This window comes from Sphingomonas aquatilis, from assembly GCF_014196115.1.
In the GTDB taxonomy this organism is placed as follows: Bacteria; Pseudomonadota; Alphaproteobacteria; order Sphingomonadales; family Sphingomonadaceae; genus Sphingomonas; species Sphingomonas aquatilis.
Map to the genome: position 1 here is coordinate 1 of NZ_JACIDB010000012.1, position 56,326 is coordinate 56,326.

Annotated in this window: 56 protein-coding genes and 1 riboswitch (1 of these 57 cut by a window edge); of the genes, 27 read left to right on the forward strand and 29 right to left on the reverse strand. The window is 63.2% G+C overall.

Translation table 11 applies throughout. The features are described from left to right. Nucleotides 1-162 precede the first annotated feature (162 nt). The 5 genes from GGR47_RS16920 to GGR47_RS16940 all read right to left on the reverse strand — a co-directional run bounded on the left by GGR47_RS16920 (nucleotide 163) and on the right by GGR47_RS16940 (nucleotide 4,576). Nucleotides 163-645 (reverse strand): c-type cytochrome, encoded by a 483-nt coding sequence (locus GGR47_RS16920; RefSeq protein ID WP_126053417.1) that lies wholly within the window; start codon nucleotides 643-645, stop codon nucleotides 163-165. A gap of 12 nt (nucleotides 646-657) precedes the next feature. After that, on the reverse strand, nucleotides 658-1,893 hold the full coding sequence (locus GGR47_RS16925; RefSeq protein WP_061781612.1) for a molybdopterin-dependent oxidoreductase: 1,236 nt from the start codon (nucleotides 1,891-1,893) through the stop codon (nucleotides 658-660). A gap of 89 nt (nucleotides 1,894-1,982) precedes the next feature. After that, entirely contained in the window at nucleotides 1,983-3,134 is a 1,152-nt protein-coding gene (locus GGR47_RS16930; protein WP_125994337.1) for a TDT family transporter, read from the reverse strand. After that, nucleotides 3,131-4,003, reverse strand: coding sequence for a LysR family transcriptional regulator (locus tag GGR47_RS16935; RefSeq protein WP_061781373.1), 873 nt, complete (start codon nucleotides 4,001-4,003; stop codon nucleotides 3,131-3,133). Before GGR47_RS16935 ends, GGR47_RS16930 begins: the two co-directional genes overlap by 4 nt. 84 nt (nucleotides 4,004-4,087) lie before the next feature. Beyond that, nucleotides 4,088-4,576 carry a DsbA family protein gene (locus GGR47_RS16940; RefSeq protein WP_164541310.1) on the reverse strand — a complete coding sequence of 163 codons (489 nt, stop codon included), beginning with the start codon at nucleotides 4,574-4,576 and terminating at the stop codon, nucleotides 4,088-4,090. A gap of 220 nt (nucleotides 4,577-4,796) precedes the next feature. Between GGR47_RS16940 and GGR47_RS16945 the strand changes: the two genes are divergently transcribed. The 13 genes from GGR47_RS16945 (at nucleotide 4,797) to GGR47_RS17005 (ending at nucleotide 17,887) form a co-directional block, all read left to right on the forward strand. Continuing rightward, nucleotides 4,797-5,018, forward strand: a complete 222-nt coding sequence (locus tag GGR47_RS16945; protein ID WP_061781375.1) for a hypothetical protein — start codon at nucleotides 4,797-4,799, stop codon at nucleotides 5,016-5,018. A 633-nt stretch (nucleotides 5,019-5,651) separates the two neighbouring features. Continuing rightward, nucleotides 5,652-6,821 carry a YncE family protein gene (locus GGR47_RS16950; RefSeq protein ID WP_125994336.1) on the forward strand — a complete coding sequence of 390 codons (1,170 nt, stop codon included), beginning with the start codon at nucleotides 5,652-5,654 and terminating at the stop codon, nucleotides 6,819-6,821. Between the two features lie 453 nt (nucleotides 6,822-7,274). Then, on the forward strand, nucleotides 7,275-7,760 hold the full coding sequence (locus GGR47_RS16955) for a hypothetical protein (RefSeq protein WP_061781377.1): 486 nt from the start codon (nucleotides 7,275-7,277) through the stop codon (nucleotides 7,758-7,760). A 697-nt stretch (nucleotides 7,761-8,457) separates the two neighbouring features. After that, nucleotides 8,458-9,471: an MBL fold metallo-hydrolase gene (locus GGR47_RS16960; protein WP_241229470.1), complete on the forward strand. Its 1,014-nt coding sequence runs from the start codon at nucleotides 8,458-8,460 to the stop codon at nucleotides 9,469-9,471. A gap of 18 nt (nucleotides 9,472-9,489) precedes the next feature. Then, complete coding sequence (locus GGR47_RS16965; RefSeq protein ID WP_061781379.1) at nucleotides 9,490-9,786, forward strand: hypothetical protein; 297 nt, start codon at nucleotides 9,490-9,492, stop codon at nucleotides 9,784-9,786. Further along, complete coding sequence (locus tag GGR47_RS16970; RefSeq protein ID WP_061781380.1) at nucleotides 9,774-10,613, forward strand: MbnB/TglH/ChrH family RiPP precursor modification enzyme; 840 nt, start codon at nucleotides 9,774-9,776, stop codon at nucleotides 10,611-10,613. The genes GGR47_RS16965 and GGR47_RS16970 overlap by 13 nt, the downstream gene beginning before the upstream one ends. Then, the gene (locus GGR47_RS16975) at nucleotides 10,600-11,310 is read left to right on the forward strand and encodes an HvfC/BufC family peptide modification chaperone (RefSeq protein WP_061781381.1); all 711 of its coding nucleotides are present in this window, start codon (nucleotides 10,600-10,602) and stop codon (nucleotides 11,308-11,310) included. Before GGR47_RS16970 ends, GGR47_RS16975 begins: the two co-directional genes overlap by 14 nt. Further along, nucleotides 11,307-11,957 carry an HvfX family Cu-binding RiPP maturation protein gene (locus GGR47_RS16980; RefSeq protein WP_082795162.1) on the forward strand — a complete coding sequence of 217 codons (651 nt, stop codon included), beginning with the start codon at nucleotides 11,307-11,309 and terminating at the stop codon, nucleotides 11,955-11,957. Before GGR47_RS16975 ends, GGR47_RS16980 begins: the two co-directional genes overlap by 4 nt. A 165-nt stretch (nucleotides 11,958-12,122) precedes the next feature. After that, nucleotides 12,123-13,112, forward strand: a complete 990-nt coding sequence (locus GGR47_RS16985; protein ID WP_061781382.1) for a malate dehydrogenase — start codon at nucleotides 12,123-12,125, stop codon at nucleotides 13,110-13,112. Between the two features lie 31 nt (nucleotides 13,113-13,143). Next, on the forward strand, nucleotides 13,144-13,383 hold the full coding sequence (locus GGR47_RS16990) for a hypothetical protein (RefSeq protein WP_126053449.1): 240 nt from the start codon (nucleotides 13,144-13,146) through the stop codon (nucleotides 13,381-13,383). Nucleotides 13,384-13,496: 113 nt separating this feature from the next. Further along, nucleotides 13,497-15,569 (forward strand): catalase, encoded by a 2,073-nt coding sequence (locus GGR47_RS16995; RefSeq protein ID WP_061781383.1) that lies wholly within the window; start codon nucleotides 13,497-13,499, stop codon nucleotides 15,567-15,569. Nucleotides 15,570-16,310: 741 nt separating this feature from the next. Next, nucleotides 16,311-17,378, forward strand: a complete 1,068-nt coding sequence (locus GGR47_RS17000) for a molybdopterin-dependent oxidoreductase (protein ID WP_126053448.1) — start codon at nucleotides 16,311-16,313, stop codon at nucleotides 17,376-17,378. After that, nucleotides 17,375-17,887: an MgtC/SapB family protein gene (locus GGR47_RS17005; protein ID WP_125994329.1), complete on the forward strand. Its 513-nt coding sequence runs from the start codon at nucleotides 17,375-17,377 to the stop codon at nucleotides 17,885-17,887. Before GGR47_RS17000 ends, GGR47_RS17005 begins: the two co-directional genes overlap by 4 nt. 51 nt (nucleotides 17,888-17,938) lie before the next feature. Here GGR47_RS17005 and GGR47_RS17010 read toward each other — a convergent pair whose 3' ends face one another. The 4 genes from GGR47_RS17010 to GGR47_RS17025 are packed head-to-tail and all read right to left on the reverse strand — an operon-like array spanning nucleotide 17,939 to nucleotide 21,023. Continuing rightward, entirely contained in the window at nucleotides 17,939-18,709 is a 771-nt protein-coding gene (locus GGR47_RS17010) for an anti-sigma factor family protein (RefSeq protein ID WP_061781602.1), read from the reverse strand. Then, nucleotides 18,706-19,215, reverse strand: coding sequence for an RNA polymerase sigma factor (locus GGR47_RS17015; protein ID WP_126053447.1), 510 nt, complete (start codon nucleotides 19,213-19,215; stop codon nucleotides 18,706-18,708). Before GGR47_RS17015 ends, GGR47_RS17010 begins: the two co-directional genes overlap by 4 nt. 1 nt (nucleotide 19,216) lies before the next feature. After that, nucleotides 19,217-20,656, reverse strand: a complete 1,440-nt coding sequence (locus GGR47_RS17020; RefSeq protein ID WP_063690139.1) for a YncE family protein — start codon at nucleotides 20,654-20,656, stop codon at nucleotides 19,217-19,219. 1 nt (nucleotide 20,657) lies between these two features. Next, entirely contained in the window at nucleotides 20,658-21,023 is a 366-nt protein-coding gene (locus GGR47_RS17025) for a DUF305 domain-containing protein (RefSeq protein WP_206434961.1), read from the reverse strand. A 163-nt stretch (nucleotides 21,024-21,186) separates the two neighbouring features. Continuing rightward, nucleotides 21,187-21,263, forward strand: a riboswitch (Fluoride riboswitch). A gap of 23 nt (nucleotides 21,264-21,286) precedes the next feature. Here GGR47_RS17025 and GGR47_RS17030 point away from each other — a divergent pair. Both GGR47_RS17030 and GGR47_RS17035 read left to right on the forward strand, forming a co-directional pair. Further along, a complete protein-coding gene (locus tag GGR47_RS17030; protein WP_061781611.1) occupies nucleotides 21,287-22,645 on the forward strand; it encodes a voltage-gated chloride channel family protein in 1,359 nt (452 codons plus the stop codon). After that, nucleotides 22,602-23,054: a DUF190 domain-containing protein gene (locus tag GGR47_RS17035; protein WP_244304972.1), complete on the forward strand. Its 453-nt coding sequence runs from the start codon at nucleotides 22,602-22,604 to the stop codon at nucleotides 23,052-23,054. Before GGR47_RS17030 ends, GGR47_RS17035 begins: the two co-directional genes overlap by 44 nt. Before the next feature lie 356 nt (nucleotides 23,055-23,410). On the opposite strand, the gene GGR47_RS17040 is transcribed toward GGR47_RS17035, so the two are convergent. Further along, nucleotides 23,411-27,628 carry a strawberry notch family protein gene (locus GGR47_RS17040; RefSeq protein ID WP_147035413.1) on the reverse strand — a complete coding sequence of 1,406 codons (4,218 nt, stop codon included), beginning with the start codon at nucleotides 27,626-27,628 and terminating at the stop codon, nucleotides 23,411-23,413. A gap of 104 nt (nucleotides 27,629-27,732) precedes the next feature. Between GGR47_RS17040 and GGR47_RS17045 the strand changes: the two genes are divergently transcribed. The 5 genes from GGR47_RS17045 (at nucleotide 27,733) to GGR47_RS17065 (ending at nucleotide 35,031) form a co-directional block, all read left to right on the forward strand. Beyond that, nucleotides 27,733-28,593, forward strand: coding sequence for an ImuA family protein (locus GGR47_RS17045; protein WP_296744646.1), 861 nt, complete (start codon nucleotides 27,733-27,735; stop codon nucleotides 28,591-28,593). Next, nucleotides 28,508-30,292: a DNA polymerase Y family protein gene (locus GGR47_RS17050; RefSeq protein WP_244304971.1), complete on the forward strand. Its 1,785-nt coding sequence runs from the start codon at nucleotides 28,508-28,510 to the stop codon at nucleotides 30,290-30,292. The genes GGR47_RS17045 and GGR47_RS17050 overlap by 86 nt, the downstream gene beginning before the upstream one ends. Next, a complete protein-coding gene (locus GGR47_RS17055; RefSeq protein ID WP_061781134.1) occupies nucleotides 30,289-33,567 on the forward strand; it encodes an error-prone DNA polymerase in 3,279 nt (1,092 codons plus the stop codon). The genes GGR47_RS17050 and GGR47_RS17055 overlap by 4 nt, the downstream gene beginning before the upstream one ends. A gap of 34 nt (nucleotides 33,568-33,601) precedes the next feature. Then, the gene (locus tag GGR47_RS17060; RefSeq protein ID WP_241768967.1) at nucleotides 33,602-33,859 is read left to right on the forward strand and encodes a hypothetical protein; all 258 of its coding nucleotides are present in this window, start codon (nucleotides 33,602-33,604) and stop codon (nucleotides 33,857-33,859) included. A 236-nt stretch (nucleotides 33,860-34,095) separates the two neighbouring features. Further along, a complete protein-coding gene (locus GGR47_RS17065; RefSeq protein ID WP_147035411.1) occupies nucleotides 34,096-35,031 on the forward strand; it encodes a zinc-dependent alcohol dehydrogenase family protein in 936 nt (311 codons plus the stop codon). Between the two features lie 121 nt (nucleotides 35,032-35,152). On the opposite strand, the gene GGR47_RS17070 is transcribed toward GGR47_RS17065, so the two are convergent. The 16 genes from GGR47_RS17070 to GGR47_RS17140 form a co-directional block, all read right to left on the reverse strand. After that, nucleotides 35,153-36,073, reverse strand: a complete 921-nt coding sequence (locus GGR47_RS17070) for a DUF7146 domain-containing protein (protein WP_240456351.1) — start codon at nucleotides 36,071-36,073, stop codon at nucleotides 35,153-35,155. Nucleotides 36,074-36,778: 705 nt separating this feature from the next. Then, nucleotides 36,779-37,102: a single-stranded DNA-binding protein gene (locus GGR47_RS17075; protein ID WP_043061535.1), complete on the reverse strand. Its 324-nt coding sequence runs from the start codon at nucleotides 37,100-37,102 to the stop codon at nucleotides 36,779-36,781. 49 nt (nucleotides 37,103-37,151) lie between these two features. After that, on the reverse strand, nucleotides 37,152-37,793 hold the full coding sequence (locus GGR47_RS17080) for a hypothetical protein (RefSeq protein ID WP_240456353.1): 642 nt from the start codon (nucleotides 37,791-37,793) through the stop codon (nucleotides 37,152-37,154). A gap of 105 nt (nucleotides 37,794-37,898) precedes the next feature. Next, a complete protein-coding gene (repC, locus tag GGR47_RS17085; RefSeq protein ID WP_082795140.1) occupies nucleotides 37,899-39,146 on the reverse strand; it encodes a plasmid replication protein RepC in 1,248 nt (415 codons plus the stop codon). A gap of 470 nt (nucleotides 39,147-39,616) precedes the next feature. Beyond that, nucleotides 39,617-40,507: a replication initiator protein A gene (locus tag GGR47_RS17090; RefSeq protein WP_043061531.1), complete on the reverse strand. Its 891-nt coding sequence runs from the start codon at nucleotides 40,505-40,507 to the stop codon at nucleotides 39,617-39,619. A gap of 330 nt (nucleotides 40,508-40,837) precedes the next feature. After that, nucleotides 40,838-41,296 carry a MarR family winged helix-turn-helix transcriptional regulator gene (locus tag GGR47_RS17095; protein ID WP_061781136.1) on the reverse strand — a complete coding sequence of 153 codons (459 nt, stop codon included), beginning with the start codon at nucleotides 41,294-41,296 and terminating at the stop codon, nucleotides 40,838-40,840. Next, a complete protein-coding gene (locus GGR47_RS17100; protein ID WP_082049413.1) occupies nucleotides 41,266-41,748 on the reverse strand; it encodes a hypothetical protein in 483 nt (160 codons plus the stop codon). The genes GGR47_RS17095 and GGR47_RS17100 overlap by 31 nt, the downstream gene beginning before the upstream one ends. A gap of 13 nt (nucleotides 41,749-41,761) precedes the next feature. Further along, on the reverse strand, nucleotides 41,762-42,109 hold the full coding sequence (locus tag GGR47_RS17105; protein ID WP_043061526.1) for a hypothetical protein: 348 nt from the start codon (nucleotides 42,107-42,109) through the stop codon (nucleotides 41,762-41,764). A 27-nt stretch (nucleotides 42,110-42,136) separates the two neighbouring features. Next, nucleotides 42,137-42,634: a helix-turn-helix domain-containing protein gene (locus tag GGR47_RS17110; protein WP_082049410.1), complete on the reverse strand. Its 498-nt coding sequence runs from the start codon at nucleotides 42,632-42,634 to the stop codon at nucleotides 42,137-42,139. A gap of 540 nt (nucleotides 42,635-43,174) precedes the next feature. Continuing rightward, nucleotides 43,175-43,786, reverse strand: a complete 612-nt coding sequence (locus GGR47_RS17115) for a DUF3800 domain-containing protein (protein WP_043061525.1) — start codon at nucleotides 43,784-43,786, stop codon at nucleotides 43,175-43,177. Continuing rightward, nucleotides 43,787-44,314, reverse strand: a complete 528-nt coding sequence (locus GGR47_RS17120; RefSeq protein WP_043061524.1) for a helix-turn-helix domain-containing protein — start codon at nucleotides 44,312-44,314, stop codon at nucleotides 43,787-43,789. A 312-nt stretch (nucleotides 44,315-44,626) separates the two neighbouring features. Beyond that, nucleotides 44,627-45,661 (reverse strand): site-specific integrase, encoded by a 1,035-nt coding sequence (locus GGR47_RS17125; protein WP_082049422.1) that lies wholly within the window; start codon nucleotides 45,659-45,661, stop codon nucleotides 44,627-44,629. Further along, the gene (locus GGR47_RS17130) at nucleotides 45,661-46,467 is read right to left on the reverse strand and encodes a hypothetical protein (RefSeq protein ID WP_131588980.1); all 807 of its coding nucleotides are present in this window, start codon (nucleotides 46,465-46,467) and stop codon (nucleotides 45,661-45,663) included. Before GGR47_RS17130 ends, GGR47_RS17125 begins: the two co-directional genes overlap by 1 nt. 274 nt (nucleotides 46,468-46,741) lie before the next feature. After that, a complete protein-coding gene (locus tag GGR47_RS17135; RefSeq protein WP_147035407.1) occupies nucleotides 46,742-48,733 on the reverse strand; it encodes an ATP-binding protein in 1,992 nt (663 codons plus the stop codon). 240 nt (nucleotides 48,734-48,973) lie between these two features. Further along, nucleotides 48,974-49,384: a type II toxin-antitoxin system VapC family toxin gene (locus tag GGR47_RS19395; RefSeq protein WP_353653269.1), complete on the reverse strand. Its 411-nt coding sequence runs from the start codon at nucleotides 49,382-49,384 to the stop codon at nucleotides 48,974-48,976. Continuing rightward, a complete protein-coding gene (locus GGR47_RS17140) occupies nucleotides 49,365-49,613 on the reverse strand; it encodes an AbrB/MazE/SpoVT family DNA-binding domain-containing protein (RefSeq protein ID WP_043061538.1) in 249 nt (82 codons plus the stop codon). The genes GGR47_RS19395 and GGR47_RS17140 overlap by 20 nt, the downstream gene beginning before the upstream one ends. Nucleotides 49,614-49,863: 250 nt before the next feature. Between GGR47_RS17140 and GGR47_RS17145 the strand changes: the two genes are divergently transcribed. After that, entirely contained in the window at nucleotides 49,864-50,517 is a 654-nt protein-coding gene (locus GGR47_RS17145) for a recombinase family protein (RefSeq protein ID WP_056432838.1), read from the forward strand. A 261-nt stretch (nucleotides 50,518-50,778) separates the two neighbouring features. On the opposite strand, the gene GGR47_RS17150 is transcribed toward GGR47_RS17145, so the two are convergent. Genes GGR47_RS17150 through GGR47_RS17160 form a run of 3 tightly spaced genes read right to left on the reverse strand, consistent with a single transcriptional unit; the run spans nucleotide 50,779 to nucleotide 52,383 of the window. Beyond that, the gene (locus GGR47_RS17150) at nucleotides 50,779-51,324 is read right to left on the reverse strand and encodes a DsrE family protein (RefSeq protein ID WP_101750168.1); all 546 of its coding nucleotides are present in this window, start codon (nucleotides 51,322-51,324) and stop codon (nucleotides 50,779-50,781) included. A gap of 28 nt (nucleotides 51,325-51,352) precedes the next feature. Next, nucleotides 51,353-51,763, reverse strand: coding sequence for an ArsR/SmtB family transcription factor (locus tag GGR47_RS17155; protein WP_018251191.1), 411 nt, complete (start codon nucleotides 51,761-51,763; stop codon nucleotides 51,353-51,355). Further along, nucleotides 51,760-52,383, reverse strand: coding sequence for a peroxiredoxin (locus GGR47_RS17160; protein WP_018251192.1), 624 nt, complete (start codon nucleotides 52,381-52,383; stop codon nucleotides 51,760-51,762). Before GGR47_RS17160 ends, GGR47_RS17155 begins: the two co-directional genes overlap by 4 nt. 96 nt (nucleotides 52,384-52,479) lie before the next feature. Here GGR47_RS17160 and GGR47_RS17165 point away from each other — a divergent pair, with 96 nt between their 5' ends. The 6 genes in view from GGR47_RS17165 to GGR47_RS17190 are tightly spaced (at most 18 nt apart) and all read left to right on the forward strand, a layout consistent with a single transcriptional unit that may run on beyond the window. After that, nucleotides 52,480-53,385: an MBL fold metallo-hydrolase gene (locus GGR47_RS17165; protein WP_193568886.1), complete on the forward strand. Its 906-nt coding sequence runs from the start codon at nucleotides 52,480-52,482 to the stop codon at nucleotides 53,383-53,385. Next, complete coding sequence (locus GGR47_RS17170; protein WP_170172224.1) at nucleotides 53,385-53,822, forward strand: YeeE/YedE family protein; 438 nt, start codon at nucleotides 53,385-53,387, stop codon at nucleotides 53,820-53,822. Before GGR47_RS17165 ends, GGR47_RS17170 begins: the two co-directional genes overlap by 1 nt. Continuing rightward, nucleotides 53,822-54,247: a DUF6691 family protein gene (locus tag GGR47_RS17175; RefSeq protein WP_018251195.1), complete on the forward strand. Its 426-nt coding sequence runs from the start codon at nucleotides 53,822-53,824 to the stop codon at nucleotides 54,245-54,247. Before GGR47_RS17170 ends, GGR47_RS17175 begins: the two co-directional genes overlap by 1 nt. Before the next feature lie 18 nt (nucleotides 54,248-54,265). Then, on the forward strand, nucleotides 54,266-54,700 hold the full coding sequence (locus GGR47_RS17180; RefSeq protein WP_018251196.1) for a protein tyrosine phosphatase family protein: 435 nt from the start codon (nucleotides 54,266-54,268) through the stop codon (nucleotides 54,698-54,700). Beyond that, nucleotides 54,697-55,929: an NAD(P)/FAD-dependent oxidoreductase gene (locus tag GGR47_RS17185; protein WP_018251197.1), complete on the forward strand. Its 1,233-nt coding sequence runs from the start codon at nucleotides 54,697-54,699 to the stop codon at nucleotides 55,927-55,929. The genes GGR47_RS17180 and GGR47_RS17185 overlap by 4 nt, the downstream gene beginning before the upstream one ends. Beyond that, nucleotides 55,926-56,326 carry the 5' portion of a sulfite exporter TauE/SafE family protein gene (locus GGR47_RS17190; protein WP_115381678.1) on the forward strand. The gene runs 382 nt beyond the window's last position, so 401 of the gene's 783 nt are visible here — the first part of the coding sequence; its start codon is at nucleotides 55,926-55,928; its stop codon lies off the right edge, out of view. The genes GGR47_RS17185 and GGR47_RS17190 overlap by 4 nt, the downstream gene beginning before the upstream one ends.

Below are 56,326 nucleotides of genomic sequence, written 5' to 3' on the forward strand. Positions count from 1 at the left end.
CACTGCCTCCGTCATGACTCGTCTCCGCTGCTAACAAATCCATCATCAGCATCTCAGATTCGAGCCTCCAAGGCTCCGGCAGTCATGGGGTCTAACGCCACGTCAGCGCGCCGTTTAGCGTCCCAATTGGGATGGTATTTCGGGATTATGGAAGTAGATCGGTTAGCCGGTTCCACCTGAGACATCAGGAGCCACTTTGGGGTCCGGGTCCTGCGCCTTGCCGGTCGCGGGTGCCACCTTCTGGCTCGGCATAGCGGTGAGATAAGCAACGATCGCATCGACGTCCTTCTCGGCCACTGGCGCCTTATACACCTCACGCATCTTGGTGACGGTCGCCTTCCACTGATCCGCCGATAGCGCAGGCTGGGTCAGCGCCATGCTGGCTGAGTGGCACGAGGTGCAGTTGGCGTTGATGACGTCGGCGTGCGGACCATCGGGGTAGGTCGCGTCATCGACCGGCAGGTCGACGCTGGTCGAGGCGAGCGAAAAGCCGTGGGCTGAGACGCTGGCGGGCGGCGCCGGCTCGGATGTCTCGGAGATCGGGGCAGGCGCCTTGCGGCTGCTCGGCGCACCGATCGAGACCAGGATAATGCCGGTCAGGCCGATCAGGCCAGCGGCCATGATGCCGGGAGACGGGGTCTTCATGCTACTCGCTCCTCAGGCCGCGATGATGGTGGTGGTCTCGATGTTGCCGCGCATGAACCCGCCCGGGTTCCAGATCGGTTTCATCGGCTGGGCGACACCGTTGGTATTCCAGCAGCGCACCATGATCGGGTTGGGCCCGCGCCGGAGCGGCACCCGCCCGTCCCAGCGGCGAAAGCTGTACCTGCCCTCGTCCGCGCCGAGCGTCGTCTTATACCACGTCCGGCCACCGTCCGACGATACATCGACCTTGGCGACGCCGCAGTCGCCGCCCATCGCGATCCCGCCGACCGGGATCGACGCCTCATAAGCTATCGCCTGGCCATCGGGCAGGCTGGTCATCCAGCTGCGCGGGATCATGCGATTGATGGGAACGGTCGGAAAGTCCTTGGCACCGGGCGCGACATTCGCGCCGGGCGTCGCCGGTATCTTGTAGGCCTTGGCCATCCAATACTGGTCGTCAGGGCCGGGCAGTACCTCAATCGAGTTCAGCATCTTGACCCAATAGGTCGAGTACCAGCCCGGCACGATCAGCCGGCAGGGAAAGCCGTTGAGGAGCGGCAGCTGCTCGCCGTTCATGCCAAAGGCGATCATCACCTCGCCGTCGCGGGCATGGTCGATGTCGAGCGCCTTCTCGAAGTCAGGGGCGCCAGCGACCACCGGCTGATCGAGAGCGCCGAAGCGCACCTGTACCGCGCCTGCCTTGACCCCGGCGAGATCGAGCACGTCGCGCAGGCGCACGCCGAGCCATTTGGCGTTGCCCATCGCGCCATTGCCCCATTGTGCGCCGGCGACACGCGGCTGGAACAGCCCACGGCTGTTTCCCGAGCATTGGTTGACCGCCGCCATCTCGACCCGCGGCAGGCGCAGCAGCTGGGCGAGGCTGATCGACAGCGGTCCGTTGACGTGGCCGAAGACGTTGAGGCGGAAAGTCTCGACATCGATCGAGGTCGGGATGTCGGCCCAGTGCCAGCGGACGAAGAACTGGTCGTTGGGGGTGAACACCGACTTGTCGAACACGTCCATCGGCGTCTCCAGCAAGGGCGGATGGACACGCTGGAGGATCATGCTGCCCTTGCCGGGAAAGGCGCTGGTCATCGGCCGTTCGGCATTGCCGCCAGGCAGCTTCAGGTCGACGAGCTGCTGCGCCAGCGCAGGTGCTGCGGCAAGGCCGGCGCTGCCGAGGGCGGCATGCCTGAGAAAGCGGCGACGGCTGGTCTCACTCGCCAGCCCGGCGTCGAAATTGTCCATGACAAGGCTCTCCTGTGGCCAGCCACGCTGGCGGATCGAAGGGGCGTTCTGCAAGTGATCGGACCGACTGATCCGATCACCACAGCGGATCAGTTCGGGGTGGCGATGCAGGGCGAGACGAACAGGTTGCCCCGCCATGCACCGGCTAGCGTCTTGGCACCGACCAGCAGCCACATCGCCGCGAGCGCAACCGTCAGCACCGTGCCGACGATACCGAAAAACATCAGGTTCAGCGTCGTGCCGAGGCGGAAGGTGGCGACGGTGTAGACGCCGAGCGGGAAGGTGTAGCCCCACCAGCCGAGGTTGAACGGCACGCCGGCGCGCCAGTAGCGGATGGTGATGAGCGTCGCGAGCGCCAGCCACCACAGGCCGAAACCCCACAGGCAGAGCCCGGCGACGACGCCGATCCCTTGCGCGACGGTACCGACACCGGCCAGCCCGTGCGCCGCGAGGATCGCCGGCGCATCGGCCCCGAGCACCAGCATACCCAGCGCCCCGGTGCCGATCGGCCCCAGCGCCAGCCAGGAGGATGCCGCCATGCTCTCATGCGGCAGCTTGTGGAGCGCCATGCGCAGGATCAGGATGGCGAGGATGCCGAACGCGACCGGCACCGAATAGGCCCACAGCACATAGGATGTCGCAAGGGTCACCATCTGCGCGTGAGGATCGACCAGATGCGGCGCGAGCAGCCCGCCGCTGGCACCCGCCACTTCGGCAGCGACGACCGGCAGCAGCCATACCGCGGTCATGCCGTCCAGGCTGTGCTCGTGGCGGGTAAACATCAGGTACGGGATGAGCACGCCGCATGCGAGCGACATGGCGACGTCGATCCACCACAGGACGTGTGCGACCGGCACGATGCCGTTACCGAACCGCGCGATCCCGAAGGCGAGGCATCCGTTGATGATCGTCGCCAGGCCCATCGGGATGGTCCCGATGAACATAGACACGGTGTTGTGCCCGAAGATGCGCCTCGCCTCGTGCCCGAACATCACCCAGCGCGCGCCATAGAGGCCGGCGAACAGCGCGAAGAGCGCGATGTTGAAGAACCACAACATCTCGCCGACCGGCTTCAACGCAGTTCCGATGCCGGGCACCTGCGGCAGCGCGAGCGCGAGGATACCGGTGCCCATCGTCGCGGCGAACCAGTTGGGCGTGAACTGGCGGATCATCTCGCGCGGATGGTCAAGCCGGCTGAGCGGCTTGAGGCCGGTCAGGACCGAGGGGGTGTCGGCAGTCATGCGACCTGCTCCTTGATGAGGTCCGTCAGCGCGTCGGCCGCGCGGGTGCGATAGCGTTCCTTGTGGCGCAGCGCGTGAAAGGCGCGATCGGGCAACCCAAGCGGCAGCTCGACCAGATCGCCGGCCTTAAGCGCGCGTGCGACGACCAATCGCGACAACACAGCGACGCCGGCACCGGCCTCGACCGCGGTACGCACCGCCTCGTTCGACGGCAGCGTCATCGCTACCGTCAGCTGAGCCGGATCAAACCCGCGCGTTCGCAGTACGTCCTCGAAGGTCGAGCGCGTGCCCGAACCCTGCTCGCGGACGATCCAGCGTGCAGCGCGCAGCCAGGCATCGTCGATGCGTTCGGCTTCCTCGCGGCCGACCAGTACCATCGGGTCACGCCCTACGATCCAATGCGCCAGCGCCGGTTCGTCCACCTCGCCCTCGACAAAGCCGAGTTCGGCCGCGCCGCTCAGGACCTGCGCTGCTGCACCCTCAGTGTTGTCGATCGCCAGCTCGACCGCGATCTGCGGGTGGCGTTCGTGGAAGGCGGCGAGCTTTGCGGGCAACCAGTAGCTCGCGATCGTCTGGCTTGCGACGATCCGCAACGATCCACGCGCAAGCCCGGCATAGTCCGCCAGCATCGTCTCGGCATGCGCTGCCCGCCCCAGCACCGCGCGCGCTTCTTCCAGAAAGCCTCGGCCTGCCTCGGTCAGCTGGATGCCACGCCCGACGCGGTGGAACAGCGGAACGCCGTAGCGCGCTTCGAGGGCCGCAACCGCGCCGGAAGCAGCGGACTGCGTGACGTTCAGCGCCTCGGCCGCACGCGTAACGTGTTCACGCTCGGCCACGCCGACAAATATTCTCAATTGCTCCAGCGTCATGATCAATCTCCTGACGCCGATGTTAGGCTTGATTAAACAATCTATCCATCTCGTTGATCGGTTCGTTCCGATCGCATTTCATGATTAATTGCGTACCGTGGCAACCGCGCGGTCGAGCATCGCCCGGTCGATCGCGCCTGGGATCACCAGCTTGCCGATGACGATCCCCGGCGTACCCTGCAGGCCGTAGGAATGCGCCAGAGCGTCGGTTTCGCGCAAGGTCGCATCGATCGCGTCTTCCCGCGAGACGAGATCGCGACGAAGGCGGTCCATATTCAACCCGGCATGCGCCGCAGCTTGCGAGAGATCGTTTACGCTCATCTCCTTCGGTGCAGCCATCAGCGCATCGTGAAACGCAGCGTGGCGGCCTTGCATCGCGCTGGCGATAGCCCAGCGCGCTGCCTCCTTGGACGCCGAACCCAGAACCGGCCAGTCACGATAGACGATGCGGACATTTGGGTTGTCGCGGCGGAAGCCATCGAGCACCGCATGGAACGCGCGGCAATGCCCACATCGGTAATCCGAAAAGACGCTGACGACGGTTGTGGCGTCACGGGGGCCAGCGATCGGCACGTTCGCGTCATTTGAGGATATTGCTGACGGGACGATCGCTTCGCTGCACGCGGTCGTGAGTATTATCGCGCAGGCGGCCAGGGCTTGGGTCAACGTAGGCATGACGATGGCCTAGCCGCCGATCGCGTCAAAGGTCCAAACAGGATCGGTGATCGTTCCGATCGGCCTGCGCCGCACACGACGTTCGGCCATCTAGATCAACGGCAATGAATTGACCCGCATGACCGCGCCGCGGCTGATGGCTCCCGCCTTTGCGCCCGCCTGGCGGGCAGGACACTTGCCTATTTGCCAGATGACGGAAGGGCCGAACGATGCCCAGATCGTTAATGCCGTCAACTCTATATTAACGATGCTCGACGTCGAGCTGGTCGGCGCGGAGAGGATGATTACGCGCTACTCCTACCATCCCGCCAGTCTGAATCGAGCAGATGAGGTGTCCTAAGGGACGCTGACTATAGGGATCAATCAAAAATGATGATGGCACGTGTGCCGCCTAGTCGTCGAAACGTGAGCCGCATTCTACCAGTTCGCTCGTCAAATATATTCTTGTGCCGGGTTCATGTCTTGAGGCAAAAAATTGTGCTGTCTTGCTTGTAATATGATCCGCTTCGCAACGTGTATCTCACTTCCTATGAGAGAGGATGGCCGAGATGCTCAGTTAAAGCAAAGCGTCGATGATCGTCGTACTCGGCTTGTCGAACACTGTAAAACCTAATGCGCGTTCGTCATCCGAATAATGGCGGTGTGGCTTCATTCGGGTCGCAAACTACATGCCCCGCATCCGCATTTTCCCCATGGAATACGAACGCTCCCTGACCGAAAATAATTCCGGGTAGCAGCTTCATTGCCGCCAAACTTGTCAGACCTCGCGCGTATGGATCACTGTCACACGTTCATCGGTCCAATGGTTGAACATGGCCGCTACAATCGGCTGGCCGGAATGATGGGCGATAATTGATCACGATTGTGTATTGAAACCATCGTGACCACGCGTTGGACGCGAGGGGCATATCGGTCGATCTAACGGTATCGGACCGGCACGATCACCCGCTGGATCTGCGATAAGGATCAAACGATGAAAGCTGCAATCGTTCTGGTTGCCGCGATGTTGGCGTCAGCAGCGCCACTCCCGGTAACCGCTCAGGCCTATTGGGCCGCGCCCGTTGCAGATAGTTTTCCAGCTGATCTCATGGCGGTTCAGTCGCCATGGTCAAGGCCGGACATCGATCTAAGTCATCAGGACCGGATTTACGTGTCCGATCCGACATCGACGAACATTGCCGTCATCGATCCTGCCGCGGGCAGTGAATTGGGCTCGATCGACCTTTCGAAGGGCGCAATTGTCAAAACACCCTTTCTCAGCCTGAACGTCCCACGGATGGCTGCGACGCGTGACGGGCGGACGTTGGCCATATCGACATCAGCGACGAGAGGCGTTACGTTTGTGGATCTGGCTACTAACACGAAACGCGGCCGGGTCGCGTTCAAGAGTTCGCCGACCGCCGTCGCGTTTACACCCAACGGGCACGAACTCTGGGTTTCGCTCGGCGATGAAAATGCCATCGCGATCGTAGACCCTAAAATTGCGCGAGAGATCACTCGTATTCCAGCGAACGGCGGAGCGGGCGCTACCATCCTGTCGCCTAGCGGACGCTATGCCTTTGTGTCGCTCACTAAAATGCCGTCCATCATGGTCATCGACGTGGCGCATCGGCGCATCGTCGGAAATGTTGCCAGCATCGGCGATGGAGAGGGAGCAATCGCAGTGTCGCCAGACGGTAAACAGATCTGGGCGACACGCCGCGACAGCGGCACGACCACGGTTTTTGCTGCCAAGCCGCCGTTTGCGGTGCGCGAGGCGATAAAAACTGGCCCGGCGGCAGGCGCCCTCAACTTCGCCCAGCGCGCGGATGATTCTTTCGCGTATGTCGGCGTTGGTGGCGATGTACCTGCGATCAAGGTCTATAGAACCGATAGCCTGGAGGCTGTGACGACCGTCCCGCTGCAAGCACCTCCAACTGCGGTTTGGCCCTCTGGCGATGGTACGAGGATCTATGTTAGCCTAGCCGGAACTGACAAGCTCGCGACGATCGACACGCTTACGTACACCATGGCGTCGGAGATTCCGATCAGTACCGATGCTCAAAGCCTTATCTATGTTCCTGGTGCCGTCCGATCGGGTAAAGGTCTGGCCAATCTTGCCCCATTCGTACGCGATGAAGGGCGTACCTTATCAGTGCGTTAATCATTTTCAACGTCTTTCACTCTTCAAGAAATATTTTCCATAAGGACTAGTCTTCGGATAAGTTGTCCTCAGTAGTGCCGTGGTGCGATTTGTTATTTGCTGATCTGCCGGGGCGCACCCGGTGATGTTTCAGGTCAGAATAGTCTATACTCTATGAACTGCTTGCCGTGCCGTAGGTGCTGGGCCAAATACGCCGGGTGGTAATGGATTTTGAGGATTGCCCATTATCGCTGGTGGTAGATATAATTATCGCCGGTGATGCCATTATGACTTTGAAGGACATCAGTGCGGTTCTACCATCATAACCAGCCGCGTCATTAACGTCGACAGTCATAAATCTCCTTTTCAGATTGGATTGAAAAGTAAGATCAGTTGGACTGATGTGAGACGTTCAACCATCTTCTCATCGCGATGTCGCGCATCTCGCGCCCCGCCGAGAATGGAGTTCGAACGATGGCAACGCTGCCCCGACAGGTCGACCATGATGTGTCCGCCGATGACCTGATCCCGCGTCCGATGCTGACGCTGGTGCATGACGTCGACGACTACGATGCGATTGAGCGCACCGCGCCCGGCGTCGCCTCGCGCGGCGTTCACCCCGGCGCACTGCTCGGCTTGGTCGGTATCTACGCGACGATGCTCACCAGCTTCTGGACCTTCTTTGCCCGCGACACGTCGGCCGGACTGGTGATGACGATGGTGACGGTGCTGATGATCGTCTATTTCGGGCTGATCGTCGGCGGCATCCTGGCGGCTGACGCCGCCATGCCGGGGGAGCGCCAGCGCAGCTTTCGTGAATTCCTGGCCGGTCCGGTCGAAACACTGAACGACGTCGTCACCGGGCGACAGGCGGTGATCCAGATGCTGTTTCTGCCGGCCTGCATGGCAGTGCTGGCTGCGGTCATCGGGATCATCGCCCGCGTGTCGCAAATGGGGTAGGGTGATCGCACAGCGTCTGCGGAGCCGTCCGCAGGCTGCCGCAAACGGCGGAGATTGGTCGGAGCGGGCACCCTCCTGTGACGGGATGAGCCTGAAGGTAGTGGGTAAGATGCGGGAACAGCTCGACCCGTGATCTTGGCCCGCGCCCAATTCGCGTCCACGGAGGTGTTACATTTCATTTTTACGAATTTCTCGACATGATTCGTCCGCTACATGCTCGTCCCCAACATGCTTAGCTTCTGACCGGTCTACGAGTTTATCGCGATCTACTCAGTTATCGCATGAAGATATTTGCAGTTGCCTTCGGCATTGATGTCGTATTGGGCAACGCTATATCTTACCAGTTCGGCACAAATTAATCGGTGTTTTCGGCCAAGGCTGGGTCGGTGATCGGGCCCACCATGGCCTATGCGGTGCTGACCGCTTTTTTCCCTCAAAGTTCCCTTCCCCAGCGTCATGCAATTCGGGATGTGCGAGGTCGGACTATGTCGCCGCCTCGCTTATAGTGGATGCCGTCGGCGCCTTGCATCTGCTGCGCGTTGCTGAAGCGCTACGGTGGTGGCCGATGGTTTCCAGCTTAGAACTTCAACGGTCACCGTAACCGATCTCGATCCGTGATCTAAACCATCAAATCAAACGGTTGGATTGATTTAAACCGTCGGGGCATCCCCGTGTCATGGTTTCAACCTCCTCCGCCGTGACCGTGCAGCTCTCCGTGGCCGATGTGAAAACCCGGCTCGGCAATGGCGCTCCCGGAGCATCAAGGATCCCTCCAATGAAAAAGCTTTTGCGTAGCCTGCCCATGGCGGCTGTCTTGGCCACGGCATCGCCGGCGATGGCGCAGCAGGCCCCGCAATGCGGGACAAGCGGCGTTGCACTGCAGCTGCTTGGTTCGGGCGGACCGATCTCCGACGATGCCCGCGCATCGTCCGGGGCAATTATCTGGATCAATGGCAAGGCTCGCATCCTGATCGATGCCGGCGGCGGCACGTACCTGCGCTACGGCCAGTCGGGTGCTCGGCTTGAGGACCTCGATTTCATCGGCATCTCGCATTTCCACACGGATCACAGCGCCGATCTGCCCGCGATCTTGAAGGGCGGCTATTTCCTCGCCAACAGCCATGCGGTGAGGCTGGTCGGCCCGACGGGCAATACCAACTTTCCCAGCATGACCGGGTTCTTCCAGCGCGAGTTCGGCAAAGGGCGGGGATCGTTCGCCTACCTGTCTGGTCTGTCCTCGGCCAGTGAAGGATTGAAGCTCGACGTTCACGCTTTCGACGTCAATGTCGCCAAACCAACGCCGACCCTGGTGTGGCGCGGTGACGGCGTGACCATCACCGCGCTCGGTATCCCGCATGGCGATGTGCCCGCCCTCGCCTTTCGCATCGAAACGCCCAAGGGCGTGATCGTGCTGTCCGCCGACCAGAACGGCAGCCGGCGTGAGTTCCTGGACTTCGCGCGTGGCGCCGACATCCTGATGATGCCGGCGGCGATCGACGACGATGCCGACACCGCCTCGCGCTTCCTGCACGCCCCGCCGACCGTGGTGGGCAAGATCGCGGCGGCAACGCACCCCAGGATGCTGGTGCTGGACCACTTCATGGGCCGGTCGCTGCGCGACAAGGATCACAACATCCAGATCATCCGCGGCTTCTACCACGGCCCGGTCGCCGCGGGACGCGACCTGTCCTGTTTCCCCTTGTCCCGCTGACCCCAAGGAGTTGTTGTCATGAAGCGTGAACTGATTCTCGGCATCGCCGTCACCTCGCTGGCCGCCAGCGCGGCGCAGGCGGCAGAGGCCGCACCCGCCGCGACCACCACCGCCAGCCCGGCGGCGCACGGCGGCGGCAAATGCGCCAGCGGCAAGTGCGGCACGGAAAAAATCTATGCCCAGACCAAGCTGAAGCAGGACCCCAGCGGCCAGTTGGTCCGCGCCCGCGACGGCCAGTGCGGCCTGAGCGGCAAGGGATACAAGGTCGCGCAGACCAGCCAGGACCGGCTGGCCGAGGGCGTATGCGGCCGCTGAGAGCCACCGCCCGCGGCGTGGGCCTTCGTCCGGAACTGGTCGCGCCCTTGTGCGACCAGCCCCGGCGGGGCGACATCGATTTCCTCGAGATCGCGCCGGAAAATTGGCTCGGGCTCGGCGGACGTAAGCGCGACCAGCTCGACCGCCTCGCGGACATCTACCCGCTGGTAGCGCACGGGCTGAGCCTGTCGATCGCCGATCCGCAACCGCTGAACCGGAAATTCCTGGCCGATGTCCGGCGTTTTCTCGACGATTACGGTATCGACCTGTACAGCGATCACCTCAGCCTGTCGCGCGACGAGACCGGCTATCTCTACGACCTGCTGCCGGTGCCCCGGCGAGCGTCCAACCTCGATTATCTGGCCGATCGCATCGACCAGGTGCAGGAGGCGACCGGGCGCCGACTCGTGCTGGAGAACATCTCTTATTACCATGGCTTCCCGGACCAGATGCCGGAGGCCGAGTTCATCTCGGCGCTGGTCGAGCGGTCGGGTTGCGGTCTCCTGCTGGACATCAACAACGCTTATGTGAACGCGCACAACCATCACGAGGATGCACTGGCGTTCGTCACCGCGCTGCCGTCCGACGCGATCGCTTATTACCATATCGCCGGCCATCTGGAACTGGAGGACGGCACGCTGCTCGACACGCATGGCACGCCGGTCGCCGAGGCGGTGATCGCGCTTGGCCGGTCGGTGTGGCAGTGCCACGGGGCACGACCGCTGCTGCTAGAGCGCGACAATTTCGTGCCCTCGCTCGACGAGCTGGCTGGGGAGGTGGCGGCGGTGCAGGCGGCCATGGCGGAGCCGGCCCATGCGCTCGCCTGACGCGGCCGCGCCCGCCCGGCTGCGCGAGGAGGTGGCGGGCCTTGCGGGCCAGGCGCGGCGCGATCCCAGCGATCTGTACGGCCAACTGCTCCGCGAGAATGTCGCCGGAGCCATCCGCAGCAGTTTTCCTGCCGTGGCGCGCATGGCAGGCAAGGCCGTGGTGGTCAGGGCGGCGGATGCATTCGTCGCCGCACATCCCGCCAGCCGGCCGCAATTCCACCAGATCGCCACGGAATTCGTGCTGTTCGTCCAAGGGCAGCCGGTGCTGCCGTCTGCGCTGATGCCCATCATCGAATATGAATGGGTGTTGCTCCAAGTGGAGATCGACCCGGCGGCGCTGTCGGACGATGCCGCCGGGAGCACCGATGCGGCTGGGCCGGTCACGGCCAATCCTACGCTGCGCGTGGTCATGCTGCCGTTCGATCCCGCGCTCATCGATGCGAACGACAGCCTCAAACCCGCGCCACCGCGTCCGCACGGGGTGTACCGGACGCGCGAGCATCATGTCCTCACCCGCCCGCTGACCGTCAGCGACTGCCTGCTGCTGGACCGCCTGGAGCAGGAAGAGGCGATGACATCGCGAGGACTGGCCGAAGCCGTCGAACCATCCCTCTTACCGCTGGTACCCGACTGGATCGGGCAAGGCCTTGCCAAACAGCTTCTCGTTTTTGCCGATCAGAAGGACACTTCCCGATGATGATCTTCCGCTGGCTGAATACCGCGTTCCGTCGCGTCCAGCTCCTCGACTTCCTGCCGCTGCTTGCGATCCGTCTCTATCTGATCCCGATTTTCTATGAAGGGGCCCATGCCAAACTGACGGGCTTCTCCGCGCTAGTACAATGGTTTGGTGCACCCGCGGCACAGGGCGGGCTCAACATGCCCGCCCCGTTGCTTATGGCGACACTGGCCACCGCAACCGAAACAGCGGGCTGCATCTGCCTCGCGCTTGGCCTTTTCACGCGGTTGATCTCGATCCCGCTGATGGTAACCATGACGGTCGCCGGTCTGTCGGTCCACTGGTCGCATGGATGGGCCGCGATCGCGGGCAAGACGGCGGAATCGACCCTTCGCTTCCAGGGTTTCATGGAATGGCTGGCGCAGAACTTCCCCGGTCGGTTCAACTACATCACTCAGCTGGGCGATCCAATTATTCTGAACAATGGGATCGAATTCACCGTCACCTATGTCATCATGCTGGCGGTGCTGCTGTTCTATGGCGGCGGACGCTTCTTCAGCATCGACTATTGGCTGGCGCACAAGCAGCCGCGGCTGCTTGGTTGGCTGACGCCTGAATGCGGCGATGCGGCGCTTGTACGCCCAACCGGTTCGCCGCTGCTGACATAATCGACGGGGTTTCCTGGACCAACAATCAAGGCGGCCGAACAATCGTCTACGCAGATTGACACGCCTACTTTCGAGACGAGACACCCTAACGGTGAAGAGCGGGCTGCAATACGCTCTCCGCTCTTCCCCCTTCTTCCTTGTCAGGCTTCATTCAAGGATTTCAATATGTCAGCCAAGACTCCCGTCCGGATTGCCGTTAGCGGCGCCGCTGGTCAAATCTGTTACGCTCTCCTGTTTCGGATCGCACGCGGCGACCTCCTCGGTCCCGATCAACCCGTCCGGCTTCAGCTCCTCGACCTCGAGCAAGCTCTCCCGGCGGTCTGGGGCGTTGTGATGGAGCTTGAGGACTGCGCGTTCCCACTGCTCGACAGCGTCGACGTCACAGCCGATCCGCACGTCGCATTCGCCGACATCGATGCTGCGTTCCTGGTTGGATCCCGACCCCGCTCGAAGGGTATGGAGCGCCGCGACCTGCTCGCCGCCAATGCTGCCATTTTCCGCACGCAAGGCCATGCTTTGGATCGTGCGGCAAAGCGTGAGGCGAAGGTGCTGGTCGTCGGCAACCCGGCTAACACCAACGCCTGGGTTCTGGCCGAACATGCTCCAGGCTTTGCCCGCGACAACATCACGTCGATGATCCGGCTCGACCACAATCGCGCTGCCAGTCAATTGGCGGCACAGGCAAACGTCAACGTGGGCGAGATCGAGCAGCTCGCGGTCTGGGGCAACCATTCGCCGACCATGTATGCTGACTGGACGAATGCGATGGTTCGCGCGGAGCCATTACCTCGTATTATCGGCGACCCAGAATGGTGTACCGATACGATGATCCCCCAAGTGGCGCAGCGTGGCACCGCGATCATCGAGGCGCGCGGCGCATCCTCGGCCGCGTCTGCCGCCAACGCGGCGCTCGATCATATGCGTGACTGGCTGCTGGGCTCGGACGGACGCTGGGTTTCGATGGGCCTGTCTTCGACCGGCGAATACGATATTCCGCAGGGGCTGATGTGCGGCGTGCCAGCGATCTGCTCACCCGGATCGGTCGAGCGCGTATCAGGGCTGCGGCTCGACGATTTCCAGCACATCATGATCCAACGTAGCGTTGCTGAACTCGTGCAGGAACGCGATGCGGTGTCACTGTTGCTCAAGCAATAACGACGTTTTTGTCATGCAGGAGTGAGGCATCATGCAAGATATCAAGGACGAACAAACCTATCTCGCGCGGCGCGAACGCGCGGAGCGAACGCTGGCTATGTCCTCCGTTCACGAATGTGCACGGGCAGCGCACCTTCGGTTGGCTGCCCTTTACTCGGCCAAGCGCGCCTCGCTTTTCAATGATGGTGGGAGCATGACGAACAACCTGCCGTCCGACGATCCGCTTTCACGGCGATCAGATCAAATCGAGATTATCCGAGCCCCCGCCTGATACGGTCCGTACGACGTCCTTGTTCGCCCTCACGCGCTACGATCGTGTCGATTTGCGAGCAACCCCCGGACGGTTGAGATCGTTCTTTTTCATCCAGCTACTTGAGGTGCTTCATGACCGACGTACGCAAGACCGAATTCGGTAACGGCGGCGAGCCGCACCAGCAGCCGCTCGGCGAGGATGACGTGTTGACCACCAATCACGGCGTTCCCGTCAGCGATAATCAGAACAGCCTGAAGTCTGGAAAGCGGGGTCCGACGCTGCTCGAGGATTTCGTGCTGCGTGAAAAAATCTTCCATTTCGATCACGAGCGTATACCGGAACGAATTGTTCATGCGCGCGGATCCGGCGCCCACGGCGTATTCGAAGCGACGGACGACATCAGCGATCTGTCACGGGCTGCGGTATTTACCAAGGGCGAGAAGACCGAGGTGTTCGTCCGCTTCTCGACGGTGACGGGCGGAGCCGGTTCGGTGGACACGCCGCGCGACGTTCGCGGCTTTGCGGTCAAGTTCTACACCCGCGAAGGCAATTGGGACCTCGTCGGCAACAATATCCCAGTGTTCTTCATCCAGGACGCCATCAAGTTCCCCGACCTGATCCATTCCGTGAAGATGGAAGCCGATCGCGCCTATCCGCAGGCGGCGACTGCTCACGACACCTTCTGGGATTGGGCGTCGCTGATGCCCGAGACGACCCACATGCTGATGTGGGCAATGTCGGATCGCGTACTGCCGCGTTCGTTCCGCATGATGGAGGGGTTCGGCGTCCATACCTTCCGGCTCGTCAACGCGGAAGGAAGATCGAGCTTCGTCAAGTTCCACTGGAAGCCACGGCTGGGCCTTCAATCGACGATCTGGGATGAGGCAAACAAGCTCCAGGCCGCTGACAATGATTATCAGCGGCGCGACCTGTGGGAGGCAATCGATACGGGCGCTTTTCCGCAATGGGATCTCGGCATCCAGGTGTTCGATCAGGCGTTCGCCGAGGCTCAGCCCTATGACGTGCTGGATGCGACCAAGCTGATACCTGAGGAGGACGTTCCCGTCCGGGTCATCGGTACGCTGACCCTGAATCGCAATCCCGACAATTTCTTTGCGGAGACCGAGCAGGTTGCATTCCTGCCGACGAACATCGTGCCGGGGATCGATTTCACCAACGATCCGCTGCTGCAGGGGCGTCTGTTCAGTTACCTGGATACGCAGAAGTCACGGCTCGGCACGACTAACTTCCATCAGATCCCGATCAATGCGCCGCGGTGTCCCTTTGCCAACTTCCAGCGCGATGGCCTGATGCAGACGCGGGTGCCGAAGGGACGTGCGAATTACGAACCGAACAGTCTGGCGGAGCATGGCGAGGAAGGTGGCCCGCGCGCGAGCATGGAGCGCGGGTTCGTCACGACCAACGCGGCGACCGGCGCGGACGAGGAGGGCGACAAGATGCGGGTTCGCACCGAGCTGTTCGCCGACCACTATAGCCAGGCCCGGCTGTTCTATCGTTCGCAAACAGAAAGCGAGCAGGCGCATATCGCGTCGGCCTATGTTTTCGAGCTGTCGAAGGTGGGGCTGCTCGACAAGGTGCCTGCGCGCATGGTCGCCAATCTGCGCAACGTCGACGAGGACCTGGCACGCCGGGTCGCCGATGGGCTCGGGATCGATCTTCCCGAGGCCACGCCGGCTGCCCGGCCGACGATCGACATGCCGCCTTCGGATGCACTGTCGATCCACAAGAACATGAAGCCTGTTCTTGAAGGTCGCGCCGTCGGCATTCTCATCGCCGATGGTACGAACGCCGAAGGGTTGGCGAAGCTCGTCGCGGCGATCGAGGCCGAGAAGGGCAAGGCGGTGATCGTCGCGCCAAAGATCGGCATCACTTTGTCTGACGGCAGTAAGCGCAAGGCGGATGGGCAGCTGGCTGGTACCCCAAGCCAGATCTTCGATGCTGTCGCGATCCTGGTGAACGAGGAGGGATGCGCTTCACTCTTGAAGCAGGGGCCGGCCATTCAGTTCGTCATGGATGCCTTCGGGCATCTCAAGGCGATCGGTATGACCGAAGCGACGAAGCCGTTGCTCGAGAAAGCCGGCGTCGAGCCGGACGATGGCGTGGTCGACGTCGATCACGATTTTGTGGAAGCTGCAGCAAAGCGCTTCTACAAGCGTGAGTCCGACGTGCGTCTTCTCGCCTGACTGCTTTACGGCCCTACGTCTCATGGCGTGGGGCCGTTTAGTTTAGGAATTGCGCCGCCCAATCATGTCGAACGACGTGCAGCCTAATGCCGTGTCCTCCAGTGCGATGCCGACAGCCGCTGCAAGAGCACCGCCAGCGCCTGCCCAATCCGCCATCGGTCAGTGGCCAGTTTCACGGAGACGTGCGCGGCACGCGAAGCGCTAATGTTACCCGGCGCCTTGGCATCGAGCGTGTCGGCTAAGCTGAACGAGCCTGCTACCCGACGTCCGGTAATGACGTCCAGCCAGGTTGGCCTATCGTCGCGGTTAACTGTTACTGAAGCGACTGCGAAGCGTGGGCCCTGCCGATCGACATCCATCGTACGGCGATTAAACCGTTCGTCCGGCGGTCCGTCGCTCTCGTCAGCGAGTGCGCCCGCGATGAGTTGACTGATGCCACGCTCGGCATTCGCCGCCGACTCCGGCAGGGTCGCCACATCGTACACCGCCGATGGCTTAACAGCCTCGATGCTAGGCTGGGACAGCGCCTCCGCTGCTTTGATGACGTATTCGCACTCCGGGACATCGACGAATATTCTGAGCTACTCCAGGGTCATGCGCATATATCGCGCGTCTTGATCAAGACGACTAACCGTTTGATGCGTTCGTTCCAATCTGCATATCGGAACGATCAACAATTCTTCATCTGCGATGACCTCCGATATTTGAAGCGATCCGCGCGCTCGCGGCGTTTGATCGTTCATGACCGATATGATCGAGCGCAAATCCGATCCCTACAACGCCGAGCCGACGCCCGGCGCGCTGATCGAGCGGTTCCTGACGCCGCAGGCGCTGTTCTATGTGCGCAGCCATGGTGCGGTGCCTGATCTGCCTGCCGATCATCGGATCGAAGTGAGCGGGACGGGCATGGCGAGCCGCTCCTTCTCGGTGCAGGAGCTGAAGAGCACGTTTGCCACGCGCACGGTGACGGCAGTTCTCCAGTGCGCCGGCAACCGGCGCACGGATCTCCAGCAGGTCGCCAAGACAGCCGGCGACCCGTGGGACGTTGGCGCGATCGGCAATGCGGAGTGGACCGGCGTACGACTGTCCGACGTGCTGGATGCCGTCGGTGCGCCGGATGCGTCCGACCTGTTCGTGGCGTTTACCGGCGCGGACGAGGTGGACGTGGAGGGCGAGGAAGCCTTGTTCGGGGTATCGATCGCCATGAGCAAGGCGCGGGAGCCCGACGTCCTCATCGCCTGGGCGATGAATGGCGAGCCGCTGACGCCCGAACACGGTGCCCCGCTCCGCATGGTGGTGCCGGGCTATGCCGGCGTGCGCAGCGCCAAATGGCTGACACGGATCGAGGTGCGCGACGCACCCTCCGACGCACCGATCCAGTCGCACGACTACAAGCTCTTTCCCGCCGATGTGACGAGCGACACCGTCGACTGGAGCCAGGGTCTGACCATCAATGCCATGCCGCTCAACGCCGCGATCTGCTCGCCAGCCTCGGGTGATGCTCTGTCGGCCGGGGAGGTGCGGATCGAGGGTTACGCCATCGCCTATGAGCGCCGCGTCTCGCGCGTCGAGGTGTCGGTAAACGGTGGTCGCGACTGGCAACAGGCGACGTTTGCCGATGATCCGGAGACGCACTGGGGTTGGCGGCGCTGGACCCTCGACGCCACGCTCGCGAAGGGGCGCCAGCACCTTGTCGTGCGCGCCTTTGACGGGGCTGGACAGGGTCAGCCCGAACGACCGGACACGATGTGGAACTTCGCCGGCTATCTGTGCACCGCCTGGCATCACGTGCACGTGCTGGTCGAATGATCGAAGCGTCAGCGGCATCGGACATCGGCTTCTGGATCGACGCGATCGGGCGGCTGGTGGTGGCGACTGCGGCCGGGATGGTGCTCGGCTGGGAACGCTCGCGCGAGAACCGGCAGATCATGGGCTTGCGAACGCTGGGTCTGGTCGGTCTGGCGAGCTGCATCGCCGTGCAGGCGATCGTGCATAGTGGCTTGCCGAACGTAAACGCCGATGCCGCAGGACGGGCGATGCAGGGCATTCTGTCCGGCGTCGGCTTCATCGGTGCCGGTGCGGTGCTGCGGGTCGGCCAGGGTCAGGAAGTGCATGGTTTGGCGACCGCCGCGTGCATCTGGGTCACCGCCACGATCGGCGCGGCAGCGGGATTGGCAGTGTGGCCGCTCATCGTCGGCGGGGTGAGCCTCGCAATGCTCGTCCTGTTCGTCGGAGCGCCGCTGGAACGCCGCATACGCGAGCGCGCCAGGCTGACGCCGGCCGAGGCCGACAGGAAGGATGCCGAGCGCAAGCCGTGATCTCGGCGGTCCACCCAGTGCCTGTCGGCGCCGAGAAGCGGCAAGGCGCTATCAGGACACAAGCGCGGCATCGGCCTGCCGCCGGACCTCATCAGCGATCGGATGCAGTTCGGCCGCGGGTCGCTCGCCCACCACACTATAGCCGATCCCGTCGACCGCCCATGTGACCCGGCCCATCGTCCCGCTGGACGTGCTGGTCATGCTCGCGGTCTTGTCGATCTGCATGGGCCTCGTCAGCACCGCAAGTTTCGACGCTTGCGGTCCGTCGTAGAGGAGCAGTGCCGCAGGGCCGTGGGGCGTCGCGACCAATCGCCCCCCGCCATAGTGGTAACCGGCTGTGCTGAGGTCCGGGATGGTCACGCGCTCACCCAATCGGGCGGAGGTCCACCGGATCAGCATGGCGCGCTGGTCGGGGCCGATTTCCGCCGGTCGTATCCGGTCGGCGGCATAGACCCGGAAATTGTCACTCGCCTCGTTGGCCAGCGCCGCGATGCCCGCGCGGGGTTCGCCGCTCCACCGCGCGCTCGACCACCCCCCGCCAAACCCGACCGCCAGCAGAAGCGACGCGGCGATGGCGAGTTGCCAACGCGGTTGGCGTTGCCGTCCCCTGATGGCTGCGACGCGCATCGTCGCCGGGATCGGTTCATCCGCGATGGGAGCGAACAGCGATGCAAGGGCTCGCGCCTGCTCCGCCCGCTCCCGCAAACGGGCATGCACGTCCGGCTGGCCGTCAAGGTAAGCGTCGACCAGGCGCTGCCGCTCGGGCGACAGCCTGCCATCGATCCATGCGGCCAGATCGTCCTCGCCGATCGGGCTGGTCATTGCACGCTCCTCAATCGCGGCCGTTCACCCTCCCGGAGGAGTATCGCCAGACGGTCGCGCCCCCGGGATATGCGCGACATCACCGTGCCCAGCGGCACGCCGACGACGGCAGCGACCTCCGCATAGGGCAGCCCCTCGACCGAGACGAGGAGCAGCACCGTTCGCTGTTCCTCAGGCAACGCATCAAGCGCGCGCAGCAGGTCGCGGTGGTGCAGGCCTGTATCCTGATCGGCCGGGCGGCCGAGCGCAGCGTCGTCCACGAGGTGGAGCGGAACCGCCGTGCCTCGCCGGTTATGCTGCCGCTGATGGTCGACCAACAGGTTGTGCAGGATCGTATAGACCCACGGGCGCACCTCCACGCCGCGTCGCTGTCGCCAGCGCCCGACTGCGCGCTCGAGGCAATCCTGCACCACGTCATCCGCCATCGCCCGATCGCGCAACCACGATCGGGCATAGCGGCGCAGGCCGGGGATCAGGGGTTCGATCGCGGCGGCAAGCGGGTCCATCTCAGTCGCGCTGCACCTGCACGATGCGACCCGGCGCGCCGTTCACCACCTCCGCGACAGCCAGAAAGCGCCGGGGCGCCGCGGTGCTGCCCTGAACGATCTGCCGGATCGGCCCCGATGCGTTGACGATCGCCGCACCTGCCGGGTTGCTCATGAAGTTCGCAAGCGGCTCTACCGCACCGCTGCCGTCCGCGTTGGCGGTCAGCACGAGCATGTAAGGCTTCTTGGGCTGCAAACCGGTAACGGCACTTTGCACGACCTGGATGATGCCCTGGTCGAAGAGGGTGATGCTGCTTGCCGCACCATTGCCGCCAACCGGCCCCATGGTCAGATGCACCGCCTTGCCGGCCGTACCGAGCGGTTGGAGATTGTCGGTGCCGGGGCCTGTCGGGACAGCGTTCGGCACATAGGCGATCGCCTGCGGTGCCTGTCCGACCGGCACGGTGGCGACCACCTTGTTGCCTGTGGTGTCGATTGCGGCGAGTTCATCGGCATTCTCCAGCCCGACATAGATGCGCCGGCCGTCGCCCGATGGCCAGACGCCGTGCGGCATCTTGCCGACCGGGATGGTGGCGACGGGCGCGAAATCGGACGTGCGGAACACCTTCACCGCGTTTTCCCCGCCTACCGTGACGTACGCGAACTGTCCCCTGACCGTGCGGGCGAAGTTGACGTGATTGGTGATCGGCCCGGTATCCAGCACCTTGAGGATTGCGAAGGGTGGCCTGGCATCGAATGCGACCGTCTTGCCGATGTCCTTCAGCGTGAACCACACCTGCTTGCCGTCCGGCGTCGCGGCGATGTTGGGACAGAATGGGCTCGGCTGTGCCACCTGTCCGACCTGCGCGTGGGTTGCGACATCGAACACGGCCAGCACCGGATTGAACGACGAACAGACATAGCCGTATCGGCCATCGGGCGAGAAGATCGTCATACCCGGACCACCGGGCGTCTTGATGCGCCCGGTTTCCTTGTACGTCGTAGGGTCGAGCACGGCGATATAGTCCTCGCCGCGGACGGTGACCCAGACTTCCTTGCCGTTCGGTGTAAAGAACGCCTCGTGCGGACTGCGCCCGACATAAGTCGTATGCTTGACGGTGTTGGTGGCGGTGTCGATCCACGACACGGCGTTCGATGCGATCGACACGACCGCGAGGGTCTTCCCGTCCGGCGAGAAGCCGAGTCCGTGAACCAGCACCTGCCCCTTGTAGAGCGGTGAAAAATTCATCGGCTGCGGATCGCCAAGCTTGATGACGCCGAGCAGCCGGTTGTCGGCCGGGTCCGTCACCGACACCGTGTTGGAGAATTGTTCGGATGCATAGACGCGGTCGCGGTGGCTGACAGGCACGTCCCTGGCGTTCCACGGCGCCTGCTGGGCCATGGCGATGCCCGGTGCGGCGCTTATCAGCAAGGCGGCCGAGCGCAGGATGGTCCGGATCATGTCAGTGCTCCATATGGCTGTGGTGGTCACCGCCCTGCGTCGGGGCTGGCGTCGAAGGGGGTAGCGGCTGACCGATCGCCAGCTTCATGGCGGCGATCTCCTGCTGCTGATCGATGATGATCTCCTGTGCGATGCGCTTGAGCTGCTCGTTATGGCCGTAGCGCAGCTCCGCCACCGCCATATCGATGGCACCCTGATGATGCGGAAGCATCATCGCCACGAAGTCGCGGTCGACGTCACCGGACGGCTTGACCATCATGCCCGCCATCATCCGGTCCATCGCGACAGACATCATGGTAGCGTAGCCATCGGCGGGGGCGGCCGCGACTGCGCCGGTAAGTAGGGCCGAAGCCGTCAGACCCAGCATCCAATCTCGTCTACGCATAAGCCTCCAGCGCATCGGTCTCGAAAGCGTAGACGATGCTCGTCGGGGTTTATTCCGTGGCCAAAGCCATTTTATCGGTCCTCACCAAAACGATAGTCTCATGCTTCTGCGGTTGATTGACCGGGTCGCGGTCGGACAGCATATGCGCAGGCACGGCGATGGATTTCCGCCGGGCCATTCGGTCGAACCGCCCTCGCAAGGGCCGATGATTCCTACCAGGCGCCGCAAGGCAGCAAGGAGGAATGGTGCGCGCGACATTTCGCAATCTCTATGACCAGTTCAACATGGCAGCGTTCATTCGCGATCGCCGCACCCATGCCACGTCGGTACTGCGGTGGGCTTTGATCCTGGTCCCGATGGCCGCAGCGGTGGGAACGCTCTGCGCGGCCTTCCTGCGGAGCCTCGACGCCGTAACCCAGCTTCGCTTCGCCTTTCCCTGGCTGCTCTACCTGCTGCCGATCGGCGGGTTCGTGGTCGGACTGCTCTACCATCTGACAGGGCGCTCGGTCGAAGGCGGCAACAACCTCATCGTCGAGCAAATCCACGAACCGGGGGGCGGCGTGCCGCTGCGCATGGCTCCGCTCATCTTCTTCGGCACGGTCGTGACACATCTGTTCGGGGGATCGGCGGGACGTGAAGGCACCGCCGTGCAGTTGGGCGGCAGTCTTGCCAGCGGGTTTGGACGCGCGCTCAGATTGGATGCGGAAGCGACACGCACCCTCCTTATGACCGGGATCGCGGCTGGGTTCGGCGCGGTCTTCGGGACGCCGATTGCGGGCGCGGTCTTTGCACTGGAGGTGCTGGCGATCGGTCGGGTCGAGTATCGCGCGCTGGTGCCATGCCTGGTCGCGGCGCTGGTCGGTGACTGGACCTGTCTTGCCTGGGGCATTCATCACGGCGTCTACCATGTCGATGCGCTGGTGCCGGTCGACGCGCTGCTCGTCGCCAAGGCCGGTGTCGCCGGCATTGCCTTCGGTCTGACCGGGCTGACCTTTGCCGAGGCCAATCACGCGCTGGGCGGATGGTTGAAGCGCGTGATCCCCTATGGCCCACTACGACCCGTTATCGGCGGGCTGGCCGTGATTGCGCTGGTCTGGCTGCTCGGAACCCGCGACTATCTTGGCCTGGGTACGCTCGCCGCGACACCGGACAGCCTGACCATCGCCAGCTTCTTTGGTCCCGATACGCACTCGTGGAGCTGGGCGCTGAAGCTGCTCTTTACCGTCGTGACCCTGAGCGCGGGCTTCAAGGGGGGCGAGGTCACGCCGCTGTTCTTTATCGGCGCGGCGCTCGGCAATGCGCTCGCGCCGATGTTCGGAGTACCGTCGGGGCTATTCGCAGCGATCGGCTTCGTCGCGCTGTTCGCGGGCGCGGCCAACACACCGCTGGCTTGCACGTTCATGGGGATCGAGTTGTTCGGCGCGGCCTATACGGTGCCGATCGCAGTCGCGTGCTTCGTCGCCTACCTCTGCTCAGGCCACAACGGCATCTACCTGTCGCAGCGCGTCGCTGTGCCAAAGGTACCTGCCGCACACCTCACACCCGACGCGACCCTGCGCGATGCCCGCACGCACCGCGCTTCTCGCCGGCGCACGCGCGCCTGATCCTGTTTCCTGTCGAAAGCCCGTCATGCCCAATCGTTTCACCGTCCATCACCGCGAAGTCGGGATGCTGCGCATCTATCTGAAACCGTCCGACAAGATCGGCCCGCGTCGCTTCTGGGGGGCAAAGCCGCTCTATCGCGAGCTGATTCGCACCGCGAAGGCGGACGGCATCATCAACGCCGTCGCGCAAAATACCCATTACGGCTTCAGCAATCACGAACCGATCCGGGAGAACGGCTCGGAAATTGCCGATCCGCATCTGACGATCTGTGTCGAACTGGTCGGCGATCGCGATCAGCTCAACCTCTTCTGTCGCCGGCATGGAGATCTGATCGGCGACAAGGTGATCGTCTACAAACGACTGGAGCATTGGACTATCACGCGCAAAACTGAGCTAACCAGAGCCTGATCGGCGTTCCCGTAAAGGAAGGTTGATCGAGAATGACGGTGTACCCCGTGCAGTTTGATCAGTGCTACTGCGGTAGGCTTTCCCAAATTCTGTTCCCGGTTGCCTTTTCCCGGAATGGCGCCGGACCAACGGGGAAACGGGACGCTTGAGCCTGTCGGAACGCACCTGATTCCCGGTGCCAAATAGCAGTTTTAAGACAACTGTTCGCGCCCCTCGCGATCTCGACACGACAATCCATGCCGGATGGCCAATATGCGCGACAGTCAACCCGGCCGGGTTTTCCGATAGGCGAAGCGCCGTTTCGTGCTCGTTCTATGTTATGCCCCCAATGAGTGACGCCGGGGCCGTGCGGGTGATCAAACGGCGATCCGCTCGATCACGGCACTGGCCGCCCGGACAGGAATGAACAGGCGGGTCTTGTGCTGAATGATCTCGGTGAAACACCCGGCCGCCTTCAACTCCCCGAGGCGCGAATATGGCCAGTCGAGCAGTTCGAGCCGATGCTCACCTGCCACCAGGCTGCGCTTCAGCCTGTAGCTGCCAAGCGTCGCCATCTCGCCGGTGCCCAGCACGTGTTTGGCGGTATCCTCCCCTGAGACAACGATCGCTGCCTCGATCCCGAAAGCGGCGGCAAGTTTCGGGACGACCGGCGCAGGCACCAGACGTCCGAGGAACGACTGGCCATCGTCGGTGGTGATACGCCAGACCTGGACATGGTCGTCCGGAAGGCGGTCCCAAACAGGCAGGAGCAGGCCGGCCACCAGATAGATGGTGCTGGTGCGGGTTTTGCCGCGCAGATCGTCGACCTCGGCTGACCAAAGCGTCGAGAACTCTTCCTCGCTTGCTTCCTCCCACATGGTCTCGAGCAGCAGGTCCTGGCGCATCCGCTCGGTTCGGGTCGGCCGGATGAGTTCGAAGCGGCGGACAATTTCGCCGTCATCATCGGTGAGGGAAAAGGTGGTGCAGCGGATGGCCGCCTTGCCGGACTTCCGATTGACCATCGGCCGCGCATCGTCGCCGAGGCGGCGCAATGCCTGTTCTAGGGAGATAGGCTTGTAGCGTTCCTCTGTTTCGAGGCGCAGGATCTCGGTTTCGGCTCCGCTGACCGGATCGCGCCTGATCACCGTTCGATCGAGAATGGTAATTCGCTCGGCGTTGATGGTCTCGACGCCGACGTCGAGCGTCCCAGCCTCCCGAGCCGCTTCAACCCGGGCTTCGATCAGGCCGAGATATTCGTCGAAGATGGCGTTCTGAAGAGCGACGCCCAGTGCCAAGATGCGATTGAGCCAGCGCTGGATGGGGGGTAGATCCTCCCTCAATCCGCCACCTTCACCTTCGAGTTCGAGCCCGGTCAACTGCTGGAACGTGGCGAAGGTGATCGAGCGAAGCTTGCCCTCGGCGAGCAAGCGAAACCATGTCTCGAGCGCCTCTCGTGCATAGTCGCTCTCGAGGTTATCGCGCGGATCGAAAAGTCCTTGCCCCCCCGTTTGGCGTTGGCCGCGGGTCAGTGCACCAAGGCTGTCGAGCCGTCGCGCGATCGTCGAAATGAACCGGCGTTCGCCTCGACAATCGGTGGACACCGGTCGGAAAAGCGGTGCCGCTGCCTGGTGGGTCCGGTGGGTTCGACCGAGGCCCTGGATCGCCGCATCGGCACGCCAGCCCGGCTCGAGGAGATAATGGATACGCCGGGACTGGTTCTTGGCTGAAAGGCTCGCGTGGTACGAGCGACCGGTGCCGCCTGCATCCGAGAATATCAGAATCTTCTTCGCACCACGCATGAAGGCGTCCGTTTCGGCGAGGTTGGTGCGCGCTGAACGGTTCTCAATTCGCTGCCGACCACCGACGTCAACGATGATGCGCCGACTACGGCCGGTGACCTCGGCGACGGCGTCGGGGCCGAAATGACCGATGATATGGTCGAGGGCGGACTCGACGATCGGCAGCGCACCGACCTGCTCGACCAGGGTGTCGCGCATCTCGAGCGCCTCCTGGCTCAACACCGGATGACCCGCTTCGTCGCACATCGGCTCCGACCGGGTCTTGCCGGTGTCATCGACGAAGGTCTTCATCTGACGAACGGGGAAGGCCGCGATTAGATAGTCCATCAGAAACTCGCGGGGTGAGAGTTCGATGTCGAGATTGCCGCGTTCCTGTGAGCCGAGCCCGGCCAGTGCGCGATTGAGCATCGCTTCCGATGTCGAGACAAGTTGGACCACCACACTGTCACCGCGCGCCAGATCGGTGCGCATGGCGGGAATGAGGGCGGGGAGCTTCATGCCGATCAGAAGCTGGCCGAAGAAGCGCTGCTTCGTGGATTCGAAGATCGACAGCGCGGCCGCCTTTGCACCCCCGTTATACGTGTCCTTCGAAAAGCTGTCGGTGACCCGCGTTGCGTCCAGTGCGGCACGAAGATTGGCGTGGATGATCGCCCAGGCATCGGCATAGGCGTCGTATACGGCGATCTGATCGTCGGTGAGCTGATGCTCGAGGATGTCGTACTCCACGCCCGCGAAGCTCAGCGCGCGTGCCGTGTACAGCCCCTGCATCTTGAGGTCGCGCGCCATCAGCTCGAGGGCCGCCATACCGCCGCGCCGCAAGCTTTCAACGAAGGCGCGGCGATCCGCGAAGGCGGTACCTTGACCCCACAGGCCGAGGCGGGTCGCATAGGCAAGATTGTTCACATCGGAGGCACCGGTGGCCGAGACGTAGAGGACTCGCGCGCGTGGAAGGAGGTTCTGCAGCCGCACGCCTGCGATGCCTTGATCCGATCCGTCCTTCGTGCCGAACCGGCCTTCGCCTCCAGCTACACCGGCCATCTCGTGTGCTTCGTCGAAGACGAGCATACCTTCGAAGCTATCACCCGCCCAGTCGAGGATCTGCTGGAGGCGACTGCCCTTATCGCCGCGGCTCGATCGCAGCGTCGCATAGGTGAGAAAGAGGACGCCCTCTCCGGCGCCGATGGCCGTACCGAGCTTCCATTGGTTGAGATGCTGGATGTCGAGTGCGAGTCCTCCCACCGCGGTCCAGTCCCGTCGCGCGTCCTCAAGGAGCGTTTCGGTCTTCGAGATCCAGACGTGCCGGCGATGACCGCGGAGCCAATGATCGAGGATGATAGACGCGACTTGCCGACCCTTTCCCGCCCCGGTTCCATCGGCGAGGAAGAAGCCCGTCCGATACGGGCGACCTTCATCGTCCGGAATCAGGGTCAGGCCTTCCTCGCCGGGATGAAATCGGCCGGGAAGGTCGCGCTGAAAGGCGTCACCAGCGTAGATCAGCGTCTCGAGCTGCGCGTCCGACAGGACCTGGCTTTCGAGAATGGCGACGGGAAGGTTCGGCGCATAATGCGGTTGCGGTGCGGTGATCGACCCCATTGCGATCGATTCCACCAAGGCGGTTGGATGCTGCGCGGCGTCCTCAATCACAATGCGGCTTGGTCGATAGGGAAGGTAGACGCCAGCGGCTTCGCCTACCGGTGCCGGATCGTCGAGCACCGCATAGGAGATGTCCCGCATCACGGCAGAGGGCGTAGGGCGGGCAAGTGGCGTCGCCAGCCGGGGACGAGCCGCAAGAGCACCGAGCAACGACGACGGCCTGGGAACCGGCGATGAAGGCGCCGCGACCCGTGTAGGCGCTGGGAAGGCCACGATATGTCCAAGGGCATCGCTGAGGGTGGAGCAACGGATCAGCTCTGCTTCTCCTGAGCGCCCCTTCTCGAGGACCATGATCTTCACAGCCTGACCCGTACCGTGCTTCGCATAGGCATTGGGGGGCAGCGCAAGATGCAACGTCAGTGCGCAGCCCTCCGTCGCCCTTTTCCAGGCTCGACTTGACGTATCGACCCGTTCGGGGAGAACGGCCGCACACCGTCCGCCAACAGAAAGCCGGGACAATGTCGAGCGGAGATGTCGGAAGGCCGCGAGCGGATCGGCATGGCGCCCCAGGCTCCGCGAAAACGGCGGATTGATCAGGGCCGCAGTGGGCCGGATGACCGGGTCGAGAAAGTCGTGGATCAGCTCGGCGTCATGCGTGATGACGGTCGTGTCGGGAAAAGCGGCGCACAACATCGCAGCGCGGGTCGCGTCGAGTTCGTTGAGGACAAGGCGTGCGCCGGCCCGGTGAGCGAAGGTTGCCAGAAGCCCGGTACCGGCGGAGGGCTCGAGGACGAGATCGTCGGACCCGATGCGCGCGGCAAGGGCCGCCAGAAAGGCCAGCGGCGCGGGCGTTGAGAATTGCTGGAGCTCGATCTGCTCTTCGCTGCGCACACTATGGGTCGGCAGGTTGGACACCAGCCCGTTGAGCTCCGCGAGGCAGTCCGCAGGCCCTGCGGGCAAGTCCGCGGTCGCGAGGTAAAGGACCTGGGCCAGTTCCAGCACGTCATAGGCGTCGCGCAGTGACCAGCGACCGTCGGCTGAGGACGTGCCGTGCGCCTGTTCCATAAGCCACAGCAACGACTCCCGCTTTACCGGGTCTTTCCTGGCGATGATCACGGGGAGCGCCCTGGCGGCCGTGATCGATGGCGCGGCAAACTCCAGCTCGGAAGCATCGAGGAGGCGGGCTGCGGGTAGGTGGCGCATCGAGGTTACTCCGTTCTTCCGTCCGGTGTTCATCACCGGATCGACACGCCGGAGGCGGCCTCCCCTCTTGTCGGCCTGGCGAGAATCGACCGGCGAGCTCGGGTTTGATCGCACACGACCCGTCCCATGCCGCCGCACGGAATCGTCTTGACGCGAATGCCAACTTTACGGAACATAAAGGGAACACACTGAGTCTAGCTGATATGTCCGCCGCCCTTCATCCTGCCGTCCCCGGCATTGACCATTTGCGCAGGATCGCTTCGCCGGCGACCGACTTCAGGGTCATGCCGTTTGGCATCGCGGCGCTCGACGCACGGCTGGGGGGAGGGGGCTTACGGGCGGGGGCGTTGCACGAAGCTACGCCGCGCAGCCCCTCGCTCGCCGATGATGCGGCCGCAACGCTCTTCCTCGCCGGCATCGCCGCGCGGGAAGCGATCGCCACAGGCGGTCTGGTGTTATGGGTGAGCTGCCGCACCGATCTCTACGCGCCGGCGCTGGAGCAAGCGGGGCTGCCGGCCGCAAGCGTGATCTATGCCCAGCCAAGGGACGATACCGCGCTCCTGGCGGTGGTCGAGGACGCGGTGCGTGACGGCACGCCGTGTGCGATCGTCGCCGAGGCGAGCAAGGTTTCAATGGTCGCGACGCGACGCTTGCAGCTCGTCGCGGGTGATGCCGACATACCCATTCTTCTCCTTCGCCGCGCGCGCCGTCTCGGCCAGGAAGTCTTCAACGAGCCGTCCGCAGCCTGGACGCGCTGGCGCATCGGGTCCGTTTCGTCCCAGCGCCTCGCGGTCGCGGGGGTGGGTCGTCCGCGTTGTTCGCTGGAGTGCAGCCGCCAACGTGGTGGCGAGAGCTTCACCATGATCGTGGAGGGCAGCGATGAGACGGGTCGTCTCGCTGTTCCTGCCGACCTTAGCCATCGATCGGCTGAGGCGGCTGGAACGGTCCGCTCTGCAGCAGCCTGAACGGTCTGTCCTCGAGGTGCCGATCGACGACGATCCGGGGGACTGTTCGGTGCCCCGGGGCGGCGGATGGCGTCCGGGCGCCCGGTGGGCGCGGCAAGGGCTGCCGACGCGGGCTGTTGTTGAGGCACAGATCGCAGCGCTTCCAACGCATGCGCGTCCCCCCGTACGCGAACTCGGTCGCCGGTCGGAGGCGGCCAGCCATCCGTTTAAGGCCATGGTGCAGGCTGCTCCGACATCGCCCCATCCCCTCCCATTGCTGGGGCACGCGCCGCTGGCGTTGGTAGGCAAGGTCGGGCGGCGAGAAGACATCGTCGCCGCGTGCGATGGGGCGCGCGCCCTGGGCGTGTATCCGGGCATGGCGGCGACCCACGCACGCGCGCTCGTATCGGACCTCGACGTCCGCCCGGCTGATCCGGAGGCGGATAGCGCGTTGCTCGATCGCCTGGCCTTGCTCGCCGTACGACGCTGGTCGCCGGTCGCAGCGGCGACGCCGAACGACGGGATCTGGATCGATCTTTCCGGTTGCGCGCATCTGCATGGCGGCGAGGAGCTGTTCTGCCGCCGTCTTCATGCCTTCTGCCGACGGGCGGGCTTCTCCGCACGGATCGCGGTCGCCGATACGGGTGGAGCGGCGCATGCCCTGGCAAGATACGGACGCGGCGAGATCATACGGGCACCCTCGGGCGCGACCGCGGATGCATTAGCGCCGCTGCCGGTTGCCGCCTTGCGGCTTGCGCCCTCCGCGCTCCGTGCGTGTCGACGCTTCGGCTTCGATACGATTGCAGATCTCCTGCCCGTGGCTCGGGGACCACTCGCCAGGCGCCTCGGGCTGCCAGCGATCGTTCGGCTCGATCAGGCGTTGGGTGCCGTAGCGGAGCCGATCACGCCCCGCGAGGATGCCGAGGTTCCTGGCGTTGAATGCCGGTTGCTCGAGCCGATCGTTACCGCTGAGGCGATTGAGCAGGTGATGGGCGATCTGCTGCGGGATCTTGCCCGTGTTCTGCAAGCGCGAGGGCTGGGCGCGCGGTCGCTGCGGTTCGCCGGCCTGCGGGTCGATGGATCCGAACAGATCGTCGGCGTGGGGACTTCGCGACCCACGCGAGAAGTTTCCCACTTGCTTCGCCTGCTGAAGCTCAGGATCGAGCGGATCGATCCGGGCTTGGGTTTCGAGCAGTTTCGGCTCGTAGCGCCGCACACCGAACCGCTTGACGCGGTGGATCTGGGCGCCGTGCTGGTCGACGACCGACACAAGCGCGATCCAGCGCGCCTCGTCGACGTGATCGCGGGCCGGATCGGTGCCCAGGCCGTCTACCGCGCAGCCCCACGCGAAAGCCACGTGCCCGAGCGCGCCGTGATCCGATCCGACCCCATCGCTCTGCCGGGCGCATGGCCGGCATGGAAGCGGCCCATCCGGCTCTTTGCTCGACCCGAACCCCTCGGCCGGGTCATCGCGCTGATGCCGGACCAACCTCCGCGCCGCTTCGAATGGCGAGGGCGCGTGCATCGGATCGTCGCCGGCGATGGTCCCGAACGGGTGCATGGCGAATGGTGGCGGCGTGACGCCGAGGTCTGGGCGATCCGTGACTATTACCGGGTCGAGGATGAGGAGGGCGGCCGGTTCTGGGTATTCCGGCGCGGCGACGGCTTCGAGGACAACACCGGCGATCTGTCGTGGTGGATGCATGGGGTCTTTGGATGACCCATTACGTCGAGTTGCAGGTCCTCACGCATTTCTCGCTATTGCGCGGTGCATCGTCTGCCGAGGAATTATTCTCTGCCGCAGCATTGCTCGGATATCCCGCGATCGGGGTAAGCGATATCGGGACCGTGGCCGGCGTGGTCCGGGCCTGGGAGGCGCAGAAAGCGACCGGCGTTCGCCTGATTGCGGGCACCCGGGTCGATCTGTCCTGCGGCCGACGCCTCCTGCTCTATCCGACGGATCGACCAGCTTGGTCGCGGATCACGCGGCTCCTGACGGTCGGCAAGAAGCGGGCAGGGAAGGGCGCATGTCTGCTGCACTGGCATGATCTTGCGCCATGGTCCGACGCCGTCATCGCGATCCTGTTACCGCACGAGGCGGACGAGGAGAACCTTGAGGCGCTGGCCGACCTCAAGGCGGTCTTCGGGCAGCGGGGTTATATGGCGCTGTTCCAGCGGCGTCGGCCAGGTGATGCGGTTCGCATCGACGCGCTCGCGCGACAGGCAGGTGGTGCGGGCATACGCGCGGTCGTCACCGGCGACGTCCTTTATCACGCTCCGGAAGCGCGGCTGCTGCAGGATGTCGTCACCGCCGTCCGAGAGAAGTGCTCCGTCGACGAACTGGGCTATCGACGCGAGGTCAACGCCGATCGCGCGCTCAAATCGCCCGACGAAATGGTACGCAGGTTCCAGGATTATCCGGACGCGTTGCAGGCGAGCGTCGACATCGCCCGGATGTGCACCTTCGACCTCGGCGAACTGGCATATCAATATCCGCACGAGCGGGTCATTGAGGGACTGACTGCACAACAGGCGCTCGAGCAACTCGCGACCGAAGCGGTCGAGGGCATGTTCGACGGAAACGTGCCCAAGTCCTATCGCGACCAGATCGCACACGAGCTGCGGCTGATCGGCGAACTCGGCTATGCGCTTTATTTCCTGACGGTCCATTCGATCGTGCGTGAGGCCCGCCGGCGTGGGATCCTGTGCCAAGGGCGCGGCTCGGCTGCCAATTCGTGCGTCTGCTTCGTGCTCGGGGTCACGTCGATCGATCCGATCAAGCATGAACTGCTCTTCGAACGCTTCGTATCGGGCGAACGGCGCGAGCCCCCCGATATCGACATCGATTTTGAGCATGAACGGCGCGAGGAGATCATCCAGTGGATCTACGAAACCTATGGGCGTGACAGGGCAGCGCTGACCGCGGTCGTCACTCGTTACCGGGCGCGCGGCGCGGTACGCGATGTCGGCAAGGCGATGGGCTTGCCCGAGGATCTCACCTCCTCCTTGGCAGGCCTGGTCTGGGGGTGGTCCGCCGAAGGGGTCGGCGAGAAGCAGGTCGACGAGCTCAACCTCGACATCGGTGATCGCCGGCTGCGTCTCACACTCGATCTTGCGCGCAAGCTGATCGGTGTACCGCGTCACATGAGCCAGCATCCAGGCGGTTTCGTCCTGACCCATGATCGTCTCGACGACCTCGTTCCCATCGAACCAGCGGCGATGGAGGACCGCCAGATCATCGAATGGGACAAGGACGATATCGACAGCCTCAAGTTCATGAAGGTCGACGTGCTTGGGCTCGGCATGCTCGGTTGCATGAACCGCGCCTTTGACATGCTCGAGGCGGACAAGGGCCTGCATGTGGAGCTGAAGGATCTGCAGGACGACGATCCGGGCGTCTACGCCATGATCCAGAAGGCCGATACGCTCGGGACATTCCAGATCGAGAGCCGCGCCCAGATGAGCATGCTGCCGCGCATGAAGCCGCGGCGCTTCTACGATCTGGTCATCCAGGTCGCGATCGTAAGGCCCGGGCCGATCCAGGGCGATATGGTCCATCCCTATCTCCGCCGACGGGAGGGTCTTGAGCGCCCCGAGTATCCACGCCCTGAGCTGCGCGCCGTTCTCGAAAAGACGCTTGGCGTTCCACTCTTTCAGGAACAAGCCATGAAGGTTGCGATCGTCGGCGCCGGGTTCACGCCGGCTGAGGCGGACGCGCTGCGCCGTGCGATGGCGACGTTCAAGTTCACCGGCGGTGTCAGCCATTTCAGCGAGAAACTGGTGGAAGGCATGGTTGCCCGAGGGTATCCACGGGACTTCGCGGAGCGTACCTTTCGTCAGCTCGAGGGCTTCGGTTCCTACGGCTTTCCTGAGAGCCATGCCGCGAGCTTTGCCAAGATCTCCTATGCGTCGTCGTGGATGAAGCATCATCATCCGGACGTTTTTTGCGCCAGCTTGATGAACGCGCAGCCGATGGGCTTTTACGCGCCGGCTCAGATCGTGCGCGACGCGCGCGAGCACGGCGTCGAGGTTCGGCCGCCTTGCGTCAATGCGAGCCGCTGGGACTGTACGCTGGAGCCGACCGGGAGCCGATATCTGGCCGTCCGGCTCGGACTGAGGGTGATCCGCGGTTTGTCCAACGCCGATGGGGCCAAGATCGTCGCAGCTCGGGCAACCGCCTCGTACGACAGCGTGGAGGACGTCTGGCGCCGATCGGGGGCGCAACGCGCCTCGATCGAGAAGCTGGCCGACGGCGACGCCTTCCACGCGTTCGGCGCCGATCGGCGGCAAGGGCTGTGGAAGGTGAGGGGGCTGGGGGAGGCGCCGCTGCCCCTCTTCGCGGCCGCCGATCGTGCGGCTGTTGCCGGCAGCGTCGAGGGTATCGAGCCTGCGGTAGCGCTGCGCCCACTCACCGACGGGCGCGAGGTCATCGAGGACTATCGCAATCTGCAACTGTCGCTTCGCGCGCATCCCCTAAGCTTCGTGCGCGACGAGCTGTCCCGACAAGGCGTGCGCTCTTGTGCCGACCTGAGCACCATCCGTGATGGCCGCCACGTCGAGGTGGCGGGCATCATCCTTGTCCGGCAGAAGCCGGGCAGCGCCAAAGGCGTGCTGTTCATCACCATCGAGGATGAAACCGGCATCGCCAACGGGATCCTGTGGCCGGATCGTTTCGAGGCGCAGCGTCGCACAGTGATGTCGGCGTCGATGGTCGGGTTGAAAGGGCGCGTGCAGCGCGAAGGCGAGGTGATCCACGTGATCTGCGATCGGATCGTCGAGTACGGGGACCTGCTGATGAAGGTCGGCGACATGTCGTTCCCGCCTCGGACCGGTCGCGGAGACGCCGCGCAGCATCCAGGATCTCCCGATCGCGGAGAACCCGGTCATGACGCCGACCGGTGGAAGCCAGAACCGCGCGACTGCTATTGGCCGCCGCATGCCGACGGCAGGGATCCGGAACAGGTCGTGCGCTTCAAGTCGCACGACTTTCATTGATCCGATGGCGAGCTTGCCACGTCACCAGCGAGTCGTGATCGCGCTCTCCGTCCATATCCTCCGCGCGGGCGTCGCGCGCTGTTCGGAAGGACGCGTCGATGGCATCGAGGTACGGCTCGCGTTGCGATGTCTGCTGCCGCATTGTCCGGAGCCCTGGCCGCTGTCGTTATACTGGGATGCTGCGGCACAGGAGAACGAGATCGGCCGGGCACAGGGCGTAACCGCTGCATTCAATGGCATCGTCCGACAGCTGCGCAAGGCGGGCCGATACGATGAGAACGGCTTTTTGTAAGAGCGGCGTCGGCAGCCGGTGCGGAAGGGGATTTTGGACTCGATAGCTCGATGCAGCATACCAGCATGCGATCCAGCGAACCGGGATCTGGTGATAGGATGATCAAAATCGTCCAATTTCGACCATCCTAACACCGGTCCTCGAACCGCGCACGCTGTCGCTCGCCCGAGCCAGGAGTATGATAGGTGCCGCGAAGGCAACGGTGTGGGCGCCTACACAATACAAGGAAGAAGCTTGTGACGCAGCCACCGCTGCGAATGATCGCGCATCGCTTTGGCATTCCGATGGAGGTGCTCGCGTGCGAACCGCTCGGCAGACCGCCGGTAGCGTACGGCGAGGTTCTCGTGCGCATGACGGCAACGCCGATCAATCCATCCGACCTGATCCCCGTTGCCGGTGCCTATGCTGCGCGAACGTCGCTTCCGTTCGTGCCAGGCTATGAGGGGACGGGAACGATCGAAGAGGTCGGCGACAATGTCGATCCCGGGCTAATCGGTCGGCGCGTGTTACCCTTGGGCAGTGCGGGATGCTGGCAGACGTTGAAGGTCCTGCCGGCCGACTGGTGCATCCTGGTGCCGGACGATGTCGACGATGACGAGGCCGCGACCGCCTATATCAATCCCCTGACCGCCCTACTAATGGTGCGTAGGATGGCCCCGCAGCCAGGAGACGCGGTCGGAATCACCGCCGCCGCGTCGGCAATCGGTCGCATCCTGATCCGCATGATCGCATCGACGAGGGCGCACGCGGTTGCCATCGTGCGCTCGCAGTCGGCGGCCGAAAGCCTCCGCTGCGAACCTTCTGAGGTGGTCTGGAGCGATACGCCAATGCCCAGGCTCAATGGAGCCATGGACGCGGTTGGCGGCCGCGCGGGATGCGATCTGGCGGCCGCGGTCGTGCCGGGCGGCCAGATGCTGCATTATGGTTTGCTGTCAGGGAAGCCGCTGGCCGGGACGGGCGCCACCACAGCACAATACTTCAGACTGCGGGATATCGTTCATGCCATATCGAGAGCGCAGCTCGACGAATTGATGTCTGTTGTATTTGACGAGATACGGGTCGGCCGTGCCGCGATCTCGATCGCTGCCCGCTACCCCCTGGCGGAAATCGGTCTTGCGCTCACGCACGATGCCCGTGTCGGACGAAGCGGCAAAATCCTGCTCTGCCCGTGAGAGAGGGACGGGGATGGGGCGGCGAGCGAAGCCGCGCCATCTTCCGACGATGCATCACCCCGCCGTTAATTGCGAGCGACCGCGCAGTGCCGCTCTGCGGCAATCGGTCCCTCGTCCTGCGTCATCGTCGGGCGAATGAGTCTCTAACGCGCTTGGCGCGCCAGGCATCGTTCCAGTCGTTGTGAACATCGGGCACATGTGCCACAAGTTCACGGCGGTGACGGGACAGGTGCTCGCGTGCCTTCTCAAGGAGCCGCGCTGCCGCCGGCCCGCGATCGGCATAGACGATGATCCTGCGCACTTTTTCGGGGATAGCGACGAATGCGAGCCGTTCCACGCCGCCCAGCGCCCAGGTCGGCGTACCGAACCAGTGCATCGCAGACAGTGCGTCCTCAATGCCTTCGGCGAGACCAAGTTCGTCCGTCGCGGGTGCAAGCCTGATGGCGCCGGTACCTAGGAGTCCGAGCGCAACTTTGGGCTTCGGGATTGGCTTGTGAAGGATGTCGACCGGATCAAGGAAGGTCCGCTGCACCGCGATCACGCCCAGGTCACTTTCTACGGCTGCGATCAATGCGGGCATGACCCGCTTGTCGGAGCCAGAGCCAAGCACGGTCTTCGGATTGAACCGTAAGCTTCGCGGATAGGGTCCGGTCAGTCCGCGGGCGCGCAAATACGTCTCGGCCAGCGTTCCGACGACCGGCTTGCTCGCGTGCCACAATCGAACCGCAAGCGCACTCATGTCGCGCCGCGGTTCCTTGGCAGGCATGTCGAGCGGCGCGCGATCATGAAGGCGTTGCCGCTGCAGCGCCTTGAGCACCTCGGCGGTGGTGCACCCGGCGAAGCAGTGGAACAGGATGGCGCTATCGCCAAGCCTGACCGAGAGGCTGGGCGACACATCGTCATGTGCTGGGCATCGGCATTCGCCACGGGTGCCGCGCCATACCCCGCCAAGGCGCTCGACGATCGTCTTTGCGCGGACTTCAGCGTCGAGCGGCAGTCTAGGCATCGGCCGAGCTCCGGCATCGTGCTGGACTGCGATCATTTCCTGACACTCCGGTAACTTCGAACCGCAGGGTCATCGTCGCCCTCGCCTCTGGACGGCGAGCGAAGAGCCAAAGACTGAAAGGAACTGATCTCGTGCGCGCGCGGCGTCGCCGCATGAACGCCCTTGGGCGGCTAGCTAACCGTAACGTCCTGTGAAGAGGTCGCCGAGCGCGCGGCGTCGAAAGGCGTTCCACCACCGACGGCGACGATGTTCTGGCGCATCGTGGATCATGTGGCAGCGCGGACAGAGGGCGGCGAGGTTTCGCCAACGCGGACCGCTGAAACTCGGATCGTGATTGAGATGCGCTGTGGCCAGGTAGACCGGTCTGCGCGTGATGCAGATCGCGTCTAGAGCAACAAAAGCGGGAGGCCGTCGCAACACGCGGCCGCGTCCATCCCGCCAGGAACGCCCGTCTGCGTCCCACCAGACCCCTTTCGCATCCTTGAGCTGAGCAACGTGTCGGCCATGCGGCCGTCCGCAATGTTCGCAACGACCACTTGCACGTTCGAAGCGTACGATCCGGCTGATCTCGGGCCAGTCGATCGGATAAAGCCAGCGATGTTCCGGACGGATCGGCATGCGACGATTCTGAATCATGCGCACCGAGAACGAAAGGAGAAAATGCGGCGAATGATCTGCCGATCCCGGCATACCGAGTTTGAAAGGGCGTGACGACCGCCAGCCGATCGCTTGGCCAGAGCCTCACACCTGTTCGCCGGTACTTTTGGCCAGAACCGAAAAGGTGTCGGCGATGAGCTCTGTTCGGTAGCCTGTATCATTGGTGTCGCCATGCTGCCCCTCGCGCACGCGTCCTGTGATATGGACAAGATCACCGACGCCGGCAACCTCCAGTTGGTTGGTCAGGTTCGAGAAACACACGACGCTATTCCATAGGGTATCCTGCTTCCATTCGTCGCCATCACGTCGGTTGTAATTTGCTGCAACGTTCACGAACGTGACCTTTTCTCGCCTGTTGATCTTGCCGACACGCCCGATGATGCGGAATTCAGCGATATTCTGGGGCATGATGCTCTTCTCCAGTGACTCACTCAATTGAACAGGCGGGGTCGCGCGATCAGTCGCTCTTTGTCAGCGCGCGCGGCTGGAAATGGTATTTCGTGACGTTCTGAGGTGTTGCGTAGGTCTCGTACGCCGCCAGCCAGTCGCGACTGATGGCTCGTTGCGCGGTTGCTAGCGGAAGCCGGTGCTCGCACACGAGCCGCCACAGAACGAAGGCGAGTGCATTCTTGTCATCCGCATTCGCTTGTCCGCGGCGCGGTTGAAGCCAGAGATTGCCGGCATCGAATGGTGCGCCGCCTAGAGAAATCGGAATGAGGTGATCAAGCTCATAGTCGGCCAATCGTCCGTCTGGATATTGCGCCTGCATCATCCGCCGCTTCAGGGGACCGGTGACACCGTAGGAGGGGCGCATCGATCGGGAATATCCCGGTCGACAGATCGTCCTCCCAATGTTCCCTTGCGTGATGCGAGCGTCGATCGAGCCTCTCACATCGGGCGGCGGCAATCGTCCATCGATACCCAGCGGAAGCGGCGGACGCAGGATCGTCGACGCGAGACTCTGGACAGCCTCGCAAAACGGCTCATCGCATCGGGCGTTTCCCGAAAACGGCGCGCCAATCGCATGGCTCAAACCGCCGTGCCACCATGCAAGTACGGCAAGCACCCCTGCACCGACGATCAGCGCCAGCCACCTCATCGCCCGCCTTTGGGACCGCAGGTGCAGGTGAAAATCTGAATGGATCCGTGTCGAGACATAGTCCACGTTTACCACAGGACGTTATTGGACGCCAAGTCAGGTTTGTCAGTGTGCTGCCATTCGTTCGGTCCGGAATCCCCACAGGCTCTTTGCAAGATCGAGTTCGTCGCGCTTTGCCTTGCCGATCATTCCCGTGAAATATGCGCCTGGCGTCAGCCGAATTTCCGACCGCGAATGGCGTTCGGCGGTAATCATGATCGCCACCGCTGCGGCATCCGGCCCAAGCTTTTCCAAGGCGTCCACATAGACCCCGATGCGGATCCCGAGATCGTTGCGCAGCCGAGAGGCGGCCCGATGAATATCGGACCACGCGGGTCTGCTGTTGCCGACGTACATCGCGGTGGTCGGGAACATCTCCATCAACTCTGCTGGACGAGCGTTGAAGCGACTGTTCGACGGTGACGCCGAGAGGTCGGCTGGAGGTGGAGCGGAACCGATTGGATCAGAACTACAAGCTCGCTCAGCCCGTACATCTTTGATGGGGTGAGGGCTGGTTTGTATATGTATGAAGGGCTCATTTTTTGACCCTGACCCATCATTATCTTCAGGAAACATACATTCGTCGATGGTCGTGGCAACGAGTTGCTCGACGTGCGGCAAACGGCTGAGTGCAGCCCGATAGAGATCACTGTCACGCACGGAACGCGCCTGCGCTGCAGCTTCAGCCACGCTATCGATGGCTTCCTGGAGGGCAAACCACCGCGGGCCCGTCAACCGCATATCGGCTGCTTGCGCGAGTGCCTGACCAACAATCCGGCTAACGCGGGCAATCTCCTGCCGACCCTCCTTGAAGAGCCGAGATTGTGCCGAATAGGCATCGGCGCGCTCGCGAAGCTCCTCGAAGCGGATGCGAAGCGGCGAGAGGTCGACACCAAAGGCGGTTGAGATTGCACCCGTATGATCACGGCGGCCTGTGCGCCGTCCATGAGCGCTGTCGCGCGCGAGGATCAGTCCGAGCGCTCTGAGCTGCCGGAGACGGGCTTTGATCGCACTGACCGTCTTGCCGGCGTCCTCAGCGAGCGTGAGGTTGCTTGGCCAGGCGATCGGCGTGCGCCCTTCCTTCCAATCATCGGCATGGGTGTAGCTGATGAGGTGTTCGAGCGTCTGTAGCGCACCGATCCCAACGCCTAGCGCCGCTGCTGAGCGCTTGACGACGGCGAACACCGCTTTCCGGTCGACCGTCGTCGGCGCATCGACAATCCTAGTCTCGAGCGCGCGTGCGATCTGGCGGGAGAAGGCCGTGATCGGTCGGGCTCCCGTTCCCCCCGTAAAGGCATTCTGGGTATAGGTCATCGTTCGTCCCCTCGTTCGAGGGGCCGTCAGCAGGCAAAACAGAGGCGTGGCGCGAAGCGCGCTCCCTTGAACCGAGGCTCGGAAACCGGTACGTGGAAGATCTCTGAGTGACCGGTCAGCGTTTGGCGACGCTGCCACGTTGCGATTTCTGGGTGCCCGGCCTTCGTGCCGGGCATTCGTTTATGTGCTCACGGCCACCCTTTCTGTTCGGTCTCACGCTGGCCGCCGAGCGGCCGCGGAGAACATTAAGGGACGATGCCAGCCCAATCAGGGGTTCGGAAGCGGGCACGACTCGTGCTTTCGCGGACCGAAGCGAGAAAAAGTTCGTGCTTTGACGGACCGACGCGGAGTCCGTTCGTGCTTTGACGGACGTCCATTCGTGTTTTGGAGGACGCTACTTCGTGCTTTGACGGACGAAAGTTCGTGCTTTGAGGGACGCTCGTTTGGGTTCTCGCGGACCGGTCCGCGAATCAGTCGCGAATCGCGTCGCTGGTCGTCTGCTCGGCCGACAGAAGGGCCTTTTTCGGCGTCAACGTGACCAGGGAAGGGGCCGCGACCCTGCGTTTCGGGGCGTCCACTGCAGGAGCATCTGCTTCGTTGAGCAAAACCCGGTAGTCAGGAATCGAGTCCAGGTCCGCGATGCCACGCAGAACGTGGCGAAAATGCTTCAGCGTGTTCTGATAGCCAAGCTGAAGGCGCAAATCGTTCAATCCGATCTGCACGGGACCATCGATACAGGTGGAGCGCGCGACTTCGTAAAGTCGTCGTTCGACTGGACCGAGCTGGAAATAGTCCGGCGAATATTCGAGGACCCGGCGATCGCGCAGGATCGCACGGTATAGCCAGTCACAAAGGCGGACTTTCACGCCCTTGAGACGTGGTTCACCGGTCCGTGTCTTCGTATATTGGAGTTGCGCCTCGGACAGCCACGAGAAGAAGCCCGTCTGGCCTTCGCCACCGGCTTCGATGTTCGTCTTGATCTGCGTACCCTGAAGCCGTCCTAACGCATCAGAGAGGCGTGTATAGGAGCGTGCAGAACCGCTGACCCCCGTCACTCGGAAGAGGTCGTGGGCCGTAAAGTAGAACTCCTGGGCCACGCGCTCGCCTGCATCCATCTTCGAGACAAGCAAGCTCGCGATATACAGTAGGATCTCCTTGTCATAGATTGTGGCAACACCGCTGGGACCAGGGCCGATCTCTATGGAAACACTGTCAGTCTTATAGACTAAGGAGCGCTTCAGCGCAGTCTTCGACAGCGAAAAGAAGGGATAGGCCATGAGTGAGTGCTCACCGCGAACCTCGGTGAGGAGCGGACTGTCGAGGACGAAGAGGTCGCCCTGCGTGGGAGAGGTGCCCGTCATGCCGCCCAATCCCGGGTCCGCAAAAGCACGAAAGCCCGCTCGCGAAGGTCCGCGAAAACACGAAGGGCGGGAGTGCCACCGAGGGAAAACGCTCGGAACAGCGCACTATCGGAGTGAAGTTCGTGTTTTTGCGGACCGACCGCGCGCCCGATGCTGGGAGCCACGCGGAGGGTCGTTTCGACATGGAGTTCGCGCAGATTCATACGAGCCGCTGTAACAGGTTGGCGCCGCAGTTCACAGTCGTTGCTCGGGCAGGTCGCGCGTTCCTGCTACTGCTGCAAGCGCCATAGGGTCTCCTAAGTGGCTCACTAACGCGTCTCTCATCGCCGGCTATCCGGTCGCGCGGGACGATGCGATCTGGAGATCGAGCCACTCCTCTGCGGCATTCCTCAGCCGTGGAAGCATCGACACGTTCGCTCGGCGCCGATCTGCCGGGTCGGGGATGCGCTCTATATAGCCGACCGCTTCAAGCTGCTCGATATGCCTGAGCGCAGTGGTCATTGACGCCCCGCTGAGGGAGCAGAGTTGCGACACCGCGATGTCACGGTGCTCGCCCTGCGCTACATAGAGCTCAAGGATCATATCCCAGCTGGGATCGAGGAAGCGCGCCCCGGAAAAGCAGCGGGTGCGTCGACGGCGCCCGGCCAAAATCGCCTTAGCTTCGCCAAGGCGCAGGTCCGCGATCGTGCCCCCGGCAGCGGCGGCAGATAGCAGGCTTTCCTCGACGGCCTTACGCGGAAGACGGACGATGACGTCGATCAGTTCGTCGCCCGCTGATGCTGAAGCCATGATCGTCGCGATCCATTTTTCAGATAGGGCGCAGCATCACGCGGCAATCGCATCGTTCCCAGCGCAAGCGCGCCAAGCGCGAGATAGGCGTAGATACCGAGACCTGTGTGATAGGCGAAGAGTGGAATGCCGGGCAGTAACGCTCCGCACAGGCTCATAAACAGGCCGCCCAGCGCGAAGCCGGCTGCCCAGATCGGCCAGAAACGGATAGTCGTCACACCTAACCAAAAGAAGCCGCAGGCGACTCCCAGGTCCACAACCAACGTTGGAAAGTGCCCGGGATCCCAAGCGACCTTGGTAGAATAAACGCGCAGACCGGTCGTGAGAGCGAAGCCCGCCAAGTTTATTAAAACACCCAGTCGCTCAGGCCTCCCGCCGCGTACGAGAGCGAACAGAAGAACCACTGCCATTATCGCATTGAACAGTAAGGCGAGTAGAACTTCCACTTTCATACGCGGGTTCGCTTCAGGCAGTGGCCACTTCGACCGGTGATTCGATTTCGGCGTTCATCGGCGGCTTTGGGAGATTTTCTCCCCAGCTCGTCTCGTTCAGGCCGAGATGACGGCCGACCCGCTCCGTGAAGGGGTGAGCCCGCATCGCCATCTGATCCTGACCTTCGACCAGAGCAGCGAGCGCAGCTACCGTCGCTTTGACGGTTCGCTGCGCCATCGCCGGCGAGAGCCGATGAACCTCCGTCGCATCGAGCGTCGTCAAGAGGAACTGGGCGGTGTCGCGCGCCGCCAGGTTGATCGATCGCTCCGCCTTGCGAAGTTCATCCGCCACGATGCGACCAGTATTCTCGAGTGCCTGCATTACGTCTCCTTGGGCGCCGCAGCGCCGCTACCGTACCTTGAGGCCGAGCAGGAACGTCAGCGTCAGCATCACCATACCCGCGACGGTCAGGCCGATTGGAGTGAGGATCGCAATGATCGCACTCCAGATCGCCGCCTGCTTCCAGGTGAGCATGTTCGCTGCCGCCCCTGCGGTCGGCAACGGCGGTGGGAGAGGAAAGACGTGCTCATCGCTAGGTAGGACGATTGCAGGGGGCAAAGCCTCTACCCCTGCATCGTGCTCCGCGACGATCCGGGCGGCGTCGATCCGGCTCGTGGTGCCCAGCAAATTGTTAGCCTTCAACAATTGCTTATCGACAGCGCGGGGACTTGCCCCGGTTAACATCGCGATCTCCTTCGAACTTCGATGCTGGTAAACGAGACGGAGGTAGGAGAGCTGCCGTTCGCTCAATTGGTCGACAGGCGATGGTCGGTCAGAGCGCGCGGGGCTATCCGTGGCGGTTTCGCTGGCATCTGTCTTGTCGTATCCAGCGGGTGATATTTCCATGTGTCGACCCTGCAGGATGGAGCGATTCGCCGCCAGAAGTTCCGTAATCCATGTTGGGACGCGTCGTTCCAGCAGAACAGCCGGCCCGCGGGAAACGAACGGTAGCGAACCGATCCCGCGAAACTGTCATTCAGCAAACAGGCGGACGTAGCGGCGGGCAGATTGGCTCCCTTGAGATCGGGTGGTTGTCACGGTCGCAGTGCGGTACAGGCCGTCGGCTTTGCCTAGCGTCGCCGTACCCGCGGTCAGGCCGATCTGGCAGCAAGGGAGGAGAAGCGGCGCCGCCTTCCAAGTACAAGGCGTTAACGACTACCCGGTACAGGTTGTCGCCGGCTCCCGTACGGGACACGCGTGACCACTGGTACTTGTATCCGGCATGGCGAGCGCGTACATGGAGCGGGCAGGGAGACCTGCAAAGCGACTTATTCCGGCCCCGTGTTGGATGAGCGCTGTGGCTACCCAGGGTCTCAAACCCTGGTTGCCGGCCACCATTCTCCCTGACACGTTTCTGAGCCGCCCTTCGGGGCGGCTCTTTTCGTATCAGAGCAGATCGATCCCGTACTTTTCACGCAAGCCCTGCGCGTTCATCTCACCATCCACGATCCAGCGCCGCGCATAGGCCACGACATCGGCAAGCTGAAGCAGCCGGGAGGCCCCGGAATCAAGGCGGACGACCCGATTGACGCCTCTGAAGCGACCGTCGTCCTTGCGCGCCCGCTCCATCTCGGCATCAAAATCAGGGTGATCGTTATGCTGATTGACGTCGGTGATGACATCGACGTTGCCGACGCTGTCGCGCCCGAGCACTGAACGAAACCGCTTCATGCCGATCTTCACCGTCTCGACGACCGCTTGTGCATAGACGACCGGCGGGGCCCCCTGCCGCCCCTGAAAATGTTGGTTGATCATCACCACCCGATCGAGGTCGGCGCCAGCACGCAGGCGATCGAGCAGTCCTTGAAGATAGCCGTTCGCCATTTTCACGGCATGGACCTCGTTTGCATCCGCCGGCAGCAGGTCGCTGAACGCCTTGTCGAGACGCCCGGCTTCCCGAGCGAGGACGAAAAGCGCGCCGAGCTGAAAGGGGCCGCTGCCGGCGGTCCCGGACTCGTCGATGAAGCACAGCACCTTCTTGTTCAGGCCCTTCGTCACTCAGGCCTCCGCATCCGCCGGAGCCGCCGCTGGTCGGCGGCGCCGCATGCCAGGGCGGGCGACGGCCTGCCGCTTGGCACGCGCTTCTTCGGCTGCCTCACGGAAGTCCGGCTCGATCTCGGCCAGCTTGTCGACCAGTCCCTGAAGATCATATTCGTTCGAGATCTTGCCACGGTGCGACGCACGGCGTTCGATCCGGCGCACGAAGCCCGCCTCCTCCAGTTCCGCGATGTAGCGCTGCACCTGGCGCTCGCTGAGGTTGAGGCGCAGTGCAAGATCGGCCTTCTTCGGAAAGGGCTTACGGCCGGCATCCCACCAGAAATCGGCGAGCTGGATCAAAACGGCAAGCTGGGTCGGGTTGAGCCCGAGACGTCGCTGCGCGCGAAGCAGCAGCGAAGGCAACATGCAGAACCCGAGCGCGATCACCTTTGCGCCCCATTTATTGGCGGCCGCACCCGACTTTCGAGGCGCTTTCGCCGCGGATGCCGCTTCCAGCTGGCCATCTTCGCTTTCGATCTTGTCACTCATCCGATGTCTCCGTAGGCTCGCAGATGAGCGCTTGATAGGCCGAAGACAAGACTGACCGACCGGACACCTCTGCCTGGTCGGGAGGAGACAGATGCATCTCCTCGGACGAGGCAGAGGTGTCCGGTCTGAATAAGGACGCAAGTAACCCGATTAACCCGTAAACCGATTAAGCGAGATAAACGGGTACCAGACAAAGACGTCCGGTCGATTATCTTAAAGCGCAGCGGCGGCCGAGCGACCCGCCCTGACTGGACGGACGCAGAGCGTGCCCTCAAACCGGATCGGATCTCGGATCGCCACGTTGCGCGATCTTCAGAGGAACTTGTCGCCGGCGTGGTCGCGAAACGCTTCGTGATCGCGGACATAGCCGCTGACCGTCTCGATCGACCGGTGGCGGCTGTGGTCCTTCATCTTGAAAAGGTTCGCGCCTTGGCGTCCCGCCTCGGTGAGGAACCCAGCGCGCAGCGAATGGCCTGAGAACAGTTCGGGGTCGTAGCCCGCGGCGGCCGCGCGCGCTTTGACCACCAGTGCGACGCCGCGATCGCTCATCGGCTTTTCGGTCAGGCGCCCTTGTGGGGTCAATTTCCGGAACAGGAAGCCATCCGTGATCGGCGCCGCCGATATCCAGGCTTTATATAAGGCGACTGGTGCGATACGCCGGCGATCGGGAATGACCACGTCGGCGCCCCGTCCAAGCTGGTCGCCCTTGGCATGCGGCACATGGATGCGCAGACCCTCGGCCAGCTCGGTCACCTGCGAAAAACGGATCGCCACCAGCTCGGAGCGGCGGAACGCCCCGCCCATGCCAACTGCGAGCAGTGCCCTGTCGCGCAAGCTGCGGACGCTGTCGCCATCGATTGCGCGCAGCATGTCACGCAGGATATCGCCGTCAGCAGCGCGTTTCTTCGCGACCGGCTGGTCGCGCTTATCGGCACGCACGCCGCGCATCGCGCGCTCCAAGATGTTGGCGTTCACCTGATCGGTCGGCGGCGGGTGCCCCGCCGCGCGGTGGGCGAAGATGATCGCGGCGAGCCGTCGGCCGATGGTCGAGCGCGCGCGGCCCTGATCGGCGAGATCGGTCAGGAAGGCCGCAACGGTGACTGGCGTCGCTGGAAGGGTGACCAGCGCTCGCGCCGCGCACCATTGTTCGAAAATCGCCCAGTCTGACCGGTACGCACGTAGCGTCGCCGACGACGACGCACGCTCCATGTAGCGGGCGATCCGCTCCTGGTCATCGATGCCAAGCCCGGCGAGCGGCAGGTTCGCCTGTGCGACATTCACCAGGCTCTGGCGATCATCTAGCTGCGAGTGATCGTCGGCTATCGGCTCATCGTCGTCTATCGTCATCAGCCGAAGATCCCGCCAGCCCGCCATTCGCCGATGCGGGCAATCGCTTCGTCGGCGTAGGGGCGGGGGAGACCATCGTCCGGATCGCGCCAACCGGGATAAAGCTCGACGCTACCGCCACTTACACGCGCCAAGGCGATCGAGCCGCCGATATCGCTTCCTGCGTCCGCCGCGATCACCGCCTTGATCGCCCGCGCCGGCACATACTCGATGCTGCCGCCAAAACCCCCGTCGATGGCCGCACTGATCTCCGGTTTATGACTTCCCAGAAGATGGAAGCTCCCCGGCTGAGAAAGGTCAATCTCGCGCGGACCATAGAGGCGTCCGGCCTCATCACATCCGAATTTGAAGACCTGCACCGGCGGGTTGCCCGTGCGGTGCGGGGTTTGACCAACCACGAATGCCTCGAAGCGCCGCTCCGTTTCGCCGGCGTAGCGCGCGCCGATACGGCCGATCATGTCGGCAATGTCGCTGATCGTCGGAAATTTCTCGAACGCAGGGCCGTGCATCGCCTTCAGATACGAGGTCGCCAGCTGATACGTCGCGCTCGCTGGTTGAGTGTCACCAGCCCAGGCGAAGGCGATTTCGGAGTGGTAGGTTGGCGTCATGCCGGGACCGCCATCCTCGTGCTCCTGGAAGAACCGCAGCGTGATCGGGAGAATCTTCATCGCGGCGTCGGTCGTCGGGATGCGGCCATGCTCGGTCGGCATGCTGATCCGGCTATCGGCGGCCAGCCAGATGTCGCCCTCGTGGATCCACGGCTCGACCGGAAACTCCGGCGGCTCGCCCTCCCATGCTTCAATCAAGCTTCCTCGATCCATCAGCTCGCGCCGCCGCCAAACTACCACACTCGTCATGGCCGCGACCGTACCCGAAGCTGTAGGTTTTCCCGAATCAGTGGACGACGTCGCGCTCTGGAGCGTGCACCTTTAAGGGCAGACTTGAACCTGAAAGAGTGGATGTTCCGCGGCTAACGCGCAGCTGGATCTATGCAGGTTGCGCTAGCAGGTTACCTAGGTCGTATCTGCTGATGCTCGGCGCAATCGAGCACACGACGGCAGGCCAGCCCTCGACCTCCGCTCAATCACCGAAATCATCGTCATCAACCGACCCTGGCTTTGCAGATACTGAGCTCATAGGCATCAGTCTCTTTCGGCTCAGCCCAGCAGCGTGCAGTGTCGACCGGTTCCGCATCCAAGCGTCATTGACTAAGTCCTGCCACTGAATGACCTCTATCTGCCCACTATAAGCGCCGCGCAGAGGCCTAATGCGACCTTGGCCGTTCGCAGTCGTGTCCCAACTCGATAGCTGCTGTGTCAAGTCCCCCACAATGTCAGCAACAACATAACAATAGAAGATGCAATCCTTGGCTATCCTGACGCGTGAGCGTCCGAACGACTCAATTTCTCCGCCCTGCATTTGGGCTAAATACCTTGTGATCTGTTGCTCTATCTGGTCCTTGGCACCGCTATAGTTTCGCCGACCGGGTTTCTTGAATTCGACCACCATAACCCGGCGAAGCGGCTCCGATAGGTCAACCGCATCGGGCTGGTCAGGATCAGTGGAGCTCAGACCGTAAGCCAAGTCCCATAGGAATAGATCTGGCCGATCGGCCGTACCGCCTTCAACCAGTACTTCATCAAGGCGCTTGTCAGAGGAGAACGCGCGCGTGAAGGCGAGCCGCTCATCGACGATCCAGAGCTCGTGCGCCCGGCTCTTCAGCTCAGTCACGTCATCGCCACGAACGTTCATCGGGCAAATGAAGGAGTGAAGGGTCCGTTCCAGGTGATAGTCGTCGGCACTGCCATCGCGACTTCTGATCCTAGTGATGAGCTTTTCGAGTAGCTCCAGAGCAAGCTTGCGGCGCACGACGTGCTGCGCGAGGGCTAGCTGCTCCGAAGCCTGAATTTCGCGAGCTGCATCCGAGACGGTCTGGCCGAAACTGAAGGGGACGGTTCCGGCGTCAAGCACATCAATGAGCCTTTGCAGCGCATCCTGTCGCTCCTCGTCCCGCCGGATCTGAAACTTAACGAGAAAAGAAGCGAACTCCTCTGGCGTCGCCGCATGAAGCGGCACTCGGCCGAGCTGTGTATCGTCATCGTCAAAACCGTAAGTGGGGTAGCGTTCGACGAAGGACTCGTACCGCTCCCTCCGCGTTTCGAAGTAGCGCCGCACCTGGTCTGGGATCATCTGCGATCGAACGGCATCCATACATTGCCGGCTGATCTGCTTGAGCGTTCGCTCCGTAAGGTTGAAGGCTGTTCGCCCCTCATTGACCCGTAGATCGAGGTACTCGCCCGAAACGCAGCCATGGAAGGCGAGGTCCTGTTCGCCATCACGCTCCAGACGCTCGACGCCAAGCAAGTTGTCAACCTTTCGGCTCTCGACGGTACGTCCATTGGCCAGAAGGTGCAGCTGATGAAGGCCCTCCAAACCCGTGCTCGCCTCAGGCTTGCAAAAGAAGCCGGTGATTTGGAGCTCGCCGAACTCGTCGCTCAAGATCGTTGCCTGCATCGGCTCGCCAACGACGAGGTCAGAAACCGCTTTCGGGTATTCTGTCACCTCACCGTCCACATCGACGAGGATCGTCGGACCACCACCTAGCAAAAAGTCCGCAATGAAGTGCGCGCTGAAGTAGCGCATGAAGGTGTCGGCTCGTTTGGGGAAGGGGTCAGCATACTCTCTCGTACGGAGACCGCGGAACTGCACCCTTGTGCCGTGGTGCCCGGCCGAGTCCGGCTTATCTTCGTACGTCGGCACAACTTGCTCGGCATTATTGAGGACGAACTCGAACGACCGCCGCTTGAACTCTGTGGCGTCGCGATACCCACTTTCGATAGTGATCCCGTCGAAGGCGTCTAACCAGAACAGGCGCCCCACGCCCTTGCCGCCTTTGCTCCGCTTAAAATCTGTATCGATGGTACAGAATGCTCCGTACCGCTCCTGATCGAGCCCGATCCCGTCATCAGCGACCTCAATGGTGATCTTCGCCGGGTCGCTTAGATGCGAAACGGATATGTCGATGCGTCCTTCGGACACGCGATCGTCAAACTCATCCTCGATCGCGAACATGGCATTGCTCACGGCCTCAAATAGCGGCTGCAGGCTCTGCGTAGCGTTCGAGGGCTTGGGTAGCTTTCGGACGCGGTTCTCGATGTTAGGCGTGAGCGCCGGCAATGGTCCTGTCTCCCCAACGGATCGGCCGCTTATATCTCAGGCAGCGATCGCGGCGAGCCTGTCCTTGCGCCATAGCGAACGCGTCTGCTGACCCAGTAGGTTGAGCATACCGTACCCAAAAGCACGAACTTGCGACTACACCGTCCGCGGTCGCACGTTGGTGATGGTAATGCCAACGTCCGCGCTCGCCAGAGGTCCGTCTGTCGTAAACATCTCAGCTTGCAAGTCGATCGCCAAGGCAAGACATGCCCGCTCGCCGAGGGACAGGCCGAGCGCCATCGTCGCTGGCCGAAGGTCGCCTACTATGAGCGCCTGGGCAGGAGTAAGCGGCCGGACATCGAGGTGCAGCCCGCCAAGCGCCTCACGCACGTCGTCAAGTGGCAGTCCTCGGACCCGTAGCTTGGAAATGACCTCTGCGAGGTTGGTTGTTCCAATGATGCTGCGAGTCAGGACATCGACTACCCGATCCGCCCCGGGTTCATCATTCAGAAGGCAGAGCAGGGCGGAGGCGTCGAGTACGACTTTGCTACTCACGCTCCGCCTCACGCCGACGCTCCGCGATCAGCTCGCCAGCCAAACCGACGCCTTCGGGCACATACCTACGCAGGATCGCGCGAGCACGCTCAAGTGCCTTAGGTACGGAACGTACCCGCAGCTCGCCATCGTCCACATCGACGAGAACGGTGTCACCCGTGGTGATCCCGAGCTCACGGCGCATTGCCGCCGGGATCACGAGCTTACCACCGTCCACGATCTTGACCCTCTGTGCTTCCATCTGCACCAAACCCGCTGCTCTTACCCGCCCAACGGCCTTATACCGGAGAGCAAAGTCGGACACCAGCGTGGAGGCAGGGATCGATGCACGGCCGATCACCAATATAGCGTTCATCGATGATGGAGCAGCTACTTAGACCCGGCTCGCTTAGCTAGGCTACGTAGGACCGGTAGTTGCCGATCTGAGCCGACTGCTGCGTGACTGGCTCACAAGGGTATACCCAACAACGCCAAGTAGGAGTGATGAGCAGGTGGCAGGCAGCGAGGTTAGGGCGGCGCGGGTGTATTTGCGGGTAAGCACGGACGAGCAGGACCTGACGCGGCAGGAGAGCATTGTGGCTGGTGCGCGGGCGGCCGGCTTTTATGTCGCGGCCGTATACCGGGAGAAGGCGTCGGGCGCGCGACCGGACCGGCCGGAGCTGCTGCGCATGGTGGCGGACCTGCAGCCGGGCGAGGTGGTGGTGGCCGAGAAGATCGACCGCATCAGCCGCCTGCCTCTGCAGGAAGCGGAACTGCTGGTGGATGCTATCCGGGGCAGGGGGGCTCGGCTGGCGGTGCCGGGCATTGTGGACCTGTCGGACTTGGTAGCTGATAGCGCAGGCGTGGCGCGCATCGTGCTGGAGGCGGTGCAGGACATGCTGCTGCGGGTCGCGCTGCAGACGGCGCGGGATGACTACGAGACCCGGCGCGAGCGGCAACGCGAGGGCATCGAGATTGCCAAGCGGGCGGGGCGGTACACCGGCCGCAAGCCGGACCTCGCCCACCACCGGCGCATCGTAGGTCTGCGCGAGGCGGGCATGAGCATCGCGAAGACCGCGGAGCTCGCCGGGTGCAGCATCGCCCACGTCAAGCGCGTGACCGCGCTCCACCGCTCAAGGGCCGCTCAGCCGCAGAAGACTAGTTGAGTACCGTACATGTTTTACCTGCGGGTCGTGGCAGACCGAACCCCACCGCGGATTGGTCTCCGCGTGGAGCAGCAGAGCGGCATCCTGGGTATCACCGCAGGATAATCGCGCATAGTCGCTTCCAACCTGCCATTCTGACACGGGGTTCCGACACCTGTAGACCCGCGGAAAAGCTGGGGTGCTACGCAGGTGTCACAACCAGACGGTTGTGACACCGGCCGCGTTACGGACTGGAATGATAAAACAGGAAGTTCGGTACGATCAGTCAGGGATCAGCGCCCAACCACGTATCTGCAATGTCGCCATTGTGGTGAGAGCCGAGACATCGACTTCGATAGCCTTATCGACCGTGACCGGAGCGATCCCATTCCCGACTAAAGCCTGGCTGCACACTCGAACGGACACGCCTGCCCGCCTTAGCGCCGCTATCAAGGCAAGATTGGGGTTCGTCGTGGCACCGGTTTTCGTCGCATATGCCTCATCATCGGCAATAATCGGTGTCGCCGGCCCGTGGACGATCACGATCACATCTCCCTGTGCCGGCCGCACGCCGTCCGCCCCGAGCAGGTTCAGGAAGCGTGCGACCTTCTCCAGCGAGGGATTGACCTTGTCGGGAGATGACGCCGCCTTCGTCACACTGAACAGCACACGATATCGCAGCGAGTGGTCCGGCCGCTCAACCGCGCCTTCTACCGGCGTGATCCTGCCATAGCCGGCAATCACGGGTTGTTGCGCGGTGACGCCTGCTGACCCGGCACTGCTCATGACGGCCAAGCATCCTGCAACTGCGATAGCGGGAAGCCGCATCTGGTTTGTCCTTTCGAAACCGGAATGATTATCCGACCCTCGCAAATACGGCTGCGCCTATATTTTGCGGCCGCGTGGCAGCCGACGCCCCGCGCGCTCGCGACGGTCGGGAAGCGGGCGCTGCCTCATGCACGGCTAGATCATCGGCGCCGAATATCGCCTCGAGCGTGCGCACGCACATTGCGGCTGCGTCATCGGCGAGCCGGTAATGGACCTGCTTTGCCTCGCGTCTCGTCTTCACCAGCTCGGCGCGGCGCAGCTCGGCAAGCTGCTGGCTGAGGGCCGGCTGGGTCACGCCGGTCGCAGCCTCTATGTCCGCAACCTGCCGCTCACCGCCCAGCAGATAGGACAGGATCATGAGGCGCTGGGGTTGAGCGAACACGCGCAGCTTTTCGACCGCCGCATCGGCGATCGCGCGGGATTGATGGATCGCCGTCATCGATCGGCCTTCAACTGATGAAACCAGTCGGCACCGGCGCTGCACGGCAAGGCGGGCGGGAGCAGGACGTCGTCACCCGGCTGCCAGTCGGCCGGCGTATAGGCCTGCCCATCGGCCGATCGCTGCAATGCCCTCACCGTGCGGAGCATCTCGTCGACCGATCGCCCGACGTTCATCGGATACCAGTTGAGCGCACGGATGATGCCCTCAGGATCGATGAAATAGGTCGCGCGCACGGCCGAGGCGTCGCCGGCCTGTTCGTCAAGCATGCCATAGGCGTAACCCACCGCCATCGACGGGTCTTCCACGACCGGGAACGGCACCTCTACACCGAAGACATCCTTGATCGCGCGCAACCAGGCGACATGCGAATACAGGCTGTCAACCGACAGCCCGAGCAAGGCGCAGTCGAGCTCCTCGAATTGCGGTGCGGCCTTCGCCAGGGCCACGAACTCGCTGGTGCAGACCGGCGTGAAATCAGCCGGGTGCGAAAAGAACACGACCCAACGACCACGATACTGATCGAGCGACATCGCGCCCTGCGTCGTGCGGGCGGTGAAATTCGGGGCCGCGTCCCCGATGCGCAACGAGCGCGGTACGTCTGCATCCATCGTTTCCATGCTTTTCAGATGGCACGGCCAGCCCGTTGACGCAAGCGGATTACACAACTACATAAACCATGAAATCAATAATTGGAGGCGATCGTGGAATCGGCGTTGAATGAGGCAGTTGCGCAGATTGAACGTGCGAAGGCGGCGGTAGCGCCGGTCGTTCACTCGTTCTTCGACGAGCCGACCAACACCGCGACCTACGTCGTCTGGGACCCCGCCACGCGAAAGGCGGCGATCGTTGACAGTGTCCTGAACTTCGACGCTGCGGCCGGTCGCACCAATACGGCGTCGGCGGATGCGGTAATCGCTTATGTGCGGGAGCACGGCCTTTCGGTCGACTGGCTGCTCGAAACCCATGCTCATGCCGACCACCTGTCTGCGGCGCCCTATCTGCAAAAGGCGCTGGGCGGTCAGCTCGCGATCGGCCGCGACATCATTCGCGTGCAGAACGTCTTCGGCAAGATTTTCAACGCCGGCACCGACTTCGAACGGGACGGCTCCGAGTTCGACCACCTGTTCGACGATGGCGACCGTTTTACGATCGGCGACATCGAGGCCATCGCGCTGCATGTGCCGGGGCACACCCCCGCCGATATGGCCTATGTCATCGGCGACGCAGTCTTCACCGGCGATACCCTGTTCATGCCGGACTACGGCACCGCACGCGCAGACTTCCCCGGTGGTGATGCGCGCCAGCTATTCCGCTCGATCCGTCGACTGATGCAGTTGCCCGACGAGACGCGGCTGTTCCTGTGCCACGACTACAAGGCTGCGGGGCGCGACCGGTATGTCTGGGAGACGACCGTGGGCGCGCAGCGCGTCGGCAACGTCCACGTTCATGAGGGGGTGGACGAAGACAACTTCGTCGCGATGCGCACCAGTCGGGACGCCACCTTGTCGATGCCCAAGCTCATCCTGCCATCGGTGCAGGTCAATATGCGCGGCGGCCATCTGCCGGAGCCGGAAGTCAACGGCACCCGCTACCTCAAGATTCCACTGGATACGCTGTGATGCCCGGATTTCCCCATGCCATGCCGCTTGCCGGCTTCATCGGCGGCCTGATGATCGGGTTCGCTGCGGCGATCATGTTGCTTGGCAACGGCCGCATCGCCGGGGTCAGCGGCATGTTCGCGCGTGTCCTCGCTCTCTCTGAAGGGGGAGCGCCTTGGATGATGGCCTTGCTTTTCACGGCGGGGCTGCCCCTGGGCGCGGCGCTGACCGCAGCCAATGTGAATGTGGAAGCTCGCTTCCCGACGTCGCTCGGGCTGATCGCCGTCGCCGGGCTGATCGTCGGGATCGGGACGCGGCTCGGCGCGGGGTGCACCAGCGGTCACGGCGTCTGCGGCCTGTCGCGCCTGTCGCCGCGGTCCATCGTCGCGACCGGCACGTTCATGGCGACCGGCATCGCCACCGTGACCCTCATGCGTCTCGCGGGAGTGGTATCGTGATGCGCCAGAGCCTTCTTTCGCTCGTCAGCGGCACGCTGTTCGGCGCCGGCCTCGCCGTGTCCGGCATGATCGATCCTGCGCGGGTACGGGCGTTTCTCGACGTCGCCGGTGCCTGGGACCCGACCCTGGCATTCGTCATGGCGGGAGCGATCCTGCCGATGGCGATAGCCTGGCTCATCGTGCGTGGACGCTCTACGCCGATCGTCGCGGAGCAATTCCATACGCCGGCCACGTCGCCGATCGACGCGCGCCTCCTCGGCGGTGCCGCCCTGTTCGGCATAGGCTGGGGCCTTGTCGGCCTGTGCCCCGGCCCCGCCATCGCCGCGCTCGCGATCCAGCCTGCCCCCGCGCTGCTCTTCACCGCTGCAATGGCGCTCGGCGCAGCCATCCACCGCTTCGCACTCATCCCACGCCGTTCGGCGTGACCGGACAGGAGACATTACATGGCCTTCAAGAAGATCACACCGTCCTTCTCGGCTGCTCCCCAGCTCACCCGGGATGATGTCGCTGCCGCCGCACAGGCGGGGTTTCGCTCGATCGTTTCGAGCCGGCCAAATGGCGAGGAGCAGGGACAGCCGAGCGCACACGAGATGGCCCGGATCGCCGAAGAACACGGCCTTGCGTTCGCCCATGTCCCGATCGTGCCGGGCAAGGCGACCGATGCCGATGCGGACCGGATGAAGGAAGCGCTGACTGCGCTGCCGGGACCGACGCTCGGCTTCTGCCGAAGCGGCACGCGGGCGGCTACCCTATGGGCGCTGGCGGAGGCGAGTCATGCCGATCCCGAAACGATCGTCGGTCAGGCCAAGGCAGCCGGGTACGACCTGGCCGATCTGAAGCCGGCGCTCGCTCGCCGGTCCGAAAGAACCGGCAAATGACCTACGACATCGTCATCATCGGAGGCGGAGCTGCGGGCATCGCAACCGCCGCCAGCATCCTGAAACGTAACGCCAAGGTGTCGATCGCGGTCGTCGATGCGGCCCGGGACCATTATTACCAGCCCGGTTGGACGTTAGTCGGGGCAGGCGTTTTCACCCCCGAACAGACCCGCAAGGCCGAAGCCGATGTCATGCCCAAGGGCGTCGAATGGATCCGGCTGCCGGCGATCACCATCGACCCCGAGCGTCAGGCGATCACCCTGGGCGACGGGGATACGATCGCCTATCGTGTCCTGATCGTCGCCCCCGGCCTGCGTTTGGCGTGGGAGAAGATCGCGGGGCTTACCGAAGCGTTGGGCCGCAACGGGGTCACGTCCAACTACCGCTACGATCTGGCGCCCTACACCTACCAGCTTGTCCAGGAATTGCAGCGGGGACGCGCGCTGTTCTCGCAACCGCCGATGCCGATCAAGTGCGCCGGCGCGCCTCAAAAGGCGATGTACCTGTCCTGCGACATCTGGCGCGAACGCGGTGTTCTCCCCGCGATCGACGTCGAATTTCACAACGCCGGTGCGGCGCTGTTCGGCGTCGCGACCTATGTCCCTGCGCTGATGGAATATGTCGAGAAGTATAGGATCAACCTCAAGCTCGAATCCAACCTCGTCGCGGTCGACGCCGATCGGCGTATTGCCACCTTCGAGCGCAAGCAGAACGGTGTCAGCGAGCGGATCGAGCGCGGGTTCGACATGCTCCACGTCGTGCCGCCGCAGGTGTCGCATGACGTCGTTGCCAAAAGTTCGCTCGCGGCGGCAAACGGCTTCGTCGAGGTCGATGAGGCGACGCTGCGCCACAAGCGATACGACAACGTCTTTGCCTTGGGCGATGCTGCGGGGACGAGCAATGCGAAGACGGCTGCGGCAGCCCGCAAGCAGGCACCCGTGGTGGCGGTCAACGCGCTCGCCGCACTCGAAGGCAAGCCTCCTGTTGTCGACTATGACGGCTATGGGTCGTGCCCGCTCACCGTCGAGCGCGGCAAGATCGTCCTCGCCGAGTTCGGCTATGGTGGAAAACTGCTCCCCAGCTTTCCGTCGTGGCTGCTGAACGGCACGCGCCCGACGCGCGCTGCCTGGTTCCTGAAGGAGCGGATGCTGCCCCCGATTTACTGGCAAGGCATGCTGAAAGGCCATGAATGGATGGCGGCTCCGCATAAGATCGGCAAAGCGGCATGACCCTCGAACCGATCCAGTATCTGCTGGGTGCGTTATCCGGCAGCCTGGTGGGCTTTACCCTCGGGCTTGTCGGCGGGGGCGGCTCGATCCTCGCCGTCCCACTCATGGTCTATCTGGTGCGCGTGCCCGACGCCCATCTCGCCATCGGCACGAGCGCGTTCGCCGTCGCGGCTAACGCCGCCACGGGGCTGATCGGCCATGCAAGGGCGCATAACGTCAAATGGCGCTGTGGCGGCATGTATGCGACCGCCGGCGTCATCGGCGCCCTGTTCGGCTCTACCGCGGGCAAGGCCGTCGACGGCGGCAAGCTCCTGTTCCTGTTCGCACTGGTCATGGTCGTCGTCGGCGTCCTGATGCTGCGCGGGCGCGGTGACACGGGCAACCCGGGGGCGGAGTG

Bases quoted from the DNA above. Each gene is read 5' to 3' on its own strand.
- GGR47_RS16920 (WP_126053417.1), bottom strand. From the start codon at position 645: ATGAAGACCCCGTCTCCCGGCATCATGGCCGCTGGCCTGATCGGCCTG.
- GGR47_RS16925 (WP_061781612.1), bottom strand. From the start codon at position 1,893: ATGGACAATTTCGACGCCGGGCTGGCGAGTGAGACCAGCCGTCGCCGC.
- GGR47_RS16930 (WP_125994337.1), bottom strand. From the start codon at position 3,134: ATGACTGCCGACACCCCCTCGGTCCTGACCGGCCTCAAGCCGCTCAGC.
- GGR47_RS16935 (WP_061781373.1), bottom strand. From the start codon at position 4,003: ATGACGCTGGAGCAATTGAGAATATTTGTCGGCGTGGCCGAGCGTGAA.
- GGR47_RS16945 (WP_061781375.1), top strand. From the start codon at position 4,797: ATGACCGCGCCGCGGCTGATGGCTCCCGCCTTTGCGCCCGCCTGGCGG.
- GGR47_RS16950 (WP_125994336.1), top strand. From the start codon at position 5,652: ATGAAAGCTGCAATCGTTCTGGTTGCCGCGATGTTGGCGTCAGCAGCG.
- GGR47_RS16955 (WP_061781377.1), top strand. From the start codon at position 7,275: ATGGCAACGCTGCCCCGACAGGTCGACCATGATGTGTCCGCCGATGAC.
- GGR47_RS16965 (WP_061781379.1), top strand. From the start codon at position 9,490: ATGAAGCGTGAACTGATTCTCGGCATCGCCGTCACCTCGCTGGCCGCC.
- GGR47_RS16970 (WP_061781380.1), top strand. From the start codon at position 9,774: ATGCGGCCGCTGAGAGCCACCGCCCGCGGCGTGGGCCTTCGTCCGGAA.
- GGR47_RS16975 (WP_061781381.1), top strand. From the start codon at position 10,600: ATGCGCTCGCCTGACGCGGCCGCGCCCGCCCGGCTGCGCGAGGAGGTG.
- GGR47_RS16980 (WP_082795162.1), top strand. From the start codon at position 11,307: ATGATGATCTTCCGCTGGCTGAATACCGCGTTCCGTCGCGTCCAGCTC.
- GGR47_RS16985 (WP_061781382.1), top strand. From the start codon at position 12,123: ATGTCAGCCAAGACTCCCGTCCGGATTGCCGTTAGCGGCGCCGCTGGT.
- GGR47_RS16990 (WP_126053449.1), top strand. From the start codon at position 13,144: ATGCAAGATATCAAGGACGAACAAACCTATCTCGCGCGGCGCGAACGC.
- GGR47_RS16995 (WP_061781383.1), top strand. From the start codon at position 13,497: ATGACCGACGTACGCAAGACCGAATTCGGTAACGGCGGCGAGCCGCAC.
- GGR47_RS17000 (WP_126053448.1), top strand. From the start codon at position 16,311: ATGACCGATATGATCGAGCGCAAATCCGATCCCTACAACGCCGAGCCG.
- GGR47_RS17005 (WP_125994329.1), top strand. From the start codon at position 17,375: ATGATCGAAGCGTCAGCGGCATCGGACATCGGCTTCTGGATCGACGCG.
- GGR47_RS17010 (WP_061781602.1), bottom strand. From the start codon at position 18,709: ATGACCAGCCCGATCGGCGAGGACGATCTGGCCGCATGGATCGATGGC.
- GGR47_RS17015 (WP_126053447.1), bottom strand. From the start codon at position 19,215: ATGGACCCGCTTGCCGCCGCGATCGAACCCCTGATCCCCGGCCTGCGC.
- GGR47_RS17020 (WP_063690139.1), bottom strand. From the start codon at position 20,656: ATGATCCGGACCATCCTGCGCTCGGCCGCCTTGCTGATAAGCGCCGCA.
- GGR47_RS17025 (WP_206434961.1), bottom strand. From the start codon at position 21,023: ATGCTGGGTCTGACGGCTTCGGCCCTACTTACCGGCGCAGTCGCGGCC.
- GGR47_RS17035 (WP_244304972.1), top strand. From the start codon at position 22,602: ATGCCCGCACGCACCGCGCTTCTCGCCGGCGCACGCGCGCCTGATCCT.
- GGR47_RS17040 (WP_147035413.1), bottom strand. From the start codon at position 27,628: ATGCGCCACCTACCCGCAGCCCGCCTCCTCGATGCTTCCGAGCTGGAG.
- GGR47_RS17050 (WP_244304971.1), top strand. From the start codon at position 28,508: ATGAGACGGGTCGTCTCGCTGTTCCTGCCGACCTTAGCCATCGATCGG.
- GGR47_RS17055 (WP_061781134.1), top strand. From the start codon at position 30,289: ATGACCCATTACGTCGAGTTGCAGGTCCTCACGCATTTCTCGCTATTG.
- GGR47_RS17070 (WP_240456351.1), bottom strand. From the start codon at position 36,073: ATGATCGCAGTCCAGCACGATGCCGGAGCTCGGCCGATGCCTAGACTG.
- GGR47_RS17075 (WP_043061535.1), bottom strand. From the start codon at position 37,102: ATGCCCCAGAATATCGCTGAATTCCGCATCATCGGGCGTGTCGGCAAG.
- GGR47_RS17080 (WP_240456353.1), bottom strand. From the start codon at position 37,793: ATGAGGTGGCTGGCGCTGATCGTCGGTGCAGGGGTGCTTGCCGTACTT.
- repC (WP_082795140.1), bottom strand. From the start codon at position 39,146: ATGACCTATACCCAGAATGCCTTTACGGGGGGAACGGGAGCCCGACCG.
- GGR47_RS17090 (WP_043061531.1), bottom strand. From the start codon at position 40,507: ATGACGGGCACCTCTCCCACGCAGGGCGACCTCTTCGTCCTCGACAGT.
- GGR47_RS17095 (WP_061781136.1), bottom strand. From the start codon at position 41,296: ATGGCTTCAGCATCAGCGGGCGACGAACTGATCGACGTCATCGTCCGT.
- GGR47_RS17100 (WP_082049413.1), bottom strand. From the start codon at position 41,748: ATGAAAGTGGAAGTTCTACTCGCCTTACTGTTCAATGCGATAATGGCA.
- GGR47_RS17105 (WP_043061526.1), bottom strand. From the start codon at position 42,109: ATGCAGGCACTCGAGAATACTGGTCGCATCGTGGCGGATGAACTTCGC.
- GGR47_RS17110 (WP_082049410.1), bottom strand. From the start codon at position 42,634: ATGGAAATATCACCCGCTGGATACGACAAGACAGATGCCAGCGAAACC.
- GGR47_RS17120 (WP_043061524.1), bottom strand. From the start codon at position 44,314: ATGAGTGACAAGATCGAAAGCGAAGATGGCCAGCTGGAAGCGGCATCC.
- GGR47_RS17125 (WP_082049422.1), bottom strand. From the start codon at position 45,661: ATGACGATAGACGACGATGAGCCGATAGCCGACGATCACTCGCAGCTA.
- GGR47_RS17135 (WP_147035407.1), bottom strand. From the start codon at position 48,733: ATGTTCGCGATCGAGGATGAGTTTGACGATCGCGTGTCCGAAGGACGC.
- GGR47_RS17140 (WP_043061538.1), bottom strand. From the start codon at position 49,613: ATGGAAGCACAGAGGGTCAAGATCGTGGACGGTGGTAAGCTCGTGATC.
- GGR47_RS17150 (WP_101750168.1), bottom strand. From the start codon at position 51,324: ATGCGGCTTCCCGCTATCGCAGTTGCAGGATGCTTGGCCGTCATGAGC.
- GGR47_RS17155 (WP_018251191.1), bottom strand. From the start codon at position 51,763: ATGACGGCGATCCATCAATCCCGCGCGATCGCCGATGCGGCGGTCGAA.
- GGR47_RS17160 (WP_018251192.1), bottom strand. From the start codon at position 52,383: ATGGAAACGATGGATGCAGACGTACCGCGCTCGTTGCGCATCGGGGAC.
- GGR47_RS17170 (WP_170172224.1), top strand. From the start codon at position 53,385: ATGCCCGGATTTCCCCATGCCATGCCGCTTGCCGGCTTCATCGGCGGC.
- GGR47_RS17175 (WP_018251195.1), top strand. From the start codon at position 53,822: ATGCGCCAGAGCCTTCTTTCGCTCGTCAGCGGCACGCTGTTCGGCGCC.
- GGR47_RS17180 (WP_018251196.1), top strand. From the start codon at position 54,266: ATGGCCTTCAAGAAGATCACACCGTCCTTCTCGGCTGCTCCCCAGCTC.
- GGR47_RS17185 (WP_018251197.1), top strand. From the start codon at position 54,697: ATGACCTACGACATCGTCATCATCGGAGGCGGAGCTGCGGGCATCGCA.